Raw genomic sequence first — 55,370 nt, forward strand, 5'->3', positions numbered from 1 at the left:
GGGCCGAGCATGATGCTGCCGCTGAGCAGTGGCGGACAGGTGATCGGCACGTTGGCGCTGCCGCGGAGGCGGGGGGCCAGGCCGTTCTCCGAGACCGAGCGGCGGCTGGCCGAGCAGTTCGCGCACCAGGCGGCGGTGGTGCTGGTGCTCGCCGACGCGCAGCGCGACCGCGAGCGGCTCGCGGTCTTCGAGGACCGTGACCGGATCGCGCGCGATCTGCACGATCTGGTGGTGCAGCGGCTGTTCGCCACCGGGATGCTGCTGGAGAGTGCGCAGCGCCGGGTGGTGGTTCCCGACGTGCGGGAACGTATCGGCGATGCGGCGGACGAGCTGGACGCCACGATCCAGGAGGTACGGACCGCGATCTTCGCCCTTCAGCAGGGTCCCGCCGACGCACCCGCCGGGCTGCGCACCCGCGTGCTGCGGGAACTCGGGCAGGCCTCGGTGCCGCTGGGATTCGCGCCGTCGGTGCGGTTCACCGGTGCGGTGGACGCGCTGGTGAGCGAGACGACCGGGAAGAACCTCATCGCGGCGCTGCGGGAGGCGTTGTCGAACGCGTTCCGGCACGCGCGTGCCTCTCGCATCGACATCCATGTGGATGCGACGGTCACCCTGCCGGGTGGGTTGAGCGGGGTGCGGTTGACGGTGGTCGATGACGGTGTCGGCATCCCGGAGGGTGGACGGCGCAGCGGCCTGCGGAATCTCGCCCGCCGCGCGGAGGCCCTGGGCGGCTCCAGCAGCTACGGGGAGGGGCCGGACGGCGTGGGGGCGCGCGTGGTCTGGGAGGCCCCGCTTTAGCCTCCGGCGGTTGAGGGGCTGTGGGTGCGGCTGGTTCCCGCGGGCCGGTTCCTCGTCGTCGCTCGCCGCTGCGGCCGGGACCTTTTCCGGCGAGAGAGCCCCGGACTCCCGGGTTCCTTCCGGGGCAAGCCTGCGCACCGCCGGGGGTTACGTGTGGTCGGCCAGGATCGCTTCGATCACATGGGCCACGCCGTCGTTCTCGTTGGCGGCCGTGTGGTGCACGGTGGCCGCGAGTACGTCGGGGTGCGCGTTGGCCACCGCGTACGACGTACCCGCCCAGCCGAGCATCGCCAGGTCGTTCGGCATGTCGCCGAAGGCGACCACCTCGTCGGCGGTGATCCCGCGCTCCGCGCAGCAGCGGGCCAGAGTGCTGGCCTTGCTGATGCCCACCCCGCTGATCTCCAGCAGCGCCGAGGGACTGGACCGGGTGAACTCCGCGTGCTCGCCGGCCGCACCGCGCGCCGCCGCCAGGAACACGTCCGGGTCGGCCGAGTCATGCCTGGCCAGCAGCTTGAGCACCGGCTGATCGGCGGCCAGTTCCAGCAACTCCTCGATGGGACCCACGACGGAGTCGGCCTCCGCCCAGGCCGCGGCGTACTGCGGCTCGTAGTGGAAGCCGCCGGTCCGCTCGATCGCGAAAGAGGTGCCGGGTACGGCGTCCCGTACCGCGGCCACCACCGCGCGGGCGTCCCGCTCGGCGAGCGGGAAGGCTTCCAGCAGCAGGTCGCGGTGGAGGTCGTAGACGGCGGCGCCGTTGGCGCAGATCGCGATGCCGTTGGTGAGGAACGAGCGGCGGGCCGGGTCGCCGTCCAGTGGCTCGGTGGCTACTACATGCATCCAGCGGGCCGGACGGCCGGTGACGAAGAACACCTCGATGCCCGCCGCCTCCGCCGCCGCCAGGGCGGCGACGGTCCGGGCGGAGACCGTGCGGTCGTCGCGCAGCAGGGTGCCGTCCAGGTCGGTGGCGATCAGCCGGGGCGGCTTGGGTAGCGCAGGCTGCTGCTTGGACCGGGAGGGCTGCGGGGGCCGGGAGAGCGAGGTCACGGGGTCCATAGTGGCGCACGACGGCGCACGGGTGCGTGGGAGGGGCGGTGGAGCGCAGGGGCCGACCGAGTGCGACCGGCCACGCGTATCCGCAGGGTGGAAGGCGTATGGCGGCGGGATCAGAGATCGAATATCTCGCCTTCCGGAGGCGGCGGTCCCGACTTCGGGATGGTCGGAATGATCTCCTCCACGAGCATCCCGCGGATCTGCTGGCGCAGCTCCGGGCTGTCCTTGTGGTGGTGGTCGGCGACCGCGTGCTCAACGGCCACCCGGACCACTTCCTCCTCTTCCCCCGTGATGGCGATCGTGCAGTGCGACTCGCTGGGGAACTTGCTGCAGTCCGCGACTTTCCTGGTCATGACGGCCTCCTGGGTGGCGACCCACGCTATTCAGGTTAAACCCGTCCGAATTAGACGTCTCGCGCAGCGGTGTGGCTTTTCACGCGGGCTCGTCGGGCGGGTTCCGGACGGTTCGTGGTTGGCGCGGTGGGCCGCCTACAGTCGACGGCATGCGACTGAGCACTGTGATTCTCCCGGTACACCGCTGGTCGGAGGGGCGCGAGATGTGGTGGCGTGCCGAGCAGCTCGGCTTTCACACCGCGTACACCTACGACCACCTGTCCTGGCGCAGCTTCCGTGACCTGCCGTGGTTCGGGGCGGTGCCGACGTTGACGGCGGCGGCCGGGGTCACATCCCGGATGCGCCTGGGCACCCTGGTGACCTCGCCGAACTTCCGGCATCCGGTGACCCTGGCGAAGGAACTGATCACGCTGGACGACGTCAGCGGGGGTCGGGTGACGCTCGGGATCGGTGCGGGCGGCACCGGATTCGACGCGACCGCGCTGGGCAACGAGGCGTGGTCGCCGCGTGAACGCGCCGACCGCTTCGGTGAGTTCATCGGGCTGCTCGACCAACTGCTGACCCACGATGTGGTGACTCACGAGGGCGAGTTCTACTCGGCGCACGAGGTGCGCAACATCCCCGGCTGTGTGCAGCGACCGCGGCTGCCGTTCGCGGTCGCCGCGACCGGTCCGCGCGGTCTGCGGCTCGCCGCCCGGTACGGGCAGGCGTGGGTGACGTACGGCGACCCGCGCGGGCCGAAGGACGTGCCGGTGGCGGACTGCCCTGGTGTGGTGCGGGCGCAGATGGAGAAGCTGGAGGCGGCCTGCGCCGAGTCCGGCCGCGATCCGCGGGAGCTGGACCGCGTCCTGCTCCAGGGCTCCACGAGCGAGCGGCCGCTGGACTCGGTGGACGCCTTCGTGGACTACGCGGGCCGGTACGCGGAGCTGGGGATCACCGAAATCGTCGTGCACTGGCCGATCCCCGATTCGATCTTCGAGGCGGACATGGCGGTCTTCGAGAAGATCGCCACGGACGGGCTGTCCCAGCTGTAGCCTCCGGCGGTTTCCCGGGGGCGCCGGTTGGGTTCTCCGGCACGCCGGGCCGCGCCGTTGCGGCTGTTCGCCGTTGCGGCGGGAGCCTCTTCCCGTCGCAACGGCGGCTAACGGGCCCGGGCACTCAGCCAAGAGGTGAGCCCCGAGCGGTAGATGGGCTCCTTGTACGTCTCATCACCCGGGAGCGGGACGACCAGGCGCTGGTGCGGTGGGAGGAACGTCAGCTTCACGAAGGCGCGGTTGGTGTAGACGGCGGTGAGGAACGCGGGAGCGCAATCGCGCGGCACGTCGTGGAACTCGACACCGTCGACGACGATCCTGACGTCTCCCTCGGAGTAGACCTCCACCGCGACATGCGGCGAACCGGGGATCTCCACATACGCCTCGTGCGGCAGGCCGCCGTCCGGGTCGGTGACCGTGAACGCACCCGCCGCGGTGCGGCGAGCGGAGCGGTCCGCGCCGATGTCATGGGTGACCCGCGCCTCGCGGCCGTACTCCGCCGCGGTTTCGCGTATCGCGACGACCGCGGCCTCGGTGCTGGGCAGCTGAGGATGGCTCATGAGCACCATCCTCGCCTATGGCACCAAGCCGTCCATGGTGCGTGCCTGGACCTCGCGTTCGGCGGCGGCGGCGATGAACGCCGCCGTGTTGCGGGCGCCGACCAACGCCCGCACCGAACGCACCGTGGCCGCGGGCAGGGTGACGGTGATGTGCTGCGGCTGAGCCGGTGGCTCCTGCGCCGCCGGTTCCTGCCGCGCTTCCGGTCGCTGATGTTCCGGGCCGAGGTGGCGTTGCACCAGCTGGGTCGCCAACGTCCGCATCGCACGGGCGAGTTCCGCGTCCACGGTCTGCTGGGCGAGCGGACGCAGCCGTCGCACCAGCGCGGCGGCTTCGGTGGCCTCCGCGTCGGTCGGCGGATGGTCGAGGTACGGCTGGAACACGTACTCGGTGGTGAACGCCATGAACCGCTCGGCCATGTGCTCGACCTGCCCGCGCAACTCCCTGAGGTGACCGGAGATCGCGGGCAACGGCACTCCGACCGCGTGGAGTTCGGCGGCGACCGCCAGCTCCTGCGGGCTGGGCACCATGAACTCGTCGGCCGCGCCGGGCACCGGTTCGAGTACGCCGAGCTCCACCGCCTCGGCGATGGCCTCCTCGTCCGCGATGCCGCCGAACGCCTCGCTGAGCTGGGCCCGCCCGATGCGCGCCGGGCGCTCATCGGACCACGGCCGGTCCACCTCGCTGACCAGCCCGAGGACTCCGCCGAGCCCCGTACCGGCGTCCCAGGCCTCCAGCAGCTCCTTGATGCTGGCGAGGGTGTATCCACGCTCCAGCAGCTCGGCGATCTGCCGGAGCCGGGCCAGGTGTAGGTCTCCGTACAGGTTGGCCCGGCCGCGCCGCTCGGGCTTGGGCAGCAGCCCTCGGTCCAGATAGGCGCGGATGGTGCGGACCGTGGTGCCGCTCTCGTGGGCCAGGTCCTCGATGCGGTACGCCGGATCGGCGGCCGTTCCGGTCGGTGGCCCCGGGGTGCCCCGCGACTCTCGCGTCACTTTCTCGTGCTCCTTACGGGGGCTTCGGCTACGACGCCGCCGTCCGGCCGATCGCGCCCGCCGCCGCCCTGGCCGCCGGAGAGCTGGCCAGGTACTCGACGGCCGCGCGCAGCGACCCTTCCTGAGAGGGATGGTACGACCGTCGCAGGTAGCGCGGGATGGCCGCGCCCAGCTCCCGCCAGCTGGGCAGCAGACCCTTGTGGACCGCCTTGTTGTGCTCGCGCAGCGTGTAGCGCAGTCGCCCCCGCAACTGGGGGTCGTGGCGTATGAGGTACGCGGCCCCGAACGCCCACAGCCACAGCAGCATCGGGGCGGTGAACGCCATGCCCTCGACGCGCCGGGCGTACCGCGGTAGTCCGCTGCCACCGGTGTGCTGGTACATGTCGAACGCGACCGCGCGGTGCTCGACCTCCTCCGCGCCGTGCCAGCGCAACAGGTCCAGCATCACCTCGTCCGGCCGCGCCCGCTCCAGTTCCTCGGCGCGCAGCACCCAGTCGCCGAGCACGGCGGTGAACTGCTCTATCGCGGCGATCAGCGAGAGCCGGAAGCGCAGCCACTCGCGGGCCGAGACCGGCAGTCCGCCCGGCGGACGCTCGCCGAGCATGACGTCGAACATCCAGTCCACGTGCTTGGTGTAGGGGCGGGTGTCCAGGCCCTGCTCTGCCAAGTGGTCCAGCACATAGGAGTGTTGGACGCTGTGGGTGGCCTCCTGGCCCATGAAGCCCTTGACGTCCTTGAGCAGTTCCGGATCGGTGACCAGGGGCAGTGCCTCCTTGAACACCTTGACGAACCAGCGCTCTCCGGCTGGCAGCAGCAGGTGCAGCACATTGATGACATGGGTCGCGGTGGGCTCGTCCGGTATCCAGTGCAAGGGGGTGCGCTGCCAGTCGAAGGAGACCCGACGTGGCCTTATGGGGTGCGTGGCGGTGGACGCTGTGGTCGGGGTGGGGCTCGGGACCGGGTCGGTGGTGTCCATGACGGTGCCTCCTTCTGGCTGTGGCCGGTGCGGTTGCTTACAGGGGTGGGTCGATCCGGGCCATCGCCCGCAGGGCCTTGGGCGACAGACGGGCGAGCAGATGGGCGGCGCGTGCCTCGGGCGTCACCGGCACGACCGCGGCATTGCGCAGTACGCCGTCCAGTACGGCGTCGGCGACCTTCTCCGGCGGGTAGTTGCGCATCCGGTACAGCCGGGAGGACTTGGCGCGCAGGCGCTCCTGCTCGCTCTGCGAGGCACCGGTGAAGTGCGCCGTGGCGGTGATGTTGGTGTTGACCAGGCCGGGGCATATGGCGGTCACCCCGATGCCGTGAGCGGACAACTCGGCGCGCAGGCACTCGCTGAGCATGAGGACGGCGGCCTTCGAGGTGCTGTACGCGGGCAGGGCGCGAGAGGGCTGGTAGGCCGCGGCGGAGGCGGTGTTGACGATGTGGCCGCCCTGGTCGCGGTCGACCATCTGCTGGGCGAAGGCGCGGCAGCCGTGGATGACCCCCCACAGGTTGACGTCCAGCACCCTGCGCCAGTCGTCGGCGGAGGTGGTCAGGAACGAGCCGGACATGCCGATCCCGGCGTTGTTCACCAGGACGTCCACCACGCCGTGTTCGGTGGCGACCCGGGCGGCGAGCTTGTCCATCGCCTGTTCGTCGGAGACGTCCACAGGTTCCGCCCACGCGGCCGCGGCGCCCAACAGCCGTGACAGCTCGACCGTCCTGCTCGCGGCCTCCGCGTCCCGGTCGACGGCGATGACCCGTGCGCCCGCCTCGGCGAAGGCGAAGGATGTGGCGCGGCCTATGCCGCTGCCCGCGCCGGTCACCAGCACCAACTGCCCGGCGAACCGCTCCGCGTAGGCCGCCCGCAGTCGGGCCGAGCTGGTGGACGGTCTGCCGCCGCGCGACTTGCGCGCCGGGCCGATCGCGGCCGTGCCCACCGGTGGGCCGGTGTCAACGCCCTCTTGGGCGAGTACGAACTCGCTGATCCAGCCCGCCAGTTGGTCGGGCCGGGTGCGCGGCACCCAGTGCTTGGTGGGCAGGGTTCTGCGCCGCAGCTCGGGCGCCCAGCGTTCCAGGTCGTCGTAGAGCCGTGGGGACAGGAACGGATCGCCGAGCGGGGTGATCAGCTGGACCGGCACATGGGCGTAGGCGTCGTCACGCGGGTTGCGCAGCCGGGGGCGGACGTTGTCCCGGTACAGCCAGGCACCGTGCGCGGCGTCGTGCGGTAGCGACCCCGTGGGGTACGTGCCGGGTTCGAGTCGCTCGGCGCGGGCCAGGAGCTTCGGCCACCGCCGGCCGAGCGGCCCTCTCCAGGCCCACTCGGGTAGCACGGGCGTGTGGAGCGCGTAGACGTACCACGACCTTGCACCCTGGCCGAGGAGTTGGGCGGTGCGACGTGGGGTGGGGCGCGCCAGACGCTGTTTGATCCAGTGGCCGAAGTGGTCCAGGGAGGGCCCGCAGATGGAGGTGAACGAGGCGATCCGGCCCTCGGCGCGGCGTACCGTGGCGAACTCCCAGCCCTGTACCGATCCCCAGTCATGGCCGACAAGGTGGACCGGGCGGTCCGGGCTGACCGCGTCCGCCACCGCCAGGAAGTCGTCGGTCAGCTTCTCCAGCCGGAACCCGCCGCGCAGCGGCGTCGGCACCGAGGAGCGGCCGTGCCCCCGCACGTCGTACAGCACCACATGGAAGCGGTCGGCCAGCCGCTCGGCGACCGGAGTCCACACTTCCTTGCTGTCCGGATAGCCGTGCACCAGGATGATGGTCGGGTGCGCGGTGTCCCCGTACTCGACGGCGCACAGATCGACTTCGCCCGAGCGCACCATGCGCTCGCGTACCTCGGACATCATGCTCCCCCCTTCGCTTCCGTGAGTGACGCCGCTTCCTTCCACCGCTTCACATGCGGCAGTTCGTCGTCGAGCCAGAAAGCGCTCTGCTCGGGATCGGCCGAGTCGGTGACGACGAGGATCTCCTCGAACTTCGCGCCGGTGCCGCGGAACCCCAGGTGCGGCTCAACCGCCCACAGTCCCGGGTGTGGTGGATGGTCCGACATCCGATAGGGGCTCCACAGCGGTGACCAGCCCTCGCGGTGGCCGTGCAGCGCGTCGTTGGCCAGGCCGCGCAGGCTCTGGGTGCCGAATCCGGCGATGTGCGGTGACCAGCGGCGCTCTTTGACCCGGTCGACCTTGTGCGCGATCACCCCGAACGGGTAGGCGCGGTGCCGGTTCTGGTAACCCTGCCTGCCCATCAGCCGGTCGACGTCCTCATATATCTGTCGCAGTGACCGGCGCTGCCGCACCTCGCTCAGGATGAACTCGCGGTGCTCGCGCAGATCGGCCATCAGCCGGTCTTGCAGGGGGTTGGGGCCGAGGCTGCCGGAGTAGCCGATGTCGGCGGTGAATCCGCCGTGGATCGGGGCCAGGTCGAGGATGAACGGCATCCCCGGCTCCAACTGGCGGCTGGTGGGGAAGAACTGCGTCGGCAGCCTGAACCCGGCGAACGCCGTGCGGTCCCCGAACCAGGCGAACGGCAGATGGAACCAGTCCCGCACGCCGCGGGCGCCGGCTTCAGCGCGCAGCGCACGCGTCGCCTCCCGCTCGGTCGTGCCCGGTCTGAGCTGGGCAGCCACCGTCTCCGCGCACTCGTACGCGAGCCGCTGCACCGCCTGGAAGCCGCGCAGCTCCGCGGAAAGTCCCGCTGCCATGGCCGCCCTCCCGTCCCCCTCAGCCGCCCCGCGTCTCCTGACATCCGCGCGGGCGCGTGCGAATATGACATCAATGAATGTGACAACGCTCGATGGCGGAGTCAAGAGCCATGCACCGGCCTGTGGACAACGGCGCCGATGTGGACAACCCCGCCACCCGCCGGAGGGAAAGCCCGCGGGACGGCCGACCCCGAGATCCGGTAATCCCCAGGTCGCGGGTCCCCTGCGGGAGGTCCGCCTGAAGGACTACCCAAAGCCGACCCGCGGGAGTGACGACGGATGTCGGTCACTACCCCTACCGTCGACTCGTGACTGTGATCGAGACCGAAAGCCTGACCAAGCGGTACCCGCGGGTGACCGCTCTGGACCGGCTGTCCGTGGGCATCGAGCCGGGTGTGACCGGGTTGGTGGGCGCCAACGGGGCCGGTAAGTCCACCCTGATCAAAATTCTGCTCGGGTTGTCCCCGGCGACCGAGGGCACCGCCGCGGTGCTCGGTCTCGACGTGGCCACCGAGGGACCGCGGATCCGGTCGCTGGTCGGCTACATGCCGGAGCACGACTGTCTGCCGCCCGACGTGTCGGCCACCGAGTTCGTGGTGCACATGGCCCGGATGTCCGGGCTCCCGCCCACGTCCGCGCGTGAGCGCACCGCCGACACGCTGCGCCACGTCGGGCTGTACGAGGAGCGGTACCGACCGATCGGCGGCTACTCGACGGGCATGAAGCAGCGGGTGAAGCTGGCGCAGGCGCTGGTGCACGACCCGAAGCTGGTGCTGCTGGACGAGCCGACCAACGGCCTCGACCCGGTCGGGCGGGACGAGATGCTCGCCCTGATCCGCCGGGTGCACAGCGACTTCGGCATCTCGGTCCTGGTCACCTCCCATCTACTGGGCGAGTTGGAGCGCACCAGTGACCAGATCGTCGTCATCGACGGCGGGAAGCTGCTGCGTGCCTCTTCTACAAGGGACTTCACGCAGGCCACCGCCTCACTGGCGGTGGAGGTGACGGACACCGACGACCATCCGGACGGGACCCGCGCCGCGCTTGAGGCGTTCACCGCCGCGGGGCTGACGGCGCACGCCGACGGCCACCTGCTGCTGGTCGACATAGCCGACGAGTCGACGTACGACACCGTCCGGGACGCGGTCGCCGCGCTCGGACTGGGCCTGATCCGCATGGAGCAGCGCCGCCACCGCATCGCCGAGATCTTCAAGAGCAAGCAGGACCAGGAAGGAGGCAGCCGCGATGCCGCCTGAGCGCACAGCAGCAGTGGCGGTGAACGCCCCCGCCGACAACTCCCGTATCCACGACATCGGTTACCGGCACTACGACGGCGTCCGACTGGACCGCTCGTACATCCGCCGCTCGCTGTTCACCCAGAGCCTGCGCGGTGCGTACGGGCTCGGCAGGTCGGCCAAGTCCAAGGTCCTGCCGATGATCCTGCTGGCCGTGATGTGCCTGCCCGCGGGCATCATCGACGCGGTCGCCATCTACACCCACATGACCAAGCTGCCGCTGGAGTACACGCGGTACGCGCTCTACCTCCAGGCGGTCATCGGGCTGTACCTCGCCGCCCAGGCCCCCCAGTCCGTCTCCCGTGACCTGCGGTTCAAGACGGTTCCGCTCTACTTCTCCCGGCCCATGGAACGCATCGACTACGTCATAGCCAAGTTCGGGGCCATGGCCGCGGCCCTGTTCATTCTCATCGGGACGCCGCTGGTGATCCTCTACGTCGGCGCGCTGCTGGCGAAGCTCGACTTCGCCACGCAGACCGCGGGCTTCGGCAAGGGGCTGCTGGCCGCCGCGCTGATGTCGCTGCTGTTCGGCGGCATAGGGCTGGTGCTGGCCGCGCTCACCCCGCGCCGCGGCTTCGGGGTGGCCGCGGTGATCGCGGTGTTCACCATCTCGTACGGCGCGGTGACCAGCGTGCAGGCCGTGGCCTTCCACCAGGGGGACCAGACGGCGATCGGCTGGCTCGGACTGTTCTCGCCGGTCACGTTGATCGACGGGCTGCAGACCTGGTGGCTGGGCGCGCACTCGGACTTCGTCGGAGGCTACGGGCCGTCCAACGCCGTTGCGGGACTGTTCTATCTGCTCGTCGTGCTCGGCCTGATCGCCGGCTCGTTCGCACTGCTGATGCGCCGCTATCGAAAGGTCGGGCTGGGATGACCACCGTAACGATCGACAAGGTCTCGCGCTGGTTCGGCAACGTCGTCGCCGTCAACGACGTCAGCATGACGATCGGCCCCGGCGTGACCGGGCTGCTGGGTCCCAACGGGGCAGGCAAGTCCACCCTCATCAACATGATGGGCGGGTTCCTGGCGCCCTCCACGGGCAGCGTGACGCTCGACGGCCAGACCATCTGGCGCAACGAGCAGGCGTACCGGCACATCGGCATCGTGCCCGAGCGCGAGTCGATGTACGACTTCCTCACCGGCGCCGAATTCGTGCTGGCCAACGCGGAGTTGCACGGTCTGTCCAACCCGGGGGCGGCGGCGCGCAAGGCGCTGGCCACGGTGGAGATGGAGTACGCGCAGGGCCGCCGCATCGACACCTACAGCAAGGGCATGCGGCAGCGGGTCAAGATGGCCTCGGCGCTGGTCCACGAGCCGTCGGTGCTGTTGCTGGACGAGCCGTTCAACGGGATGGACCCGCGCCAGCGGCTCCAACTGATGGATCTCCTGCGGCAGATGGGCGCCGATGGCCGGACCGTGCTGTTCTCCTCGCACATCCTGGAGGAGGTCGAGCAACTCGCCCACCACATCGAGGTGATCGTCGCCGGCAGGCACGCGGCGTCCGGTGACTTCCGCAAGATCCGCCGGTTGATGACCGACCGCCCGCACCGCTACCTGGTGCGGTCCAGCGACGACCGCGCGCTGGCAGCGGCGCTGATCGCGGACGGCAGCACGACGGGTCTGGAACTCGGTGTCGAGGGAGGGCGCGGTGCGCTGCGCGTCCAGGCCGTCGACTTCGCGCGGTTCACGGAACTGCTGCCGCGCGTCGCACGCGAGCACGGCATCCGGCTCTACGAGGTTTCGCCCTCGGACGAGTCGCTGGAAAGCGTCTTCTCCTACCTGGTCGCGGCATAGGGAGCGAACGACATGTCCACGGTGTACCACCCGACCGTCGCCAGGCTGACCTACCGGGCACTGCTCGGCAGGCGCCGCGCGGCGATCCTCTTCGCGCTGCCGGTGCTGCTGATCATCATCTCCGTCGCGGTGCGGACGCTGACCGGCGCCGACGACTCCACGGCCCGCGATGTGCTGTCCGGGTTCGCGCTGGCCACGATGGTCCCGCTGATCGGCGTGATCGCCGGTACCGGCGCCATCGCCCCGGAGATCGATGACGGATCGATCGCCTACCTGCTCGCCAAGCCGGTGAAGCGGCCGACGATCATCCTCACCAAACTCCTGGTCGCCATGATGGTGTCGGTGGGCTTCGCCGCGATACCGACGTTCGTGGCGGGCCTGGTGCTCGACGGCAACAGCCAGCACCTGGCCGTGGCCTTCGGAGTCGCGGCGGCGGTGGCCTCGCTCGCCTACAGCGCGATATTCCTGCTTCTGGGCGTCGTCACGCGGCACGCGGTGGTGGCGGGACTGGTGTACGCGCTGGTCTGGGAGTCGCTGATAGGCAACCTGGTGCCGGGTGCGCGGACGTTGAGCGTTCAGCAGTGGGCGCTGGCACTGGCGGCCAAGGTCGCCGACGGCGGTGCGGTCTCCTCGGACGTGGGGCTGCCGCTGGCGGTGGTCCTGCTGGTGGGCGTGACGCTGGTGGCGACCTGGTTCGCGGGCCGCAGGCTGCGGGCGCTGACGCTGGCCGGCGAGGAGTAGGAATACCCTGGCCGGCGTGGAGACCTCGCCGATCACCTCACGGATCGAGATTGACGGACGCCCGGCCACCGCTGAGCAGTTGGCGTTCCTGGCCGGATTCCCGTACGGCCACTTCACGGCCATGCAGGTGCGCGGCCGGAGGACCCGTGGCCTGGAGGCGCATCTGCGGAGGCTGGACGCGGCCTCACGGGAGCTGTTCGGGTTCGGGCTGGACGGCGGCCGGGTGCGGGAGCTGGTGCGGCACGCGCTCGGGGCGGACGTCGCGGACGCCTCGGTGCGGGTGTACGTCTTCCAGCCCGAGGCGGGCCAGGCGCCGTCCGTCCTGGTCACGGTGAAGCCGCCCGCGGAGGATCCGGATCACCCGCAGCGGTTGCGGGCGGTGCGGTATTTGCGGCCGGTGCCGCATATCAAGCACCTCGGTGGGTTCGGGCAGAAGCACCATGAGCGGCAGGCCCAGCGCGAGGGGTTCGACCATGCGCTGCTCGTCGGTCCCGACGCGGTGGTGGCGGAGGGCGCGATCGCCAACATCGGGTTCTTCGCCGGGCCCACGGTGGTCTGGCCGGAGGCGCCCATGCTGCACGGCATCACCATGCGGCTGATCGAGGGCGCGCTGGCCGAGCGGGGGACGCCTTCGCGGCGGGCGGTGGTGCGGCTGGCTGAAGTCGCCTCGTACGACGGGGCGTTCGTCTGCAACGCGAGAGGGATCGCGGCGGTCGGGCGGATCGACGGGGTGGAGCTCGCGGTGGACGCGGAACGGATGCGGGGGTTGATGGAGTTGTACGACTCCATCGGGTGGGACGAGATTTAGCCTCGGGCCGGATCTCGGCCGGATCTCGGCGGGGCCCGGTGGGTCCGGCGCCGCCGTGCCATGGTGGTCGCTCGCCGTCGCGGCGGGCAATCCGTTGCCGTGGCGACGGCGGGCACCGTGGCAGGCTGGAAGGGTGAGTGGTGCGGAGCTGCGGGTCTGTGTGGCGGATGACCTGCGGTTTTTCCTGGCGGCACGGAATCGGGGGGCGTCGGGGGTACGGGTGGCGGTCGATGGGACATCGTCGCTCGGGCATGTCGTCCAGTCGATCGGGGTGCCGCTGACCGAGGTCGGCGGACTGGAGGCCGACGGGCAGACAGTGCCGGACACATACCGGCCGCGTGGCGGTGAGCTGGTGCGGGTGCGTGAGGTGCGCCGCCCGCAGCGGGTCGCGGACGCGCGGTTCGTGCTGGACGTTCATCTGGGCGCGCTGGCACGGCGTTTGCGGTTGGTGGGCCTGGACACCGCGTACCGCAACGACATGGACGACGACGCGCTGATCACGCAGGCCAACGGGCAAGGCAGGGTGTTGCTCACGCAGGATCGCGGGTTGCTGTTCCGTAGGAGCCTGTGGTGCGGGGCGTTCGTACGGGGGTCGCGGCCAGATGCCCAACTCGCCGACGTACTCCACCGGTTCGCGCCGACGCTGGCGCCGTGGACGCGGTGCATGGCGTGCAACGGTGGGCTGGAGCCGGTCAGCAAGGACGAGGTGGTGCATCTGCTTCAGCCGGGGACGCGGCGTACTTATGACGCGTTCGTGCGGTGCCGGGAGTGCGGACAGGTCTACTGGCACGGTGCCCACCACGGCCGCCTGGACGCGATTGTGACCTCGGCCACAAGGACTGCCGGCACTTGGATGTGTTAGTCGTCGGAAACTGGGCAGGCGTTCGTCTCAGTATTGATCACGAACGGAGTGAGCGGCATGCACGGCGGCGGTGGGTTCAGTGGCGGCGGTCATCACGGTGGGGGGTTCAGCGGGCACCACGGGCACCACGGAGGGCTCGGTCAGCACCATCACCACCACACGGGAGATGCTTCGGCTGGCTTCGTCGGGGCCGCCTTCGGCCGTCGTCGCCCCTCGTCAAGCCCTTACACGGCCAACGGCCGCTTTGGCATGATCCTGGGCGCGCTGCTGCTCATGGCCGTGCTGACCTGTGTGCTGGGTGCGCGCTAGCAGCCCCAGAAAGGTTTCCGCGTCACGCACCGCGGCCCCGCCCGGGTCGTTGTTGAAATACGCGTACACGTCCGACTCGTTCGGCCAGGTCTCCGTGATCCGCCGCACCCAGGTGGCCAGCGACTGGCGGCCGTAGCGCGGCCATGGCTGCGCGATGCCCACGTGGAAGCGGACGTATCCCCAGTCGGCGGTGCGCCACAGTGGTCCGGTGGGCCTGGCGCGCCAGTCCGCCCAGCACAGGGCGGCGCCGTGCCGTTCCAGCAGTGCGCGGACCTCGTCCGTCCACCACGAGTCGTGGCGCGGTTCGACGGCCACCCGCGTGCCGGTCGGGAACGCGGTCAGGCATGCGTCCAGTGACTCCACCGTCTCCGCGTCCGCGCGCAGCGTCGGGGGCAACTGGAGCAGTACCGGGCCGAGGCGCGGCCCCAGCTCAGCCGCGCGGGACATCAGCCGCTCCACCGGTTCCCGCGGCTCCCGCAGCCGCTTGATGTGCGTCAGATAGCGGCTGGCCTTCACGGCCATGACGAAACCGTCAGGCGTACGGTCGCGCCACTCGGCGAAGGTCGCGGCCGTCGGCAGGCGGTAGAAGGCACCGTTGTTCTCCACGGTGACAAAGCGCTTCGCGTACTCCTCCAGCCACAGGCGCTGCGGGCACCCTGCCGGGTAGAGGACACCGCGCCAGTCCCGGTACATCCAGCCGGACGTGCCTACCAGTACGGACACATCCGTATGTCTACCCGGCTGCGGTGCCGGAAATCACCCCGTTCGCGAGGCCGCCGCCGGGGAGGAGCCGCGCTCGATCCGGCGGCTGCCCGTGGTGACCGGGGCGTTGACCGCACCATCGCCACCTCACGGCTCCCCACTGCCACGCCTTCACCACAGCACTCGCACACTTTTGTGTGCGATCCGTTTATGCCTGGTCAGGCTGGCCTCGGGCCGGGAACGTGGAAGGCATGACGCTGGAATCCCCACCCATCGTGACGACGTCGAGTCCGTGCCGACTCCAACTCCACGCGAAGCAGGACCGGTTCGGCGCCGCACGGCGGATCGTCAGCGCCAATCCGCGGCTGTGGGGGCGGGCGGGGCTGGTCGACGCGGCCGTGGTCCGTGTGACGGAAACACTGGCTCATGTGAACCCGGCTGACTGCGAACTCGTTCTGGAGAACATGCGCGAGGGGGTACGGGCGGCCGTCCGCGATCAGTCGACCGCGCTGCCGGTGGTCGTGGAGGAGGCGGACTGTTGCGCGGAAAGCGGTCGGGGGACGTTCATCGTCGCCAACACCGCGGACTTATGGGCGACTTCGCCGATCGAGGGCGGCGGCAAGCAGGTGTGGGCGCTGTTGCGGGCGGGCGCGTGATGACGACGCCCACGCCCGCGTTCGTCAACTCGCTCGCGTCATGGGCGTGGTTGGAGCGCACCAGCGCGGGACCGGTCGCGTTCCTGCTGCTCGCGCATCCTGACGCGCGGCAGGTTGAACGGGAGCTGGTCGGGCTGGCCAGGGCGCTGGGGCTGGCGCCGCCGCGTACCCGGTTGCCGGACACGGGGGCGCGGGTGACATTGGTGGGGCGGCTGCGGGCGGTGGTCCAACTGGACGGTTGCGCGCACCGGGTGCAGGTGGAGGTGGGGGAGCGGTGGTCGGCGTTCGTGGGGGACGGGGGACCGGTGCTGCTGCTGGTGGGGCTGGACCCGCTCGCGCGGTGTTCGCCGCGCGAGCGGGTTGAGGAGTATCTGGGCGTCGGCACGCTGGGGGGCCGGCTGCGGTTGGGCGCGGCCCGGGGGTTTCGCCCCCGAACGCCCTAGACCGTGCGGCGCTTTGCGGCCGCCAGGCCGACCAGCAGGGCCGTGAGGCAGACGCCCAGCATGACCACCAGGGGTGCGGTCCAGTTGCCCGTCGCCTGGTACAGGGCGCCCGCCGCGAAGGGTCCCACCGCGGCGACCAGGTAGCCGACCGTCTGGGACATGCCCGAGAGTCGGGCGGCGGTGTGGGCGTCGCCCGAGCGCAGCACGATCAGGGTGAGCGCCAGGCCGATGCCACCGCCCTGGCCGACGCCGATCAGTGCGGCCCACAGCCAGGCGTACGCCGCGGGCGCGACCAGCAGGCCCGCGTACCCGGTGCCGACCAGACCGGTGACCAGGACGACCAGCAGGCGCTGGCTGCTCATCCGGCCCGCGAGCAGCGGTACCCCGAAGGCGCCGGCGAGTTGCACCAGGGTGTTGAAGGCGAAGACGACACCGGCCGTGGAACGGCTCATTCCGTGGTCGGTGAGGATCGTCGGCAGCCAGGCGATGAGCACATACGTCCACAGCGACTGCAACGCCATGAACCCGGTGACCTGCCAGGCGAGCGCGCTGCGCCACACGCTCTTGCCGGAACCGCCGCCCGCAACGACCTTGGTCTCATGGCCGGTTCGGCCCCAGGCGATGACCACCTGCGGCAGCCAGGCGAGGGCGGCGATGCCCGCCAGCAGCGACCAGGTGGCCAGGGACGCCTGCCAACTGCCGCCGAACGCCTTCTCCAGCGGTACGGAGGTCGCGGCGGCCAGCGTCGCTCCGGCGATCATCGCGCCGGTGTAGACGGAGGTCATCGAAGCGGCGCGGTCGGGGAAGTCGCGCTTGATCAGGCCCGGCATAAGGACGTTGAGCAGGGCTATCGCTGTACCGGCGAGCAGGCCGCCACCGTAGAGCGCCACGACGGAGGGCAGCACGCGCACCAGGATGCCGACGCCGAGCAGCACCAGGGCGCAGAACAGCACCAGCTCGGTGCCGAAGCGCTTGGCGAGGACGGGGGCGATGATGCCGCCGAGGCCGAGGAAGAGTACCGGGACCGAGGTGACCAGGCTGCCCGCCGTCGAGGAGAGCCCGAAGTGCGCGCTGATCTCGCTGACCAGCGGGGAGATGCTGGCGAGCGCGGCGCGCATGTTGAGCGAGGCGAGTACGACGCCGACCAGGAGCACGACCGGGTGCGCGAGGAGCGCGCGGCGGGCGGCGACACCGGAAGGGGTGGGGCGCAGGTCGCTTTCGGCGTCGACGAGCAGTTGGTCGGGGTCGGGGCGGGTCAAGCGTTGCTCCTTTCGGCTCCGCGCGGGAGGTTCCTGTTACCGCTGGGCCTCGGTGTCGTGCGTGATGAGCGCCTCAACGGCGCGCATGGGGGACATGAGCAGGTTCCGGGCCGCGGTTTCTGCGGTCTGCGGGTCACCGGACTCGATGGCGTCGACCAGCGCGGTGTGGGTTTCCAGGTCGATGGGCGGCATGCCGTCCTGGCCGAGCGAGGCGACCAGCGCCTCGCGTACGGACGAGCTGAAGTAGCCGTAGACCTCGGACAGGGCGGTGTTGTGCGCGGCGGCGACGACCGTCAGGTGGAAGTCGACGTCGTCGTCGGCCTGGATGGCGCCCTCGGGCTGCGGGCCGTGCTGGTGCAGTGCCCGCAGCCCGGCACGCATCCGGCGCAGGTCGTCGGCGGTGCGGCGGGTGGCGGCGAGGCGGGCGGCCTCGGCCTCCAGGGCGATGCGCAGTTCCAGTACGTCCCGGACGTTCGCCTGCTTCATGCCGCGCAGGACCGCCGCGGGGTCGGCGGTGGACCGTACGAAGGTGCCCTGGCCCTGGCGGGACTCCAGCAGTCCGGCGTGCACCAGGACGCGCACCGCCTCGCGCACGGTGTTGCGGCCGACGCTCAGGCGTTCGGCCAGTTCGTGCTCGGTGGGGATGCGGTCGCCGACCCGCCAGGCGCGTTCGGCGAGCTGGGTCCTGAGCTGTTCGACGACGGTGTCCACGAGGGAGCGGCGGTCGGCGGCGCGCAGCTCTGGGGTCACGGCGTCCTCCGGGAGTTGAGGGGTTACCCGGTCATCCTACAAGTTGGTGGGTTCGGCTCGGTGCGGGCGCACAGAGAATGCCGTCATCATGTGGAGGGTGACCGCAACCGACCACGAGCCCCGTAAGGGCCGCCGCGTCACACCACGCGAGGTGGTCCGGATCGGCCTGCGCGCCGTCGGGGAGTGGGTGGGCCATTCGCCGGGCACGCACATCTGGCTGCTGGTGCTGGCGGTCACCAGCGGGGTGATCGCGGTGGTGTCGCCCGGGGTGCGGAACTTCCTGCTGCACCACAACAGCACCAACCTGGTGCAACTGCGTGATCACCCCCTTCGGGTGCTGTTCGTCAGCGCGCTGTGGATCGAGTCGCCCTCCGGGTTCCTGATCTACGGGGTGTTCTTCGAGCTGATCCACGCCCCGGCGGAGCGCTGGCTGGGCACCTGGCGGTGGCTGCTGACGGTGGGGATCGCCCATGTCGGGGCGACGCTGGTGAGCCAGCAGGCGGTGCGGCTGGGGATCCAGTACGAGCGGCTGCCGAAGTCGATGGCGCACACGGTGGACATCGGGGTGAGCTACGGGATCGCGGGCGTGATCGGGATCCTGGCGTACCTGGTGCCCAGACCGTGGCGGTGGGGGTACGTGGTGCTGGTGACCGGTTTCTTCGGCTGGTCGGTGGTCAACGGGCGTACGTTCACCGATCTCGGGCACTTCACGGCGCTGCTGCTGGGGTTCGCGTGCTACGCGTTGACGCCCACGGCACGGTCGCGTGGGCGTCGGCCGCCCGGGGGGCCGACGTCGGGCGGTGGGTCACGGACCTGGCCGGGGGCCGGGCCCAGGGGCGGCCGGTTGGCCGTGTGGTCTCAGGTTTGAGGCGTCGGCCGGTACAGAGACAGGCGGAACGAGGCGGTCACCTGGCGGTCGCCTTCCAGGGCGCGCGGGGCGTGGTGCGCCGAGGGCCCCATCGCCACGGCGTCGGTCGCCTCGGCGGCACTGAGGGTGAGGGGGTAGTCCAGGTGCTCGGTGCGGGCCGGCTCGAAGCGGCCGGACAGGGTGCGGTCCAGGCGCTCCTCCTTGGCGGCGTCGACCTCCAGCAGGCCCGCCTCCGCGCGCAGTTCCGCAAGGTGGGCGCCGGTCGGGGTGACGACCAGAAGGGCGCCTTCGGGACGCAGTACGCGGGCGAACTCGGCCGCGTTGCGCGGGGCGAACACATTGAGCACCAGGTCGACTTCGGCCGAGCGTACGGGCAGTGGCCGCCATACGTCCCATACCGCCGCGGCGGCCCTGGGATGGGCGCGGGCGGCGCGGCGGAGGGCGTACTTGGAGATGTCCAGGCCCAGGCCGACGGCGGTGGGGAGGGCGTCGAGGACGGCGGCGAGGTAGTAGCCGGTGCCGGTTCCGGCGTCCAGGACCGTGCTCGGGCCGAGGTCCGAGGCGATGCGCGCGATGGCCCCGGCGAGGGGGGCGTAGTGGCCCGCGGCCAGGAAGTCGGCTCGGGCGCGGACCATTTCGGCGGTGTCGGCGGTTCCGGTGTGGGCTCCGCCCGAGAGCAGGTTGACGTAGCCCTGGCGGGCGATGTCGAAGGCATGGGCCTTGGGACATTTCAGCGCGCCCGCGCCCGCGGTGAGCGATTGCCCGCAGAGCGGGCAGGTCAGGAGGTTCAAAGCCGTGCCGAGCATGGACTCACGCTAACGCGAAGGGGTGCGGGGGCTTCTCGCCCGCACCCCTTCGCGGGGCTTCGCCCGCCTGCCGCGGTGTGGGGGTTCGAAGACCCTGCCGCCGAACCCCCACCACCTCAGACCGAGTCCGCCGTCTCCGAGACCGGTTCCGCGAACTGGGCGGCGTACAGCCGGGCGTACGCGCCCTCCGCGGCCAACAGTTCGTCGTGCGTGCCCTGTTCCACGATGTGGCCCGACTCCATCACCAGGATCACGTCCGCGTCCCGGATCGTGGAGAGGCGGTGGGCGATGACGAAACTCGTGCGGCCGGACCGCAGTTGGGCCATCGCGTGCTGGATCAGCACCTCGGTGCGGGTGTCGACCGAACTCGTGGCCTCGTCCAGCACCAGGATGGCCGGTTCGGCGAGGAACGCCCGCGCTATGGTGATCAACTGCTTCTCGCCCGTGGACACGTTCGCGCCCTCGTCGTCGAGGACCGTGTCGTAACCGTCGGGCAGCGTGCGGACGAAGCGGTCGACGTGGGTCGCCTTGGCCGCCTCGATGATCTGCTCGCGGGTGGCGCCCTCACATCCGTACGCGATGTTGTCGGCGATCGTGCCGCCGAACAGCCAGGTGTCCTGGAGGACCATGCCGATGTGCCCGCGCAGTTCCTCGCGGGACATCCCGGCGATGTCCACCCCGTCCAGGGTGATCCGGCCGCCGGTCACCTCGTAGAACCGCATCAGCAGGTTGACCAGCGTGGTCTTGCCCGCGCCGGTCGGGCCGACGATGGCCACCGTCTGGCCGGGGCTCACCGACAGCGACAGGTCCTCGATGAGCGGCTTCTCCGGGTCGTACTGGAAGTGCACACCCTCGAACTCCACCTTGCCTGTGACCTGCTCCGGGCGCAGCGGCTCGGCCGGGTCGGCCTCCTGCTCCTCGGCGTCGAGGAGGTCGAATACCCGCTCGGCGGAGGCCACACCGGACTGCACCATGTTGGCCATGCTGGCCACCTGGGTCAGCGGCTGGCTGAACTGCCGCGAGTACTGGACGAACGCCTGCACGTCACCGATGGACAGGGTGCCGGAGGCGACCCGCAGACCGCCGATGACGGCGATCAGCACGTACTGCAGGTTGCCGATGAACATCATCGCGGGCTGGATGGTGCCGGAGATGAACTGGGCCCTGAAACCCGCCTGGAACAGCGCCTCGTTGTGCTCGGCGAAGATCTCGGCGGACTCCTTCTGGCGACCGAAGACCTTCACCAGGGAGTGGCCGGTGTACATCTCCTCGATGTGCCCGTTCAGCTTGCCCGTTGACTTCCACTGGGCCACGAACTGCGGCTGGGCGCGCTTGCCTATCCGGGCGGCGACGATCACCGACAGCGGCACGGTGAGCAGCGCGACCAGGGCGAGCAGCCAGGAGATCCAGAACATCATGGTCAGCACGCCGAGGATGGTCAGCAGCGAGGCCACGATCTGGCTGAGCGTCTGCTGAAGCGTCTGCGCGATGTTGTCGATGTCGTTGGTGGCGCGGGAGAGCACCTCACCGCGCTGCTGCTTGTCGAAGTAGCTGAGCGGCAGTCGGCCGAGCTTCTCCTCCACCTCCTGGCGCAGCCGGTAGACGGACCGCTGCACCACTCGGGTGGCGATGCGGGCCTGGCCGAAGCCGCACAGCGCGGCGGCCACGTAGATCAGCAGCACCCACAGCAGGACGACGCCGACCGCGCCGAAGTCGATGCCGTGGCCGGGGCGCACGTTGTGCATCGGGGCCACGATGTCGGCGATCTTGCCCTGGCCGTGGGCGCGCAGGGCGGCCACGGCCTGCGCCTGGGTGGTTCCGGGCGGCAGTTGGCGGCCGATGACGCCGGCGAAGATCAGGTCAGTGGCCTTGCCGAGGATCTTGGGTCCGAGCACGGACAGCCCGACGCTGCAGACACCGAGCACCAGGGCGAACACGATGATGCCTCTCTCGGGGCGCAGCATGCCGAGGAGCCGCTTGCTCGATCCCTTGAAGTCCATGGACTTCTCGGCCGGTTGGGCGCCCATCCAACGCGCCGGTCCGGCCGCGGGGGCCGGACCACTACGGGGTGCGGGGGTGCTCACCGTGCCTCCTTGTTCGCTTCTCCGCCCGCGCGGCGCAGAGGTGCGGTTTTCGTGGTCGTGTGCGGCAGGGCGGCCGCGTGTGCGACGCTCACGCCGCCTCCTGCTCGGTGAGCTGGGAGAGCACGATCTCCCGGTACGTCTCGTTGCCGTCCATCAGTTCCGTGTGGGTTCCGGTGCCGACGACGCGGCCCTCGTCCAGGACCACGATGCGGTCGGCGTCGCGGATGGTGCTGACCCGCTGCGCGACGATGACCACGGTGGCGTCCCGGGTCTCGCGGGCGAGCGCGGCGCGCAGCCGGGCGTCGGTCGCGTAGTCCAGGGCGGAGAAGGAGTCGTCGAAGAGGTAGATCTCGGGCCGCCGGACCAACGCCCGTGCGATCGCGAGGCGTTGCCGCTGGCCGCCGGAGACGTTGCTGCCGCCCTGTGCGATGGGCGCGTCCAGGCCCTCGGGCATGCGCTCCACGAAGTCGCGGGCCTGCGCGATCTCCAGTGCCTGCCACAACTCCTCGTCGCTCGCGTCGGGCTTGCCGTAACGCAGGTTGGAGGCGACCGTTCCGGTGAACAGGTACGGCTTCTGCGGTACGAGGCTGATCAGTTCGGCCATGGTGGCCGGGTCCAGCTCCCGTACGTCCTCGCCGTCCACCAGTACCGAACCGGAGGTGGCGTCGAACAGCCTGGGCACCAGGCCGAGCAGGGTGGACTTGCCGCTTCCGGTGGAGCCGATGATGGCGGTGGTCTCGCCGGGCAGGGCGATCAGGTCGATGTCCTTGAGCACCGGTTCCTCGGCGCCGGGGTAGCGGAACCCCACACCCCGCAGTTCGAGTTGGCCGTGCCGGGTGACCGAGGAGACGGGCGTCACCGGGGGCACCACGCTGGTCTCGGTGCCGAGCACTTCCTGGATCCGCTCGGCGCACACCTCGGCGCGCGGGACCATCATGAACATGAAGGTGGCCATCATGACGCTCATCAGGATCTGCATCAGATAGTTGATGAACGCGGTCAGCGCGCCCAACTGCATGCCGCCGCTGTCGATGCGGTGCCCGCCGAACCACAGCACGGCCACGCTGGCGAGGTTCACCACCAGCATGACCAGCGGGAACATCATCGACATCAGCCGGCCGGAGCGGACCGAGACGGCCATCAGTTCGCTGTTGGCCTCCTCGAACCGCTGGCGCTCGTGGGTGTCGCGGACGAAGGCGCGGATCACCCGGATGCCGGTGATCTGCTCACGCAGGACGCGGTTGACGGTGTCGATGCGCTCCTGCACGCCGCGGAACACCGGACGCAGCTTGCGGACCAGCAGCGAGACGATCACGCCCAGAACCGGCACGATGACCAGGAGCAGACCGGACAGCGGTACGTCCTGGTTGAGCGCCATCAGGATGCCGCCGACGCACATGATCGGCGCCGAGACCATCAGGGTGAACGTCATCAGGGTCAGCATCTGGACCTGCTGGACGTCGTTGGTCGTCCGGGTGATCAGCGAGGGCGCGCCGAAGTTCCCCAGCTCGCGGGCCGAGAAGGACTGCACCCGGTCGAACACCGCGCCCCGCACGTCCCGGCCGAGGGCCATGGAGGTGCGTGCGCCGAAGTAGACCGCTCCGATCGCGCAAACGATCTGGAGCAGGGTTACGGCGATCATGAAACCGCCGGTGCGGAGAATGTAACCGGTATCACCTTTGACGACGCCCTTGTCGATGATGTTGGCGTTGAGCGTCGGCAGGTACAGCGTCGCCAGCGTTTGCACCAGCTGGAGAAGCACGATCAGCGCTATGGGTTTGGTGTAGGGCTTGAGGTAAGCCCGCATAAGTCGGACCAGCACATCGCGCAGAGTACGCGAAGCGGGCGTCCGGATGCGCACGTATTTGCGGTGCCCGGACGATGTTGTGTACGGGTTTCGGGAATACTGCGATGAGGGGCGTGCGGGCCCGGACCAGCCAAGGGAAACAAGAGGAAGAAGAGGTGGGACGCCGATGCTGCGCAACGGTTTGGAACCCTGGCACCTTGTCGTTGTCGTACTCGTGGTGTTCCTGCTGTTCGGAGCGAAGCGGCTGCCCGACACGGCCCGGGCGCTCGGCAAGTCACTGCGGATCCTCAAGAGCGAGACCAAGGCGCTGAAGGACGACTTCAAGGAGGGCGCCAGCGGCGAGTCCGCCGCGCCCAAGACGCAGGACGAGCCCGTGCGCCGCACCATCCAGTCGGCGCCCGGTGACACGGCGAGCGCCCGGCCGGTCGAGGATCCCCGACAGGCGCGTAACGATTAGGCCCGGGCGTCAACCTCCGTGCGCGCCGATGCGTCCTGTCTTTACGTACTCTTGGGTGATCGATTGATCTCGGATGGTCGATCGCAGGAACGTCAGCAGGAACTACGGAGGCTTTTCGTGGGCACGTCCCTGAACAGAGCACGCCGGGGGCTGCTCGCGCTGCTCCCGGCGATGCTGCTCGCCGTATTGGCACTGGCGGCTTCGCCCGCGCACGCCGCCGGGGGTCTGGACGCCGTGGCCGAGGGGTTGAAGAAGAGTCCTGTCTATGTGGACCCGCGCGCCTCTTCGCAGCTTTCGTCGGCGGACGCCGCGGCGCTGGAGAAGAAGATCAAGGACGCGAACAAGCCGGTGTTCGTTGCCGTGCTGCCCGACTCGCCGGAGTACCCGCGCGCCACGCTGCTGCGGCTGCTGCGCACCAAGGTCGGCGTCACCGGCGTCTACGCGGTGCACCTGGGCGACAAGGGCTTCAACGCCGCGGCCGACGCCAAGGTGATGTCCCGCAGCACGGTCAGCAACATCGTGCTGGACGCCAAGTCCTCCGCGAGCGACGCCAAGACCGAGCTGAACACGTTCGTCGACCAGGCCGACCAGGTGGCCAAGGGCCACGCCCCCAGCTCCTGGGGTGACTCCGGCGGCTCCGGTGGATCCGGCGCGGCGGCCGGTGCGATCGCCGCTGGCGTGATCGTGCTGGGCGCGGGCGGCGGCGGGTACGTGCTGTACCGCCGGGCCAAGAAGAAGAAGGCCGAGCGGGAGCGGGCCGCCCTGGACCAGCTCCGCACGGTGGTGGACGAGGACATCACCGCGTTCGGCGAGGAGCTTGAGCGCCTGGACTTCAGCCCGGCCGACCCGTCCGCCACGGACGCGATGCGGGGCGACTACACACACGCGCTCGACGCGTACGACCGGGCCAAGTCGCTGATGGCCGCGGCGGCCAAGCCGGACGACGTACGGCCGGTCACCGAGGCGCTGGAGGACGGCCGGTTCTCGCTGGCCACGCTGGCGGCCCGGCGCACCGGTGCGCCGCTGCCGGAGCGCCGCGTGCCGTGCTTCTTCGACCCGCGGCACGGGCCCTCGGTGCGTGACGTGGAGTGGGCGCCCGCCGGCGGGGCGGTGCGCAGCGTTCCGGCGTGTGCGGCGGACGCCAGCCGGATCGCCGACGGCGCCGAGCCGATGACCCGCCATGTGCAGACCGCGTATGGCCCGCAGCCGTACTGGGACGCCGGACCGGCCTACGCGCCGTGGGCGGGCGGCTACTTCGGCGGCGGAATGCTGCCGGGGCTGCTGATCGGCACCATGCTCGGCAGCGCGCTCAGCACGCCCGCGTACGCCTACGACGGCGGCGGGTTCGGCGGCGGCGAGATGGGCGGCGGATTCGACAGCGGTCCGCAGGGCGGTGACTTCTCCGGTGCCGACTTCAACCCCGGTGACTTCTCCGGTGGTTTCGGGGACACCGGCGGCGGATTCGGTGACTTCGGCGGGGGCGACTCCGGCGGGTTCGGCGGCGGCGACTGGTAGCCCGCACCGCAGCCGACGAACACCCTGGCTGGACCTGAACCAAACTTCAGGCTCAGCCAGGGTGTTCTCATGAGCGGCGTGTCCTGGCAGGCCAAGGAACTGACCATCGGCGAACTGTCGGAGCGCAGCGGGGTTCCGGCGTCCGCACCGCGCTTCTACGAGCGCCGGGGGCTGATCGACAGCAGTCGCACCAGCGGCAACCAGCGTCGCTGTGCGCGGGACACACTGCGCCGGGTGGCCTTCATCCGGGTCTCCCAAGGGGTCGGCATGCCGCTGGCCACCATTCGCGAAGCGCTCGCCCTCCTGCCGGAGGGACGCACACCCAGCAAGGAGGACTGGGCATGCGTCTCCGAGCACTGGCGGCAGGACCTGACGGAGCGGATCAGGCAGATGACGATGCTGCTGGAGAAGCTGACCGACCGCATCGGATGCGGGTGCCTGACGCTTGAGCGCTGCGCCCTGGCCAATCCGTGTGACGTACTGGGGCAACAGGGTTCCGGGGCGCGGCGGTTCGAGGGTCAGACAGTTCGCGGAAGCGAGCCCGCTATCGCGCCAACTGGCGAGTCAGCAGGCACTCCTCCGCGAAGGCCAGGGCTTTCAGGTGGTACGAGCGGGCTGCCCAGCCGAGGCTGATGTTGTGGCCCGCGCTTTGCTGTCGGTCGAAGAGGATCCTGGGGGCGGCCAGCAGGGTCCGCATGGACTCCAGGGTCTCCTCGTCGTGGTGCCACCAGCGTTCGTGTTCGGCGTACGTGAACCGCACCGGCACCTGCAACCGTGCGGCCACCGAGGGGAAGACGTCCGGCCAGTTCCGCAGCTCCCGGGCCTCGCGCACCGGCATCGGGGACACCAGCGGTTCGGCGAGCCGGAACGTGTCCGGCGGATACAGCCGCAGCGGACCCCAGTTGAGGGAGCCGAGCCGCACGCCGTTCAACGCGCCTTCACCGTCCGGCAGTTGTGATACGTCGACCGCGTAGCGGTGGCTGACCCCGGAGATGTCCAGCCCGAGCAGGTCGGCGCCGCGCTTGTCGGCGGCGGCGGTCAGCGCGAGCTTGCCGCCGTAGGAGTGGGCGACGAGGAAGAAACCGGCGCCGGTCTGGTGGCGCAGCGCGAAGTCGCTCAGGGCCGCGTGCAGCGTCGCCGACTGCTCGGCCAGGGCCATTCCCTCCGGGAGCCGGCCTGCCGACAGACCGTAGCCGGGGCGGTCGACGGCGAGCACCGTGAAGCCCAGCTGTGCCCCGAGGGACAGCAGGGAGAGGCTGGGATGCGCCGGGCCGTGGAAGTAGCCCGCCTTCATGCCTCCGCCGGGCACGGCGACCACGACGGCCCGCGGCGGCAGGTGCTCGGGTTCGGCGAGCAGTGCGGAGAGCTGGACGCCGTCGGCGTCCAGGACGATGTCCCGCGGCTGCGGTGCGGCGGAGTTGATCGGCTCAGTCATGTCGGTCCGTGTTCAGGAGGCGTGAAAGGCGAATCGCGGGGTTGCGCCGAGAGTATTCGAACGTACCCCGTGATCAGATCACGATGTGGGCCGTCGGCCCCGGACGGAGCGCGGGGTGCGCCGAAACCGTTCGGCGCACCCCGCGCGTGGTGTGGTCGGGCCGGTACGGCCCGGTCGGATCAGCTGCCGTACGGGTGTTTGGCGCGGGCGTCGCGCAGGGGGGTCACCACGACGAAGGCGTCGGCCTGCTCCAGGCGCGGGGAGACCTTGGCCAACTCGGCGGCCACCTCGGGCGACGGGTTGTGCGACAGTGCCATGGGAGCTGGTGGTCGACGAGGTAGGAGATCCTGGGCGGGGCTGGGCTCGGCTGGAGAAACAAACCAATTCGTTGGTTTGATGTCGGGTGTGATTCGCGTATGTCTTGAGTGCCGGGGCACCGCCGCCTCCAGCGCGGCCGCCACCACGGCAGGGGTTCACCAGCAGTGGGCCCGCGAGGTGGCGGTTCGGTGAGGAAGCAGGAACGCGCGGCCCGTACCCGTCAGGGACTGATCCGCGCTGCCGCGCAGGCATTCGCCCAACGCGGCTACGTACAGGCGAGGTTGACCGACATCAGCGCCAGCGCCGGGGTCAGCCCGGGTGCGCTGCACTTCCACTTCGAGAACAAGGCGGCGCTCGCCGCAGCGGTGGAGGCGGAGGCGTCGGCGGCGCTGCGCGGTGTCGTGCGCGATGTCTACCATGGCCGTCAACTCGCGCTTCAGACGCTGACAGATGCCACGCACGCGCTCGCCGAACTGCTGCGCGAGGACGTGGTGGCGCGTTCCGGTTTCCAGCTGGGCTGCCAGCGGGCGCTGGGGACTGAACTGAGCCTGCGTCAGGAGTGGCAGGGTTGTGTACAGCATCTGCTGGCCCTGGCCGCGAGCGAGGGGACGCTGGCCGAAGGCGTGGCTCAACAGGACATGGTCACCACGATCGTTGGTGCCACGATCGGGTTCGAGGTGCTGGGGCGCGACAACCCGGAGTGGTTGTCCCGGCAGACGATCACTGGTTTCTGGCGGGCGATGCAGCCGCGGTTGGCGGCTCCCGGGGTGCTCGGACGGCTCGATCCGGAGGGCCGTCAACAAACAGAGCCGTCGGTTTGTTAGGTTCGCGTCTCGCGAGCCCCGGTCAGCGCGGGGCGGCGGCGGGTTCCTCGGTGAGTTCCGGCAGCGGCGCGTCGTCGCGCCTGTTCGCGGCGAGCAGTCGTTCGCCGCGGTCCGGGGACATGTCCAGGGAGGCCAGTACCGCGGGCACGGTGATGCAGGGGAGGACGTGGCTGAACAGCACGGCCGTCCGGTGACCGAGGTCCTCGCGGTCGGCGAGGGTCTGGGACATCGCCTGGATACCGGCGAAGGCGCCGACGAACATGTCCGCGGTGTCCTCGAGGACGACGTGCGGCAGCAGCTCGCCGTTGTCCCTGGCCGCCGTGAGCATCTGGAGGTTCTGGGCGCTCCAGTTGAGGAACGGCCCGCGGCGGTCCAGTCCGCTGGCGCCCTGGTCGAGGGTGAGCCGCACGCTGGCTCGTACCAGGGGGTCGTGGCGCAGCCGGTGGGAGAGCACCATGCCCGAGTCGATCAACTGCTGGAGCTTCAGGGGCTGTTCGGGTAGCGGTTCGTCTTCCAGCTGCGCGTCAAGGACGGCGAAGGCCAACTCCTCCTTGGAGGCGAAGTGGAAGTACAGCGCCCCCTTGGTCACTCCCGCGGTCGAAATGATCTCACCGATGGTGGCGGCCTCGTAACCACGCTGGTCGAAGACCGTCGCCGCCGCCTCCACCAGGATTTTGCGGGTTCGGATCGCCCGGTCCTGTCGCGCCTGTCGCGCCACGAAGCCTCCAAGCAAGATTCACAGCGTCAAAAAGAAAACCGATTAGTACGTATGTTAGCAGCGGGGGGTGTCCTGCCCCCCAAGGCGCAGATCCCAGGGGGGATTTATGACGCAGCGGCTTTCCGCCGTCCGTACCGCGGGCGATGTCGTTCCGGGGGTGGCGCGGGGCATGGCCGCGTCGGACGCGGCGGCTCCGGTGGCCAGGGAACTGGTGCACAGGACCTCCGAACACGAAGTGCTTCCGACCGGATGGACTCGGCTCGATGACTCCCACTTCTCGGTGTCGGTCCGCTGGCCGCGTGATCACAGGTGCTTCGCTCCGGTGGGCGGCCACCATGACGCCCTGCTGGTCGCGGAGACGATGCGACAGGCCACGATACTTCTGGCCCATGCCGAGATGGACGTTCCGCTGAACCATCACTTCGTCATGTGGGGACTGGAGTACTCGGTCACCGATGTGGCACGGCTCGCGCTGGACGATCGGCCCGACGCCGTGGAGACCGTGGTGACCTGCAGTGAGGTGCAGCGGCGCGGCAACCGGTTGTCCAGCATGCGCACCGAGTACGTGCTGTGGCGCGCGGGCCGGGTGCTGGCCACCGGCAGGGCCCGGCTGACCTGCACCAGTGCCCAGGTCTACGCCCGGCTGCGGGGCGAGCGGCTGGCCGCCGCGGGCCTCGCGGTCCCGCTGCTGCCCGCCGTACCGCCGGAGCAGGTCGGCCGCACCGCCATCGAGGACGTCGCGCTCGCCCCCGTACCGCAGGAGCGCGCCTGGAGGCTGCGCGTCGACAGCGGCCACCCCTCGTACTTCCACCGTCCCAACGACCACGTTCCCGGCATGCTGCTGCTGGAGGCGGCGCGGCAGGCGGCCCACTCGGTCAGCTCCGCCGAAAGGTTCGTCCCGACCGCCGTGGACGTGGCGTTCCACCGCTACGCCGAACTCGACAGCCCCTGCTGGATCACCGCCGGTCCGCCGCGCGCCGACCCCTGGGGCGGCCGGACGGTGCGGGTCAGCGGACACCAGGACAATGAACTGGTGTTCCTCGCCACGCTGGCCGGCGCGGCCCCTGACGAGCCCGACGAGTGGAGGTCGCGTTGATCCTGGTGACAGGTGCTACCGGAACGGTGGGCGGCCGGGTCGCCCGCCGGCTGCTCGACCGCGGCCCGTTACGGGTGCTGGCGCGGCGGCCCGAGCGGGTGGCGTTCGCGGGACCGTCGGCGGAGGTGGTGCCCGGCGACTACGGGGACCGCGCCTCGCTGGACGCGGCCATGGTGGGCGTCAGGGCGGCGTTCCTGGTGACCAACGACCCGCAGCGGCCACAGGAGGACGCCGACCTCCTGGACGCGGCCCGGGCCGCCGGGGTGCGGCGGGTGGTCAAGCTCTCCGCGCACGCGGTCGGCCAGCCAGGCGCGGACGACCTGATCACCGACTGGCACCGCGCCAACGAGGACCGGCTGCGCGCTTGCGGTCTCGACTGGACCATCCTGCGACCGCGTGCCTTCATGACCAACACCCTGTCCTGGGCGTCCTCGATACGTACCGAGGGCGTGGTCCGCGCGTTCGACGGGGAGTCGCCCAACGCCTGTGTCGACCCGGACGACATCGCCGAGGTGGCCTGCCGGGCGCTGACCGAGCCGGGGCACGAGGGCCGGGTGTACTCGCTCACCGGTCCCGAGGCGCTCACCGTGCGGGAGCAGACCGACCAGCTCGGCGAGATGCTGGGCCGGTCGCTTCGGTTCGAGCGGCTCACCGCGGACCAGTTCCGCGCGGGGCTGCGGCGGCGCTATCCGGAACCGGTGGTCGAGGCGCTGATGGCCAGCGCGGAACGGGGCCGCAGCGGAAGCAAGGCACAGGTGGACCCCACCGTCCGGGAGGTGACGGGCCGACCGCCCAAGAACTTCCGTGCCTGGGCGGCCGAGAACGCCGAGCGGTTCAACTAGCGGACTTTGCGGTGGTTGTTGGGGCCGCCCAGGATGGCGGGCAGGTGTCGGTGGCCGTTGGATATGAACGAGTTGAGGCTGCCCAGCTCGTCTACGGGCGCGGCCAGGGCGAGTCCGGGGAACCGGGAGAACAGCGCGGGCAGCGCCACCGACACCTCAAGCCGGGCCAGCGGCGCGCCCAGGCAGTGGTGCACCCCGTGGCCGAACGAAAGATGGTCCCGGCGGGTGGGCCGGGTCGGGTCGAACCGGTCCGCGTCCGGGCCGTGTTGCCCGGGGTCGCGGCCCGCACCGGCGAGCGAGACGATGACCGCGTCTCCCCGGCGGATCGTCACGCCGCCCAGCTCGATGTCCTCGACCGCGTACCGCAACGGCACGTTCGCGCCCGGTGCCTCCACCCGCAGGGTCTCCTCGACGACGTCCGCCCAGGAGACCTCCCCGGAACGCACCCGGCGCAGCTCGTCCGGGTGGGTCAGCAGCAGCCGGACGGCGTGGCAGATCAGGTTGATCGTGGTCTCGTAGCCCGCCGAGATCATCAGCAGCAGGGTGTCCACGAGTTCCTGCCGGCTGAGCCCGGTGCCGTCGCCGTCGTCCCGGGCGGCGATCAGACCGCTGGTCAGGTCATTGCCGGGCTGTGCGGTTTTGGCGGCGACGAGTTGGTCCAGCATCCGGTACAGCCGCTCGCCGTTGTCCCGCGCCTCCTCGACGGTCAGCGCGGTGCTGAACGTCAGGTCGATGGTGCGGCGCAGTTCGGGGCGGGACCGCTCGGGGATGCCGAACAGTTCGCAGATCACCTGGGTGGGCAGTGGGCTGGCGAACTCGGCCCGCAGGTCCACGGGTTGGCCGGCCGGGGTGGCCGCCAGGCGGTCGAGGAGGTCGGCGGTGATCTCCTCGACGCGGGGTCTGAGTGCCGCGGTGCGGCGCGCGGTGAACGCCTTGGAGACCAGCTTCCGTAGCCGGGTGTGGTCCGCGCCGAATGCGGTGATCATGCTGCGGACGGAAATCCACAGCGCCAGCGGCCAGTCCCGGGGTATCTCGCCGTTGATCCAGGCTGGCCAATGCTGGTAGGCGTCCTTGGAAACGCCGGGATGGGTCAGTAGTTTCTTGATCAGTGCATGACTTGTCACCGACCAGGCGGGAACACCACCCGGCAGTATCACGGGGACCACGGGACCCCGTTCGCGTAGCCGTGCGGTTTCCGCGTGGATGTCCCGACCCGAGGGGTCCAGAACGACGGGTTCCACCATTGCCGTTTCCATTGGCAGTTCTCCGCTCTGTCCGCGGGAGTGCGGCCCCACGGAATGGGGCCGCACTTGGTCACTGCCGTGATTGTCCTTGGCCGGAAAGGGCTTTGACGGTTCGGGCCGACGGGCGTCAGCGGCGCGGGATGCGTTGTTGGGCGGCGAGGACGGCGGCGCCGAAGCGCGGGTCGGGGCGTAGCGCGTGTTCGCGGGTGCGCGCCTCGGTGAACTTCACTACGTGTTCGTCCTGCTGCTCCACCGCGCGGGCGGCGAGTTCGTCGAACGAGGGCACGTCGGTCTCCAACGCGGTGCGCAGGACGGTCTCCTCCTGCCGCCGGTCGCCGGTGAAGGCGAGCAGCAGCGCGATATGCACCCGCCACAGGGCGGCCGGGGTCGGCGTGTGCAACTCCGTGGGCAGATGGGGGAGTACCAGCCGTTCGGCGGCGGAACCGCGACTGACGGTGGCGGCCATGGGGCGGCGGGGCAGCGCCGCCACCGCGTCGGCCAGCCGGCCCTCGCCCTGCGTGGCGCCGAACCTCGCCTCACCGGGCAGCCCGGTGTAGCGGGCCGCCCAGTAGGCCAGGCTGGCGGGGCTGCGGGCGTGGGCGCACGAGGTGCACGACTGGTAGCGGCCCATGGGCCGGGGTTGGGGCTACGTCGGCTCGCCCATGTCGGGTGCGGGCCGTGGCCGCACCCGGGCGGCGAGCACCGCGATGTCGTCCTCCGCGGCCTGCGGCACCAGGCCACGCAGCACCTCGTCCAGCAGGTCGTCGAGGTCTCCGGCCACCGGCAGCTTGAGGTTGGCCAGCCGGGCCAGCGATACGTCGATGTCCTCGCCGCGCCGCTCCACCAGGCCGTCGGTGTACAGCAGCAGCACCTGGCCGGGCTGGAAGGCGGTGGTCACCAGGTCGTAACCGCCGAAGCAGGTGCCCAGCGGCGGACCGTTGGGAACGCCGATCAGTTCGGCGCCGCCGTCCTCGCCGAACAGGGCGGGCGGCAGGTGCCCGGCGCTCGCGAAGGCGCAGCGCTCACGGGCCGGGTCGGCCAGTGCCAGCAGGCAGGTGGCCGGGCGGACGGACTCGCTCTCCTCGCAGATCAGGGTGTCGAGCTGGCGCAGGATCCGGTGCGGCGGCAGATCGGTGGCGGCCACATAGCGCAGTATCGAGCGGTAGCTGCTCATGTCGACGGCGGCCTCGATGCCGTGCCCCATCACATCGCCCATGGCCAGCAGGGTCCGCCCGTACGGCAGCCGGATGGTCTCGTACCAGTCGCCGCCGACCACCGCGCTGGTGCCGGACGGCAGATAGCGCGAGGCCATCTCCAGGTTGGGGTGCGGGCTGCCCGGCTCGGCGAGTAGGGCGCGCTGCAGTTCCAGGGCGATGCCCTGGGAGCGGGCGTACCGGCTGGCGTTGTCGATGCCGATCGCGGCGCGGCCCGCCAGGTCCTGGGCGAGCACCGTGTCCTCCTCGGTGTACTGAGGCGTCAGCCCGGCCCTGGCCAGGGTCATCGCGCCGATCGCGTGGCCGCGGGCGGCGAGCGGCACGACCAGCAGCGAGTGGATCCCCATCGCCCGGTACTCGGCGATGTGCTCCGCCTCCGGCGGCTCGTCGTCGTCCTGCGGCCGCCACAGCACCGGCGAGCCGGTGGCCAGGCAGCGCTGCACGGTGGAGCCGTACGGGTGCCGGACGAACTCGCCGGTCACCCCCAGCGCGTTCGCCCGGGCGCTCAGCGCCGGAACGGCGGCCAGCGCGGTCCTGCGCAGCCGTAGCGCGCCCGCCCTGGTCGCGGCGCCGTGCGGGGCGTCGGACGGGAAGACCTCGACGGTGGCCAGGTCGGCCAGCCGGGGGACGACGAAGTCGGCCAACTCGGCGCAGGTCATGTCCACGTCGAGGGTGGTGCCGATCCGGGTGGCGGCGGCGTCCAGCAGGGCGAGCCGGTGGCGGGCCTGCTCCAGGTCGTGCTGCTGCTGACGGAACTCGGTGATCTCCAGCATGATCCCGACCAGGCCCTCCCGTCCGCCCTCGGCCGTCAGCCGGTGGTACGCGCAGTGCCACCAGCGGCGGTCCCCGGGCACGTCGGCGGGGGTGCGGCCGCTGATCACCACTTCCCTGGGCCGGCCGTCGTCCAGCACCTGCCGCAGCACGTCCGGCCGGTCGGCCACCTCCGGCAGCGCCTCGGTCAGGGTGCGGCCGATCAGGTCGGCGGCCGGGACCCCGGTCATGCGGGTGAAGGCGGGATTGGCGTACAGGTGGCGCAGCCCCGGATCGAGGACGACGACCCCGGCGGTGGTGCCGTTCAGCACGCCGCGCAGCACCTCGTCGGTGCTGTGCGCCGCGAGGGCGGCGGCGGCCGCGTCGAACAGGGCGTCGGCGTGCAGCGCGTCGGCGTCGTCCCGGCCGGAAGCATCGGGGCACACCCGGCTACCTCCTCCTCTCCCGTGTCCGAACCGCCTCGTCTTCATCGTCTGACCACGGTGGGTGATCCGCATCCGCGTTGCCCCGCCGGTGCGCCGGGGAAGCGCGGAGGCGGTGGACGTGCCATATCGTCTGGGCGTGACTGCGTCGACTGCCGCTGGGCCGGATCGGGACATCGAAGGCTTACCGGGGCGCGCCGCTCGGCGCCGCTTCGGCCGGAGCGGCGCGGGACGGTGCCGCCCCTCGTCGAGAAGCGCCGCGCCATGATACGCGGGCGTCGGCGCACTCGCGACGCCCCGGCGCGGGCGGGCTCGCTGCGCGGCCGGGTACTGGTGTCCATCGTGGCGGTCACCGCGTGCGCGGTGCTGGTGTTCACCCTGCCGCTGGCGGTGACGGTGCATCGGATCTACCGCAGCAACGCGGTGGTCACCGTGGAGCGCAACGCCGTCTGGGCCGCGCTCTCGCTGCCGGTTCCGGCGAGCACCCGGCACGGTCGCGCGGTGCTGCCGAGCGGGCGCTCCGCGGACGCCCATGTGGCGATCTACACCGTCTCCGGACACCGGCAGGACGGTCGGGGCCCGGACTTCTCCAACCTGGTGCTCCAGGCCCGCGACGGTCGGCTGCACGAGGCGGTGGAGAACGACCAACTGGCCGTCGCCGCACCGGTGTCCAGGAACGGCGAGGTGGTCGCGGTGGTACGGGCCTGGCTGCCGTGGGACTTCGTCACCGACCGCACGCTGGGCGTCTGGCTGCTGCTCGCCGCGCTCGGCGCGGTGGCGGTGGCGCTGTCCGCGGTCCTCGCCCGGCACCTGGCGCGCCGCATCGCGATACCCCTGGAGCGGCTCACCGCCACCGCACGGGCGCTGGGCGACGGGGACTTCAGTATCCAGCCCGCGCGCAGCGGCATCCGGGAGGCGGACGCGGTCGGCCTGGCGCTGAGCGCCACGGCGGAGCGCCTGGGCCAACTGATCGAGCGGGAACGGCGGTTCAGCACCGCCGTCTCGCACCAGCTGCGCACTCCGCTGACCGCGCTCATCCTCGGCCTGGAGCGTGCGCTTGAGCAGGACGGACCGGTACCGCGCGAGTCGCTGACCACGGCACTGCGCCGGGCCGACCAACTGGGCCGCACCGTGGAGGAGTTGCTCCACCTGTCCCGGGACACCCACCGCTCCGCCGGGTCGGTCGACGTCGCCCAGATCCTGGAGCAGGCGGCCGCACGCCACCGGGAGGCGATCAACGACGCCGGGCGCTCGCTGGTCATACGGTGCGAACCCGACCTGCCGCCGGTACGGGCGTCCGCCGTGGCCATCCTGCAGATCGTGGACGTGCTGCTGGACAACGCGCTGGCGCACGGCCGCGGTGAGATCAGCCTGGTGGCGGCGGACGTCGGGGCCGGGGTGGCGCTGGAGGTCGGAGACGAGGGGCCGGGACCGGCGGGCGGCGGCGACGCGGCCTTCGCGGTGCCGCGGCAGCGCGGCCACGGCATCGGCCTGGCGTTGGCCCGCTCCCTCGCGGAGGCGGAGGGCGGGCGCCTGGTCCTCAGACGGCCGGGGCCCGGTCCGGTGTTCACCTTGCTGCTGCCCGCACACGAGGACCGGGGCTAGGCGCGGGGACCGCTCGTGGCTCGCCCCAGGAAAGGCACCTACAGCTCCTGCTCCAACCGGTAACCCGTGCCGCGCAGCGTCGTGATGCGTTCCGGCGCCTCCCCGGCGTCGATCAGCTTGCGCCGCAGGGCGGAGATGTGCACGTCCAACGTCTTGGTGGAACCGAACCAGTTGTCGTCCCACACCTCCGCCATCAGGTGTTCGCGCCGCACCACGGTGCCCGCCGACGCGGCCAGCGCCGCCAGGAGGTCGAACTCCTTTGGCCGCAGCGGCACCTCACGCGGCCCCACGTAAACCCGCCGGGCGTGCCGGTCGATGCGGGTGGCACCGACCTGCAGCACCTGCGGCCCGGCGCCGACCGCGCGCCGCCGTAGATGAGCGCGCAGCCGGGCCAGCAACTCGGTGATGCGGAACGGCTTTGTGAGGTAGTCGTCCGCACCGGCGTCCAGCGTGACGATGACCTCGAACTCCTGGGTACGGGCGGTGAGCACGACGATGACCGTCTCCACCGGCAGACACGAGCGCAGCCGGCGGCACAGCGTCACCCCGTCGATGTCCGGCAGCCCGAGGTCGAGCAGTACCAGGTCCCAGCTGCCGCGCAGCGCCGCCTCCGCGGCCTGCGCGCCACTGTGTGCGTGCTGCACGTTGTAGCCGTGCCCGGTGAGCGCCTGGCCTAGTTCCGACGCGATCTCGGGGTCATCCTCCACCACCAGGAGTTCCGCGAGCGCCATGCCGCCCATTAGATCAGCGGGAAGTTTCCGGAACCGTCCCGATCGCGAGTTCCGGCCACCTTCGTGTGTTAACCGCTGGCGCATTATCGGCTTAACGTAAGCAGGTTGGTAAACGGATTGTTTGCACTCCTCGGAGGAGGATCTCACCCCCAGGCGCATACGTTCGTCGAGCGCGGTTCCGAAACCGTACGGGACCGGCTATCCGAGCGTGAGGAGAATCCGGCATGACGCAGTACGGAACTCTTTTGCGGCAGGCAGTGAACGAGCCAGGAACCACGCCGTTGATCGGTGTGCACGACATGCACTCCGCCGCGGTGGCGACCCAGTTCTACGACGGCCTGTTCCTGTCGGGCTTCGGACTGGCCGCCTCGCACTACGGACTTCCCGACATCGGATACATCGCCTGGCCGGACGTCATCTCCTTCGCCCAGCGCATCAGGGGCGCCTTCTCCGGCGTGCACCTGCTGGTCGACATCGACGACGGCTACGTCGACACCCATGTGGCGACGCACGTGGTACGGCAGTTGGAGGCGGTGGGCACCTCCGGGGTGATCCTGGAGGACCAGGCGCGGCCGCGGCGCTGCGGGCACGTGGACGGCAAGAAGGTGCTGCCGCTTGAGGAGTACCTGGACAAACTCCAGGCGGTGCTGGAGGCCCGGCGCGATCTGGTGGTGGTCGCCAGGACCGACGCCACGGACGAGCAGGAGATCCTTCGCCGGGCCAAGGCGCTGGCCGCCACCGAGGCCGATGTGGTGCTCGTCGACGGGGTGCGCAGCGTCGAGGCGATCCGCGCCATCCGGGAGACCATCGGCGACAAGCCGCTGCTGTTCAACCAGATCGGCGGCGGCAAGTCGCCGCGGCTCTCCCTCGGCGAGCTGGGCGAGCTGGGTGTCAACGTGGCGATCTACAGCACCCCGTGCCTGTTCGCGGCGCAGGACGCCATGCAGCGCGCGATGTCCGAGTTGCGGGCGGCCGACGGCAGGCTTCCCGAGCCGAGGCCGGACGCCACCACCGTGGCGAGCTGCCTGGCCCTGCTGGAACGCACCACCGCCGCGTGACCACCCGCGGCCCTGGCCCTTCCCCTCTTGGGCGCCAGGGCCGCGGCTGTCACCGGACCCCCGAGGCCCCCCGGCCCGGCAGGGCCAACGCCCCCGCCGTGGTGGCGAGTAGCAGGAGGGCGGAGACCAACAGGCTTACGTGCATGCCGGAGACGAACCGCTCCCGGTGCGCTACGAGCGCTCCGAAGACCGCCACGGCCAGCGCGCCGCCGGTCTGGCGGCCCGCGTTGAGCACGCCGCCGGCCATTCCCGCCCGGTCAGCCGGGATGTCGCTCAGCATCGCGGCGGTGAGCGACGGGACGGCGAACCCCAGCCCGATGCCGACCGGAACCAGCAGCAGCGCGGTCAGCGGCCGATCGGTGTGCGCGTCCACCGTGAGCAGGCCGAACAGGCCAAGTGCACACACCAGTTGGCCAACGGCGATCGGCACCCGCGGCCCGAACCGGGCCGCGGCCCTCGCCGAGCCGACGTTCGCCCCGGCGACCAGCGCGGTCATCGGCAGGAACATCAGCCCCGCGGCCACCGCGGACAGTCCGAGGACCTCCTGGAAGAACAGCCCGAGCACGAACACCGTGCCGTAGAACGCCGCGTTGACCGCGAACCCGATCGCCAGGCTGAGCGCCGCCGTGCGGGACCGGAACAGGCCCAGCGGCACCATCGGCTCGCCGGCCCGTGCCTCGGCCACCACGAACGCGACCATCGCCACCGCGGCGACCAGCAGGCTGACCACGGCCGTAGGCGTACCGAAGCCCGACGCTCCGCCCTCGATCACCCCGAACGTCAGCGCGCCCAGCGCGATCACCGCGGTCAACTGCCCCAGCGGGTCGAGGGCCGCGGCCCGGCGGGGCGAACGCGGCACCCTGAGCAGTACCGCCAGCGTGAGGAGCCCGACCGGCAGGTTGAGGAAGAAGATCGACCGCCAGCCCAGCGAACTGGTCAGTGCCCCGCCCACCACCGGCCCCGCTGCCGTGGACACCGCGCCGCCGACCGTCCACAGGGCGATCGCCCTGGCCCGCTCGACGGCGCTGGGGAACGCCTGACGTACCAGCGCCAGCGACGACGGCAGCATGACCGCCGCCGCACTGCCCTGCAGCACCCGCGCACCGATCAGCGCGCCCAGCGCGGGTGCCAGCGCGCACAGCACCGACGCCGTGGTGAACACCGCGAGTCCCGCGCCGAACACCCGGTTCGCCCCGAGCCGGTCCGACAGCGCACCGGCCGAGAGCAGCAGTGCCGCGAACATCAGCGTGTAGGCGTCCACGATCCACTGGAGACCGGCCGTTGTACCGCCCAGCGTGCGGCCGATGGCCGGTAGTGCCACGTTCACCGCCGAGGCGTCCAACCCGATGACGAAGAAGCCCAGCAGGGCCGCACCGAGCACCAGGGTGGGGGACACCTGACGCGGTGCGGTGGCCGGTGGTGCTTCGGTGCGTATGGGTTCCCGCACGGTCGTGTGCATCGGTTCTTCCTCCCCGTGGTGGTGTTCGCCGTCGCGCTCCACACTGGCCCGGTTCTCCGGCCGGTGGCAGACCGCGATGTTCGGGGGAGTTGCCAGCCAGGGAGTGACACGGCCCCCCAACTGCGTTGCGCCGCGGCGATGACGCGCTGGCAGACTGTGGCCATGACCGAGCAGACCGAGCTGGGACGGTTCCTGCGGGCCCGTCGAGGTGGCGTGCGGCCCGCCGACGTGGGGTTGCCGACCGGCGCCGGAGTGCGCCGCACTCCCGGGCTGCGCCGTGAGGAACTGGCCACGCTGGCGGGCGTGAGCATCGACTACTACACCCGCCTTGAGCGCGGCAAGGAGACCCGGCCCAGCCCGGCGGTGGTCGAGTCGCTCGCCAACGCGCTACGGCTGAACGACGAGGAGCGGCAGTACCTGCGCGACCTCGCGGTCCAGGCGGCCCGCCGCGCACCCGAACCCCGGCCGCGGGCGAGCCGCACGGTGCGGCCCAGCGTGAAGCAGCTGCTGGAGACGGTCCGGCCCAACCCGGCGTACGTCGTCAGCCGTACCAACGACCTGCTGGCCGCCAACCCCGGCGGCGTACGGCTGCTGCACGGCATTGCGGACTGGCCCGCCCGGCAGCGCAACACCATCCGCTACACCTTCCTGCACCCGGCCGCCCGAGACCTGTGGCCGGACTGGGAGCAGAAGGCCAAGGGCTGCGTCGCCCAACTGCGCGCGGTCGCCGGAAGCGATCCCGACGCACCGGACCTGGCCGCACTCGTCGGCGAGCTGATCGTCAAGAGCCCGGAGTTCAACCGGCTTTGGGAGCGCTACGAGATACGGGCGATCGGCGACGGTTCGAAGACCTTCCGGCATCCGCTGGTCGGCACGATGACCCTGGTGCACGAGGTGGTGAACCTCAACCGCACCGACGGCCAGCGGATGGTCGTCTACATGGCCACGTCCGGCACCCCGGACCATGACGCGATGACGCTGCTGGACCTGGGCGTTCCGGAAACCGCCCCGGCTGAGCGTGCGCCGCTGAACCACTAGGCCAGCCGGCGGACCACCCGGGCCGGACCGCCGACCGCCAGCACTCCGGCCGGCAGGTCAGTGGTGACCACCGCCCCCGCGCCGACCACCGTGTTCTCGCCGATGGTCACCCCGGGGCAGACGATGACCCCGCCGCCCAGCCAGACGTTGTCGCCGATCACCACCGGAAGCGCCTTCTCCCACCCGGCTCGCCGACGCTCCGCGTCCATCTCATGGGTCGGGGTGAGCAACTGCACGTTCGGCCCGATCTGCACATGGGCGCCGATGGTGATGGGCGCCGGGTCGAGGAAGACCGCCCCGAAGTTGACGAACGTACCGGTGCCGATGCGGATGTTGTAGCCGTAGTCGCAGTGGAACGGCGCCCGGATCCGCACCTGCTCGCCCACTGATCCGAGCAGGTACTCAAGGATCGCCTGCCGCTCCTCGGCATCCCCTGCCGCGTTGTACGCCGAGCACAGCCTGTCCCGGCGCACCGTGTCCGCGGCCAGCTCGGGATCGTCGGGGAGGTACCAGTCGCCGTTCAGCATGCGTCGCTTGTGCTCGCCCATGGTGGCCCTTCCTGCCGACCGGTGCCGTCAACGAAGGCTAGCGGCAGTCGAGTTGGACGGCCGCCCGCCGATCGGGGCTGGGTCGTGCCCGATGGGTCGGGTGCCACGGCCCACGGTCGGGTGGTCTGGACCCGACTTGGTGCCGCGGTGCCGGCGGCCGCTCACGTGGCGGCACGTCAGCGGTTCTCCACGCGGAACGCTCTGGCGCCGTCACCATCAGCGCAGGACGAACCTGCCGCCCTGACCGGGGCCACCTCTGCCCTTTGTCGTCACCCCCTGGAAGGCCACAGTGACCGTGAAATGACCTCAAGGGCAGGGGCCACCCACCGGACACGTCCTAGTCGCACCAGAAGAGGAAGCACGTCGGTGGCTGGGTCGGCCGCGGCCGCGGGCTCGGCGTCGGTTGCGTCGGCGCGGGCGGGGGCGTGTTGTTCTGAGTCCGGCTCGGTGCCATGGGGGCCGAGACCGGGACCGCCGTATGCGCGGCGGTTCCGCTCGGCACCGCGGGAAGCGAGGGCTGGGCGGAGTGCGAAGGACGGTGCGGCACTGGTTTCCTGACGGATGCCGACGCCCGGGGCGCCGCCGTCGCCGCGCTGGCCGTCGCCGTCGGCTCCGCCATGGTGGAGGAGTTCGTCGACTGCGCGTTGTCCACCCGCGACGGTCCGGTCGGCAGCAGTTCCCCGGGCAGTACGGTCGCGGCGACCCCCACCAGGACGAGTCCTCCCGCAACGCCCAGGACCAGCTTGGCCGTTCCACCCCTGCGGCGCGCCGCCCTACGGGAGCGGGAGCGGGTGGCGCCGCGGCGACGGCTGGGGGCGGGCGGTTCCTCGTCGGCCTCGGCCGCCTCCTCGTCCGGTGGCTCCGGGACCTCGTACGTCCGCGGCTGCGGCATCGGAGGGATGAGGCTCTGGTACAGGGGGTGCGGACCGGTTCGCGGTGCGCCAACCGGCGGCACCTGCCACGTCGGCGGCGCGCTGTGGGGCGTGCCGCACACCGGGCAGGCGTACGCCTCGCCGAGGTGGCTCCCGCACCGTTCGCAGTAGTGCATGCGCTGGTCCGTTCCTTTGGATCAGCCCCCCGGCTCCCCCTTGGCGCGCCACACCATACTGACGTGCTCATGCGAACGCCATGCCGAGGCTCACAGGGTCCGCGGCTTGCTCAACCGGCGCCGTGTAGTGCCCTCGCCGCCACGGACCAGTTGCTGTGGAGCTGGTCCAGGTAGGACTGTGCCGCTGCGCCCGGTTTGGCGCCCCGCGCGAACGCCGCCATGTTGCCGGGGCCGGTGTTGTAGCCGAGGGCCAGCAAATCGTCCTCGGTGTAGCGGCTGGAGCGCTCGGCGGGGAGCTGCCGGGCCAGGTCGTGCAGGTACCAGGCGGCGGCCTCGACCGCGAGGGCCGGATCGTCGGGCAGCTGCTGCCAGTCCCGGTCGGCGAAGTCCCGGCCCTGTTTGGTCTCGTCGAACGCGGCCTTGTGCATGTTGGCGATGCCGAACGCGGCATCCGGCTTGATGCGCTGCCAGGCCCTTTCCCAGGCGGGGTCATGCGGCTTGTACGACTCGTTGTACAGGATCGCCATCAGCAACTGCGGGTTGATTTCCGCCCGTTTGGCGTACTTGATGACCTGCGGGGCGTAGCGGGACGGGTCCTGGTTGTTCGGTGTCGGTCGCTCGCCCGGCGTGCTGGTGGCGGTGGGCGCCGCCGACTCCCCGGGCTTGCGGGGCGCGGTCGACTCCGTCCCGTGCCCGCCGCGGGCGGCGGCCCACCCCGCCGCGACCAGCACGGCGACCGCGAGGCCGACACCCCACCGAGACCTGCGTGGCTCCGCCACGTCGTGCCCTCCCTGTGCCGCCCGGACCCCCGCGTACCGAAAGATACGCCGCGCGGCGGGGTTCGGCCCGCCTCAGGCGACCCAGCCGTTGGTGACGGCGAGCGTGGCGGAGCCGTCCAGGTCCTTGAGCTTGGTGGCGACGAAGCCGCGCGCCGCCTCGGAGGTCTGCATGCGCAGCGCGGGGCGGTCCGCCTCCAGCGCCGCGACGATCGTCGCGGCGGCGTCCGCGGGGCTCTGCGCGGCGGCGAACGCGTTGGCCGTACGGTCGAGGTAGTTGCGCAGCGCCGGGGCGTAGGGTCCCGCCGCCTCCAGTGCGGCCGGGATGTCGACGTTGACGTTGGCCACGAACTCGCTCGCCACGGCGCCCGGTTCGACCAGGGTGACGGTGACGCCGGTGGTCGCCGCGACCGGGGCGAGCGACTCCAGGAAGCCCTCGACGGCGAACTTGGCGGCGCAGTAGGCCTCGTTGAACGGCTGGCCGACGACACCGCCGACGCTGGTGACGGTGATCAGGCGGCCACGGGAGGCGCGAAGGTGGGGCAGGGTGGCGCGGGCGACCTCCACCACGCCGAAGAAGTTGACCTCCATCACGGCCCGTACGTCGGCCACGGTCTCCTGCTCGATGGTGCCGACGTGGCCCGCGCCCGCGTTGTTGACCACCGCGTCCAGCCGTCCGTGCTCGGCCAGTACGGCCTCCACGCAGGCGGCCACCGAGGCCGGGTCGGTGACGTCCAGGCGGCGCACCTCGATCCGGTCGGCGACCCCGGCGTCGGCCGCGGCCTGGCGCAGGGCGTCGGCGCGGGAGGTGTCGCGCATGGTGGCGACGGTGTGCCAGCCGGCCTGTGCGGCGGCGACGGCGGCGGCCAGGCCGATTCCGGACGAGGTGCCGGTGATCAGAGCGGTCTTGGGCTGGGCGTTCGGGCTGGTGGAGGGCATGGGAGGCCTTGTCTTGAAGGGCGCGATTTATGTGTGCGCACACACACTAAACAATGCGTGTGTGTACACGCAAGCCGTACGATGGGTGGCATGAGCCGTCGCCCGGAGCTGACCATCGGAACCCTTTCCGAGGAGGACCACGCCTTCTACGGTCTGGTGTGGGCGGGCACCACGCTCGCCGCACGGGTGGACCGCGAGCTGTCCCGGGCCCATGGGCTGTCGCTGTCCTGGTTCGAGGTGCTGCTGTGGCTCAACGGTCAGAGCGAGCCGGTGGCCTCCTCCGACCTGGGCGCCAGGACGATGCTCAGCCGCAGCCAGGTCTCCCGCGTTCTGGACGCGATGGTGGCCCGGGGGCTGGTGGCGCGCACACCGTCGCCGACGGACGCCCGGTCGGTGCAGGTCGAACTCACCGCGGAGGGCCGCGCGGCCTTCCGCGAGGCTGATGCCACGCGCCGGGCGGTACTGGGACCGGTCTTCACCGAACTGCTCGGCCCGGAGGACATCCGGGCGCTGGAGACGGTCTGGCGCAAGCTCAAGGGACAAGCCGCCTGACCCCCGCATGACAGATGTCATGCGCGAACGTGGACACTCTGCACTGCCGGGCAGCGCTTCGCTGGTGGGACGCTGAAGTCCCTTTCACCGCAGGAGCGTTGACATGCGCCGTCACGGAATCAACTACGACACCGGGTTCGACCCGTTCGGAGACGAGAGCAGCCGTCCGCACTTCGACGCCGACGCCGTGCGCCGCGACATGGCGGTCATCGTCAACGAACTCCACTGCGACGCGGTACGCGTCTCCGGCGCCGACCCCGAGCGGCTCTCCGTCGCCGCGCAGGCGGCCGCGGAGGCCGGGCTTGAGGTGTGGTTCGCGCCGTTCCCCTGCAACATGGCCCGCGAGCAGCTGATCGAGTACTTCGCCGAGTGCGCCCGGCGCGCGCAGCGGATACGCGCCACCGGCGCCGAAGTCGTCTACGTCACGGGCTGCGAGGTGAGCCTCTTCAACCCGGGCTTCATCCCCGGCGACGATCTCGGCGCCCGGCTGAACGCCATGATGCACTCGCCGAGCCAGTGGTACACCACCGAACTCCCGGCGGTCATTGCCCGGTTGAACACCTTCCTCGCCGACGTCGCGGACGAGGCCCACAAGCACTTCGGCGGGCCGATCAGTTACGCGTCCGGACCGTGGGAGCACATCGACTGGACGCCGTTCGACATCGTCGGCGTGGACGCCTACCGCGCCCACTACAACGAGGCCACGTTCCCTGACGAGGTGCGCGGACACCTTCGGCACGGCAAGCCGGTGGTCGCCACCGAGTTCGGCTGCTGTACGTACCGGGGCGCGGCCGCTCGCGGCGGCGCGGGATGGATGGTGCTGGAGAAGGGCGCCGACGGCGAACGCCGCCTCAAGGAGCGGTTGGAGCGCGACGAGCGGGAGCAGTCCCGGTACTTCTCCGAACTCCTCGCCGTGTTCGAGGAGGAGGGCCTGGACGCCGCCTTCTGGTTCACCTACGCCTCCTGGCACCTCATACACCACTCCTCCGACCCCACCCGCGACACCGACATGGCCGGTTACGGCGTGCAGGCCGTCCTCCCGGACGGCACGCTCCGCCCGAAGCACGTCTTCCGCACGATCGCCGCCGCCTACGCCAAGGCGAAGGGCGACTGAGGCCGTCAGGCCCCGATGTCCACATACGCGGCCCGGAGCAGTGGTGGCGGGGGTACCGGGACCGCATCCGGCGTGCCCTGGTGCGCAGCGTGAACTGACCGACCGGGCAGGTGAGTTCCCGATTGAACCGCCAACGTCTCGATTCCGTAACCAAGGCCAAACGGATCGGCATCGGCAGGGGAGATCGGAGCGTGATGAGGCGAGCGGTGGATTCGGGGCGCGGCCAAGCACGTGGGCGCTTCAACGATTCGGCGGACGCCTTGGGCGGCCCGCCGGCGATCGCCGTCGAACTCAGCCCGTCCACGAGGATGTTGCTGGGCACCGTACTGGCCGTGGTGGCCAGCGCTGTGGGGCTCGGCCTGGTACTGAGCGCCGGTGCGGGGGTGCGCGGCTTCCTGGACTACTTCGCCGGTGTCATCTCGCTGGTGGCGCTCACCGGCGCGGTGCTGTGGGGGGTCATCAGCACCGACACCGCCTTCCTCGGCCCGCGTGGTCGGCTGTGGGCGCAGGGCGTGCACCGGGGGCTCGGCGTCATCTCGCTGGGTTTCCTGGTGCTGCACGTCGGCATCAAGGTCTCCGAGCAGCACGCCTCGCTCGTAGCGGCGTTCGTGCCGATCGGGTTCTCCGCCCGCGGGGTACTGATCGCGGTCGGTGTGGTCGCGGGCTACCTGCTGGTGCTCGCGGTGGGCACCGGGGTGGCCCGCAGGGCGTTCGCCGCCCGGCGGCACCCGGTGCGCTGGCGGATCCTGCACGCGGCCTCGTATGTCTCGTGGCTGGCGGCGCTGGTGCACGGGCTGAAGGCGGGGCGGCCCGCCGCGTGGTGGGTCACCGCGTCGTACATCGCCTGCATGATCGCCGTCACGGCCGTGGTGGCGGTGCGCATGCGCGGACCGGCCCGCCAGGAACGCGCCCCGTCGATACGTCGGCCCCCCATCGCGCCGACCGGCCGCCGCCGGGCGGGCGGTCGGCGCAGACGGACGGACCGCAGGAACCCGCCGTACCCGTACGCCCCGGAGACGACCCGGTCACGGATCGAGGGCCGCCGATGAACAACCTGCCGGTACGCAGCCTGGCCAGCGACCTGCCCGAGGTGCGCCCGTTCGGACTGCCGCGACTGACCGCCGGAATGGACATGGCGGCGCGACTGGACTGGACCACACACCTGTCCGTACACGGCCCGCTGCCCGACCTCACGCTGCCCCAACTCACCCAGTTGGCAACGGACATCGACCTGCGCGGCCGGGGCGGCGCGGGCTTCCCCTTCGCCCGGAAACTGCGTGCCGTGGCCGACTCGGCCCGCAAGCGGCGCACCCGTACCGCCGTGGTGGTCAACGGCTGCGAGGGCGAGCCGGCCTGCCGCAAGGACACCGTGCTGCTGGCCCGCGCCCCTCATCTGGTGCTGGACGGCGCGTTGTTGGCCGCCGAGGCGCTGGGCGCTGAGCAACTGGTGGTGGGCGTCACCCAGGGGCCGCTGGAGGAGTCGGTGCGCGCGGCGCTGGCCGAGCGCGGACTGTCCGACCGGCGCGGACGGCGGCTGCGGGCCCGGGTGTTCCGGATGCCGGAGCGTTTCGTCTCCGGCGAGGCAACGGCGTTGCTGAGGGCGGCGGACGGCGGCCCCGCGCTGCCGCCCGGCCGCCGGGTGCGGTCCGCCGAGCGCGGGCTGTCCGGGCTGCCCACGCTGGTGTCCAACACCGAGACGTTCGCGCAGATCGCGGTGGCCGCCCGGATGGGCGCGGAGTACTACGCCGCGACGGGTGCGCCCGAGGAGCCGGGCACGGTGCTGCTCACCCTCGGCGGCTCGGTGCCGCGACGGGTGGTGGTGGAGACCCCGACCGGGGTGCCGCTGGCGCACGTACTGGAGAGCTGCGGCACCGGCATCGGCCAGGGTGTGCTGGTCGGCGGCTACCACGGCGCCTGGCTGGATCCCAGCGCCGCCTCGATGGCCTCGATCTCCCGTACCAGCATGGCCGCGCACCGGGCGACGCTCGGCGCGGGGGCGGTGCTGCCGCTGTCGTACGACGTGTGCCCGCTGGGTGAGACGCTGCTGGTCGCGCGGTGGCTGGCGGCCGAGACCGCGGGCCAGTGCGGGCCGTGCCGCCTGGGCCTGCCCGCGCTCGCCGGTGCGCTGGCCGACGTGCTGGCCGGCGGCGGGCAACCCGCGTTGGAGACGCTACGGCAGTACGCGGGGTCGGTGCGTGGCCGGGGCGCGTGCAAACACCCGGACGGTTCGGCCCGGTTCGTACTGTCGGCGGTGAACACGTTCACCGATGACCTGGCCGCCCATGTACTGGGCGGCGGCTGCGGGCGACCGGTGGCCGGGCTGCTCCCACTGCCGACGGACGACGGGCCGGGCGTCGGCGAACGGCTCGCTGTGGACTGGACGTTGTGCGTGGGGCACGGGCTGTGCGCCGACCTCCTCCCGGAGGCGATGCGCCTGGACCGTGACGGCTACCCGGTCTTCGACGACGTCCCGCTCCCGGACTACCTGCTGCCGCGCGCCCGCAGGGCGGTGGCCCGCTGCCCGGCGCTGGCGCTGCGCCTGGAAAGGCGGTGAGGCGGCCACGCGGCGCGGGACTGTCCCGTACAAGGTCCGGTCGCTCAAGAGGGGCCGGGTCCCGGCGGTAGGAGGGACCGCGGGACGCCGGGTCAGCGGCGGGTGTAGGGAGCCACCAGCGTCGCGGAGGCGACCGCCCGGTGCCGCAGTTCGCGCAGGGTCTGGGTGGGCGGGGTCTTGGCGTTCAGGGACGCGGGGGTCCGCTCGCGCATTGCGTACAGGGTGAGTTGGTAGTGGTGCGTGGTGCCGTGTGGTGGACACGGACCGTCGTAGGTGGCCTCGCCGAAGTCGTTGAGCGCCTCGCGGGCGCCCGGCGTGAGGTGGTGGGCGGTCAGGCCGTGGGCGTCGGCGGGGATGCCGAGCTGCAGCCAGTGGATCTTGTGTGCGTCCAAGTCGACCATGGACACGGCGAGTTCGGCGGTGCCCGCGGGCACATGCGCGAAGTTCAGGCCCGGTGAGTAGTCCCGTGGGTCGTCACAGGTCATCAGCCGTACGAAGGCACCGGACCTGTCGAAGCCCTGGCCCCGGGTGAGCGTGAGGCCGGTGGCCGTCGTGCCGGTCGGCGGAGCCCCGGGCGCGGTCTTCGGCCCGCCACCGGAGCAGGCGGCGCACACCAGCAGTGCCGCCACGGTCGCCATGAACGCCTGGGCGCGGTGTCCTCGCATGGCGCCTACTGTAGGCACACGAACATGTTCCTACGGTGACCGAGCCGACTGGACGCGCCCGCCGTAGACGCTCAGCCCGTAGATGGCGGCGATGTCCAAGGCGATGATCAGTACGGACCACACGGGGTAGGCCGGGATGAAGAACATGTGCGCGAACGCGTTCAGGCCCAGCACCACGACGCCGAACCAGCGCGCCCACTCGGCCCCCGTCGACAGCACGCCGACGCAGGCGAACGCCTGGAGGATCGCCAACGCGAGCAGCAGCCAGCCGAAGGCCCGCAGGTCGCCGAGGACGAAGTGGGCGTTGCCGAGGAAGACGTGCGAGTTGGCGATGGCCGCGATGCCGTCGAGTCCGTTGAAGAGTGCCAGCAGTCCCAGCATGACCCCTGCGAACACCGCCAGACCGCGGCCTTCCTGCTCTGCCACGCCGGCCCGGTAGGCATGTGAAGTCATAGCAACCTCCATGTGTGGCCCCTTCTGACCTCTTCCCGTTTTGGAAGAGGACCTATCGGTGCCACCGTCCGGAGCCGTGCCGTCTCACCCCGTTACCAGCGTCGGCGCTGATCGGGGTGGCCGCCAGGATGATCTTCGGCGCCGTGGATGCCGGGCCGCGCGGGCAGGAGCGCGGCGCCCGGGACCGCGGGGGCCGGTGACCGCGGATCAGCCCGCGGTCTCGGTGTCCTCGAAGTAGGACTCCAGTACCGCGTCCAGTTCCGCCGCCCACTGCTTGGGCAGGCTCCGGTTGGGAGCCTCGATGTCGGCGTCGTAGCTGCGGCGGCCGGTGGTGTACACGGTGACGGTGAGGCGGCGGCCGAAGCGGGGGGTGTCCATCTCCACCGCGCCGATCTCCGACCAGCCGAACTCGGCCGTCTCGTCGTCCAGCCGGAAGGTGACGCCGGTGCTGTCGACGGTGATCGAACCGCGTCGGTCGGACACCTCGAAGGCCGGGCCGTCGGCCACCGGTCGCGGCTCCTCCTCCTCGGCGGCGGCTGCCTCCGGTTCGGGTTCCGTCTCCGGTTCGGTGCGGGCGTCCTGTGCGGCGTCCGGCAGCACGGCCTCCGGTACCGGCGGCTGCTCCTCCGCCTCGGCAGGGCGCGGCGGGGTCAGGCCGGGGACGTACGCCGGATCGGTTCCGGCGGCGTGCACGGACGGGCTGTTCTGACCTATGCGGTGCTCCACGGCGGGCAGTATGGCCGATGGAGCTGTGCGGGCGGTAGCCGGGCCGGGCCCGCTTACCGCCCGCTTGACGCCTAGGCGCCGGTGGTCTGCTGGCCGGTGGCGCTGTCCGCCAGCCACTGGGTCCAGGAGACGTTGAAGTCCGCGTAGCCGTTGTCCCCGGCGGCGTCGCCGCGCGGCGAGCCGGAGATGGTCACCGGGTCGCCCTGCTCGACGTTGTTGTAGAACCACTTCGCGTCGTCCAGCGACAGGTGGACGCAGCCGTGCGAGCCGTAGCTGTGGCCCGGGTACGGGTCGCCGGTGGAGTAGTGGACGTACGTGCCGGACGTGGTGAGCTGTACGTCCCAGGGCAGCGTCAGGTCGTAGAAGTTCGGGTTGCTCTTGTCGCAGGTGATGCCCACGCTGCACGAGGTCATCCGCACCTTGGCCTGCTTGTCCATCACGGCCATGGTGCCGTCCCAGGACGGGAAGTCCGGGCTGCCCGCGTCGATGGCCATGGTGCGCACCACCGAGCCGTTGCGGGTGACCTTCATGGTGTGTCCGGTCACCGAGACGCTGGCTTCGAAGTCGGCGCCGATGGTGAAGGTGTGCTGGTAGCTACGGGTGCCGTAGCGGCCGTTTCCGTCGCTGGCCCCGTTCAGGTCGGCGTTGAGGGTGACCTTGGTGCCGGACGGCCAGTAGTCCTTGGGCCGGAAGTCGACCCGGGTGTCGCTGAACCAGTGCCACGCGCCCGTGACCGGTGTCGAGGTGGTCACCTTCAGGTGCCGCTCGACGGCGGCCCGGGCCGAGTGCGCCACCGGGTTGGAGAACTGGACCGATATCGGCATGGCCACGCCCACGGTGCTGCCGTTCTCCGGTGCGATGGTGTCCAGCAGCATCGGCGGCCCGGCGGGCCGGGTCGGCGACGGGTGCGCGCTCGGCTTGGCCTTCGTGCCGGGCTGCGCGGACGCCTTCGCGTCGGTGGTCGAGGCCATCGCGTGCCCACCGCACGCGGTGGCGCTTGTCAGCACCGCACCAGCCAGTAGTGCCATCCCGATGCTGCGCTTGATCCGCCCCACGCCTTGCTCCACTCACGTCACTTCATCGGATTTCAACATCCCCAGAGACATCGACTGTAAGCAACGGGTTCCAGGGAGGATGCAAAGCAAAGGCCAAAATTCGGACTCGGCGGCATGATTCACAGATACGGTGCCGCGAAAACGCCCAGGCCCAGGTCGCTGACCTGGGCCTGGGCGCATGCGGTACGGGGTCAGGCGGTGGTGGCGCCGGTGGCGCTTCCCGCCAGCCACTGCGACCAGCTCAGGTCGTAGTCCGCGTAGCCGTTGTCCCCGGCGGCCTTGCCGCGCGGCGAACCCGTGATGGTGACCGGGTCACCTTGCTTGGCGTAGTTGTAGAACCACTCGGAGTCAGCCAGCGACAGGTGGACGCAGCCGTGCGAGCCGTTGGCGTGGCCCGGGTGCGGGTCGGCCGTGGAGTAGTGGACGTAGGTGCCCGAGAAGGTCAGGTGGACGTCCCAAGGCAGCGTGATGTCGTAGTAGTTGGGGTTGTGCGGGTCGCAGGTGATGCCCACGCTGCACGACGTCATCCGCACCTTGGCCTGCTTGTCGATCACCGCCATGGTGCCGTCCCAGGACGGGAACTGCGGGCTGCCCGCGTCAATCGGCATGGTGCGTACCAGCTTGCCGTTCCGGTACACCCTCATGGTGTGGCCCGGCACGGAGATGGTGGCCTCGACGTCGGCGCCGATGGTGAAGGTGTGCTGGTAGCCGTGGACGCCGTAGCGGCCGTAACCGTCGCCGACTCCGGTCAGGTTGGCGTTGAGCGTGACCCTGGTGCCGGACGGCCAGAACTTCTGCGGACGGTAGTCGACCCGCCGGTCGCCGAACCAGTGCCACGCGCCGGTGACCGGTACCGAGGTGGTCACCTTCAGGTGCCGCTCGATGTTGGCCCGGGCCGAGGGCGCCACGGGGTTGGAGAACACCACCGATATCGGCATGGCCACGCCCACGGTGCTACCGCTGCTGGGCGTGATCGAGTCCAGCAGCATCGCCGCGCGCGACGAGTGGGCCGCTGCCGGGCGCGCACCCGCCCTGTCCTTGGCGGCCTGCGGCGCGCTCGCCTTCACCGGCGCCTTGGCCGCCGCCTTGCCGTCCGGCGTCGCCGCCATCGCGTTGCCGCCGAACACGCCCGTACCGGCCAGTACCGCACCGGCCAGTAGTGCTACCCCAGCGCTGCGCTTTCTCCGCCCCACGCTCCTGCTCCGTTCATGTCAGGTCAGATGTCACCGCCGTCTGAGACACGGGACCCGTGCGAACGGTTGCGGGCGGGGGGCAAAGCATCGGCCAAGAAAGCCTGTTGGGTGCCCGGCCGTTCTGCGCCCCCACCTACTGGACCAGCTGGATGGAACCGCTGATCGCCATCGGGTTCGTGGCGGCCCTCGGCGTACTGGTCGGCACGGTGCTGTTCGTGCGGCGCGGCGGCATCACCCCGCTGCCGGGAGCCGGGCTGACGATGGCGCAGCGTTGGCGGTTCATGTGGCTTGAACTCGCCGTGGTCAGCGTCGAGGTCGTGGTCTGGCTCGCGGACGGGCTCGGTTGGGCCTTGCTGCTCGCGGGGGTGCTCGGCTGGATCCCCACGGGGATGCGCGAAAGGGCGCGCAGGAAGTGACCGGGGAACGGGCGGAGTTGGTGGAGGGGTTCCTCCAGCCCACCCGGCTGAAGATCGTCGCGCTGCTGTCGGGCTGTGCGTCGGCCCAGTTCCGGGTGGTTCGCGATCGGTTGGAGTTGTCCGATTCGCTGCTGTCGAAGCATGTGTCCGGTCTGAAGAAGGAAGGCTTCGTCACGGTGCGCAAGAGCATCGTGGGCAGCATGCCGCAGACCTGGTTGTCGCTGACCTGGCGGGGGCGCAGGGCGTTCGTCGGCCATGTGGCGGCGCTTCAGAAGATGGCGGACGACGTGGTCTGGCCGGCGGAGTCACAGGCCCCGGACTGACCGCGGGGCAAGGGGTGTCAGCCGCTTTCGGCGGATGGCACCCCTGTTCGCCCTCCGGCTCAACTGGGTTACGGGTTAGGGACGTTACCGCTGCGCGCGCCGCTACTGGGAGAAGTCCTGGGTGAGCCAGACCGTGCCCGCTGGGTCGCGGTAGGTGGCGATGCCTATGTGGGCGTAGGTGGAGCTCAGGATGTTCCGGCGGTGGCCGTCGTTCGGTGGCTTCTCGTCCAGCATGCCCTGCGTCAGTTGGACGGCCATCGATGCCACCGCCCGCCGCGTGTCGCTCAACGGGCCGCCCTCGCCTATGTTCTCGCCGCCCGCCGAGGCCGGTACGCCCTGCGCCTGGTCGCGTTCGTAGAACGGCGGCTCGTTGGGGCACTGGTGGGACAGGCCGCAGCCGTCGGCCATCACGTGGTTGTGCGCGGCGGCGGCTCGGGTGAGCCCGTTCAGCAGGGTGTACCCGGGTAGGCCATGGGCGGCCCGCGCCTTGTTGATCACCGCCAGCACCTGCTGGAGCGGGTCATCGGCGTTGGCGGTGCCCTTGGGGGCGGGTGGCCGCGGGTGCCGGGTGCGGTGGGTGGCGGGTATGCGCGGGGCCGGGGTACGGGCGGTGGCTGGGGTCGGGCCGGGGGTCCAGGTGATGTCGGGCGCCGGTTCCTGGCCGGTCGCCCGTTGTGCGGACTGCCGTGCGGCGGCTGGGGTGGGCGGCTGGCCGGGGGCGCCCAGGCAGGCGAAGGCGGTGCCACCGCCCAGGACGGCGATCGCCGCGCCTCCTGCCAGTGCCAGCCGTAGGCGCGGCCTGCGTGAGAGGCGGTGCCTCCGCTTTCCCGCGTCGGTGCGACGGTGCGCGCTCATGTGCCGTTACCTCTGGTTTTCGGGGGTGGGTGGTGCCCGGGCGGCAATGAACTTAGGCGGTTTCGGGGGCGCGGAGTGCGACTTTGGGGTCCGTTAAGGCCGGGATGAGGCGGGGCTTGGGATCACGGAGTGGGCGCACGTGAACTACGCGGTCGCACAAGGGCGTTGAGGTAGCTGACGCTACGTCAGGGAGCCTGCGGATGTGGTCACTGGGGGCGGCGGGTGGGCGGGGACACGCGTGATCGTTGCGGTGGGTGTGGCGGGGTGCGGGGCTCGGTGGGGTGGGCGTGACCCGGTTCGTTCAGGACCGGCCATCTGACGGCGCGGCCCCCAGATGGCCGCCCGTGCCGCCCCGCCGTCCCGGCCAGGCGTTGCGGGCCGGGAAGCGCGGAGTTGGAATCAGGTGTGAAGCTCTTTGGTGGTGCCGCCGACGCCGCCCGGCTCGCGCCAGACGCCGGTGCGGGGCGAAAGGGGCTCAAGAGCGGCACCCTGGGGCTGTTCTCCTCGGTCGTCATCGGCCTGGCGTCCACCGCGCCGGCGTACAGCCTCGCCGCCGCGCTCGGCCTCATCGTGGCGGGCGTCGGCCTCCAGGCACCCATCGTCACGATGCTGGCCTTCGTACCGATGCTGCTGATCGCATACGCGTACCGGGAGCTGAACGCGGGCAACGCCGACTGCGGTACCACCTTCACCTGGGCGACCCGGGCCTTCGGCCCGCGCATCGGCTGGATGGGCGGCTGGGGCATCATCGTCGCCGACATCATCGTGATGGCGAACCTCGCCGAGATCGCCGGTATCTACGGCTTCCGGCTGCTGGGCTACGACGCGCTCGCGGGCAACCGGCTGTGGACGACCGTCGCGGGAGTGGGCTGGATCATCGTGATGACCGCGATCTGCTACGTGGGCATCGAGCTGTCTGCCACCGTGCAGCGCTGGCTGCTGTGCATCGAGGTGGCGGTGCTGCTCCTGTTCGCGGTGACCGCCCTGGTCAGGGTGTACACCGGCAACCCGCCGACCGCGATGCGTGTGTCCGCCTCGTGGTTCGACCCCTTCCAGGTGGCCTCCCCCAGGGCGCTCACCGAGGGCATCCTGGCCGCGGTCTTCATCTACTGGGGCTGGGACACCGCCGTCACGGTCAACGAGGAGACCGCCGACAGCACGCACATCCCCGGCCGCGCCGCGGTCGTCTCCACCGTGCTGCTGCTGGGCCTCTACGGCCTGGTCGCCACCTCCGCGCAGGCCTTCGCCGGGATCGGCCGCACCGGGATGGGCCTCGGCAACGCCGCCCACTCGGGTGATGTGCTCTCCGGCCTGGGCAACGCCGTCTTCGGCAGCCACGGCACCGGACTGTTCCTGTCCCGGCTGCTGGTCCTCATGGTGCTGACGTCGGCGGTGTCGTCGGCCCAGACCACCATCCTGCCGATGGCCAGGACCGTCTTCTCCATGGCCGCGCACAAGGCCGTGCCGTCCCGCTTCGCCCGGGTGCACCGCAGGTTCCTCACCCCGACCTGGTCGACGGTCGGCATGGGCCTGGCCTCGATCGGCTTCCTGGTGCTGCTGACCGCGTTCAGCCGTGACGTACTGGCCGACTCGATCCAGTCGGTGGGCCTGGCGATCGCTTTCTACTACGGCCTCACCGGCTTCGCCTGCGTCTGGTACTACCGCGGGGTGCTCACCCGTAGCGCCAGGGACCTGCTGTTCAAGGGCCTGCTGCCGGGGCTCGGCGGGCTGATGATGCTGTTCCTGTTC

General features: G+C 71.0%; 58 protein-coding genes (2 of these 58 running past the window's edge). 28 read left to right on the forward strand and 30 right to left on the reverse strand.

The genetic code is table 11. The annotated features are described in order from the left end of the window. Positions 1-798, forward strand: the end of a protein-coding gene (locus tag P3G67_RS19430; protein ID WP_276094568.1) for a GAF domain-containing sensor histidine kinase. It extends 798 nt beyond the left edge of the window; the window shows 798 of its 1,596 coding nt (coding positions 799-1,596); its start codon lies off the left edge, out of view; the stop codon is at positions 796-798. Positions 799-945: 147 nt separating this feature from the next. On the opposite strand, the gene P3G67_RS19435 is transcribed toward P3G67_RS19430, so the two are convergent. Beyond that, positions 946-1,851 (reverse strand): HAD-IIB family hydrolase, encoded by a 906-nt coding sequence (locus P3G67_RS19435; RefSeq protein WP_276094569.1) that lies wholly within the window; start codon positions 1,849-1,851, stop codon positions 946-948. A 110-nt stretch (positions 1,852-1,961) separates the two neighbouring features. Continuing rightward, the gene (locus P3G67_RS19440) at positions 1,962-2,201 is read right to left on the reverse strand and encodes a DUF1059 domain-containing protein (protein WP_269855453.1); all 240 of its coding nucleotides are present in this window, start codon (positions 2,199-2,201) and stop codon (positions 1,962-1,964) included. Between the two features lie 149 nt (positions 2,202-2,350). Here P3G67_RS19440 and P3G67_RS19445 point away from each other — a divergent pair, with 149 nt between their 5' ends. Then, positions 2,351-3,235 (forward strand): LLM class flavin-dependent oxidoreductase, encoded by an 885-nt coding sequence (locus P3G67_RS19445; RefSeq protein WP_276094570.1) that lies wholly within the window; start codon positions 2,351-2,353, stop codon positions 3,233-3,235. 107 nt (positions 3,236-3,342) lie between these two features. Here the strand turns inward: P3G67_RS19445 and P3G67_RS19450 are convergent, their stop codons facing one another. Genes P3G67_RS19450 through P3G67_RS19470 form a run of 5 tightly spaced genes read right to left on the reverse strand, consistent with a single transcriptional unit; the run spans position 3,343 to position 8,473 of the window. Next, on the reverse strand, positions 3,343-3,795 hold the full coding sequence (locus P3G67_RS19450; RefSeq protein ID WP_276094571.1) for a hypothetical protein: 453 nt from the start codon (positions 3,793-3,795) through the stop codon (positions 3,343-3,345). Between the two features lie 15 nt (positions 3,796-3,810). Next, on the reverse strand, positions 3,811-4,785 hold the full coding sequence (locus P3G67_RS19455) for a MerR family transcriptional regulator (RefSeq protein WP_276094572.1): 975 nt from the start codon (positions 4,783-4,785) through the stop codon (positions 3,811-3,813). A gap of 28 nt (positions 4,786-4,813) precedes the next feature. Next, complete coding sequence (locus tag P3G67_RS19460) at positions 4,814-5,761, reverse strand: metal-dependent hydrolase (protein WP_276094573.1); 948 nt, start codon at positions 5,759-5,761, stop codon at positions 4,814-4,816. A gap of 37 nt (positions 5,762-5,798) precedes the next feature. After that, positions 5,799-7,619, reverse strand: coding sequence for an SDR family oxidoreductase (locus P3G67_RS19465; protein ID WP_276094574.1), 1,821 nt, complete (start codon positions 7,617-7,619; stop codon positions 5,799-5,801). Further along, positions 7,616-8,473, reverse strand: coding sequence for a M24 family metallopeptidase (locus P3G67_RS19470; RefSeq protein ID WP_276094575.1), 858 nt, complete (start codon positions 8,471-8,473; stop codon positions 7,616-7,618). Before P3G67_RS19470 ends, P3G67_RS19465 begins: the two co-directional genes overlap by 4 nt. A gap of 308 nt (positions 8,474-8,781) precedes the next feature. Here P3G67_RS19470 and P3G67_RS19475 point away from each other — a divergent pair, with 308 nt between their 5' ends. The 6 genes from P3G67_RS19475 (at position 8,782) to P3G67_RS19500 (ending at position 13,973) form a co-directional block, all read left to right on the forward strand. Beyond that, positions 8,782-9,729 (forward strand): ABC transporter ATP-binding protein, encoded by a 948-nt coding sequence (locus P3G67_RS19475; protein WP_269855459.1) that lies wholly within the window; start codon positions 8,782-8,784, stop codon positions 9,727-9,729. Further along, positions 9,719-10,642, forward strand: coding sequence for an ABC transporter permease subunit (locus P3G67_RS19480; protein WP_276094576.1), 924 nt, complete (start codon positions 9,719-9,721; stop codon positions 10,640-10,642). Before P3G67_RS19475 ends, P3G67_RS19480 begins: the two co-directional genes overlap by 11 nt. Beyond that, positions 10,639-11,562, forward strand: coding sequence for an ABC transporter ATP-binding protein (locus P3G67_RS19485; protein WP_276094577.1), 924 nt, complete (start codon positions 10,639-10,641; stop codon positions 11,560-11,562). The genes P3G67_RS19480 and P3G67_RS19485 overlap by 4 nt, the downstream gene beginning before the upstream one ends. A gap of 21 nt (positions 11,563-11,583) precedes the next feature. After that, the gene (locus P3G67_RS19490) at positions 11,584-12,303 is read left to right on the forward strand and encodes an ABC transporter permease (RefSeq protein ID WP_276094701.1); all 720 of its coding nucleotides are present in this window, start codon (positions 11,584-11,586) and stop codon (positions 12,301-12,303) included. Positions 12,304-12,319: 16 nt separating this feature from the next. Further along, positions 12,320-13,111, forward strand: coding sequence for an aminotransferase class IV family protein (locus P3G67_RS19495; RefSeq protein ID WP_276094578.1), 792 nt, complete (start codon positions 12,320-12,322; stop codon positions 13,109-13,111). A gap of 133 nt (positions 13,112-13,244) precedes the next feature. Then, entirely contained in the window at positions 13,245-13,973 is a 729-nt protein-coding gene (locus tag P3G67_RS19500; RefSeq protein ID WP_276094579.1) for a Mut7-C RNAse domain-containing protein, read from the forward strand. A gap of 216 nt (positions 13,974-14,189) precedes the next feature. Here the strand turns inward: P3G67_RS19500 and P3G67_RS19505 are convergent, their stop codons facing one another. Beyond that, on the reverse strand, positions 14,190-15,005 hold the full coding sequence (locus P3G67_RS19505; RefSeq protein WP_276094580.1) for a DUF72 domain-containing protein: 816 nt from the start codon (positions 15,003-15,005) through the stop codon (positions 14,190-14,192). 230 nt (positions 15,006-15,235) lie between these two features. Between P3G67_RS19505 and P3G67_RS19510 the strand changes: the two genes are divergently transcribed. Both P3G67_RS19510 and P3G67_RS19515 read left to right on the forward strand, forming a co-directional pair. Beyond that, on the forward strand, positions 15,236-15,640 hold the full coding sequence (locus P3G67_RS19510) for an ATP-binding protein (RefSeq protein ID WP_276094581.1): 405 nt from the start codon (positions 15,236-15,238) through the stop codon (positions 15,638-15,640). Further along, positions 15,640-16,083 carry a hypothetical protein gene (locus P3G67_RS19515; RefSeq protein ID WP_276094582.1) on the forward strand — a complete coding sequence of 148 codons (444 nt, stop codon included), beginning with the start codon at positions 15,640-15,642 and terminating at the stop codon, positions 16,081-16,083. Before P3G67_RS19510 ends, P3G67_RS19515 begins: the two co-directional genes overlap by 1 nt. Here P3G67_RS19515 and P3G67_RS19520 read toward each other — a convergent pair. Continuing rightward, positions 16,080-17,342: a CynX/NimT family MFS transporter gene (locus P3G67_RS19520; RefSeq protein ID WP_276094583.1), complete on the reverse strand. Its 1,263-nt coding sequence runs from the start codon at positions 17,340-17,342 to the stop codon at positions 16,080-16,082. The genes P3G67_RS19515 and P3G67_RS19520 overlap by 4 nt on opposite strands. Before the next feature lie 36 nt (positions 17,343-17,378). Further along, entirely contained in the window at positions 17,379-18,092 is a 714-nt protein-coding gene (locus tag P3G67_RS19525) for a FadR/GntR family transcriptional regulator (RefSeq protein WP_276094584.1), read from the reverse strand. A 97-nt stretch (positions 18,093-18,189) separates the two neighbouring features. Between P3G67_RS19525 and P3G67_RS19530 the strand changes: the two genes are divergently transcribed. Then, entirely contained in the window at positions 18,190-18,960 is a 771-nt protein-coding gene (locus P3G67_RS19530) for a rhomboid-like protein (RefSeq protein ID WP_276094585.1), read from the forward strand. Here the strand turns inward: P3G67_RS19530 and P3G67_RS19535 are convergent. The 3 genes from P3G67_RS19535 to P3G67_RS19545 form a co-directional block, all read right to left on the reverse strand. Continuing rightward, positions 18,951-19,766, reverse strand: a complete 816-nt coding sequence (locus P3G67_RS19535) for a putative RNA methyltransferase (RefSeq protein WP_276094586.1) — start codon at positions 19,764-19,766, stop codon at positions 18,951-18,953. The genes P3G67_RS19530 and P3G67_RS19535 overlap by 10 nt on opposite strands. A gap of 116 nt (positions 19,767-19,882) precedes the next feature. Further along, complete coding sequence (locus tag P3G67_RS19540) at positions 19,883-21,793, reverse strand: ABC transporter ATP-binding protein (protein WP_276094702.1); 1,911 nt, start codon at positions 21,791-21,793, stop codon at positions 19,883-19,885. A gap of 145 nt (positions 21,794-21,938) precedes the next feature. After that, on the reverse strand, positions 21,939-23,672 hold the full coding sequence (locus tag P3G67_RS19545) for an ABC transporter ATP-binding protein (RefSeq protein WP_276094587.1): 1,734 nt from the start codon (positions 23,670-23,672) through the stop codon (positions 21,939-21,941). Between the two features lie 151 nt (positions 23,673-23,823). On the opposite strand from P3G67_RS19545, the gene tatA reads away from it, so the two are divergent. The 3 genes from tatA (at position 23,824) to soxR (ending at position 26,262) form a co-directional block, all read left to right on the forward strand. Further along, positions 23,824-24,114 carry a Sec-independent protein translocase subunit TatA gene (gene tatA, locus P3G67_RS19550; RefSeq protein ID WP_276094588.1) on the forward strand — a complete coding sequence of 97 codons (291 nt, stop codon included), beginning with the start codon at positions 23,824-23,826 and terminating at the stop codon, positions 24,112-24,114. 117 nt (positions 24,115-24,231) lie between these two features. Continuing rightward, a complete protein-coding gene (locus P3G67_RS19555; protein WP_391858298.1) occupies positions 24,232-25,629 on the forward strand; it encodes a hypothetical protein in 1,398 nt (465 codons plus the stop codon). A 69-nt stretch (positions 25,630-25,698) separates the two neighbouring features. Then, positions 25,699-26,262, forward strand: coding sequence for a redox-sensitive transcriptional activator SoxR (gene soxR, locus P3G67_RS19560; RefSeq protein WP_276094589.1), 564 nt, complete (start codon positions 25,699-25,701; stop codon positions 26,260-26,262). Here the strand turns inward: soxR and P3G67_RS19565 are convergent. After that, a complete protein-coding gene (locus tag P3G67_RS19565) occupies positions 26,174-27,064 on the reverse strand; it encodes an alpha/beta hydrolase (protein ID WP_276094590.1) in 891 nt (296 codons plus the stop codon). The two genes, soxR and P3G67_RS19565, sit on opposite strands and share 89 nt — an antisense overlap. 179 nt (positions 27,065-27,243) lie before the next feature. Then, entirely contained in the window at positions 27,244-27,381 is a 138-nt protein-coding gene (locus P3G67_RS19570; RefSeq protein WP_391858299.1) for a hypothetical protein, read from the reverse strand. A gap of 189 nt (positions 27,382-27,570) precedes the next feature. On the opposite strand from P3G67_RS19570, the gene P3G67_RS19575 reads away from it, so the two are divergent. Continuing rightward, complete coding sequence (locus P3G67_RS19575; RefSeq protein WP_276094591.1) at positions 27,571-28,206, forward strand: ScbR family autoregulator-binding transcription factor; 636 nt, start codon at positions 27,571-27,573, stop codon at positions 28,204-28,206. Between the two features lie 22 nt (positions 28,207-28,228). Here P3G67_RS19575 and P3G67_RS19580 read toward each other — a convergent pair whose 3' ends face one another. Next, positions 28,229-28,924 carry a ScbR family autoregulator-binding transcription factor gene (locus P3G67_RS19580; protein ID WP_276094592.1) on the reverse strand — a complete coding sequence of 232 codons (696 nt, stop codon included), beginning with the start codon at positions 28,922-28,924 and terminating at the stop codon, positions 28,229-28,231. A 106-nt stretch (positions 28,925-29,030) separates the two neighbouring features. On the opposite strand from P3G67_RS19580, the gene P3G67_RS19585 reads away from it, so the two are divergent. After that, positions 29,031-30,020 carry a ScbA/BarX family gamma-butyrolactone biosynthesis protein gene (locus tag P3G67_RS19585; RefSeq protein WP_276094593.1) on the forward strand — a complete coding sequence of 330 codons (990 nt, stop codon included), beginning with the start codon at positions 29,031-29,033 and terminating at the stop codon, positions 30,018-30,020. Next, the gene (locus P3G67_RS19590) at positions 30,017-30,862 is read left to right on the forward strand and encodes an SDR family oxidoreductase (protein ID WP_276094594.1); all 846 of its coding nucleotides are present in this window, start codon (positions 30,017-30,019) and stop codon (positions 30,860-30,862) included. Before P3G67_RS19585 ends, P3G67_RS19590 begins: the two co-directional genes overlap by 4 nt. On the opposite strand, the gene P3G67_RS19595 is transcribed toward P3G67_RS19590, so the two are convergent. The 3 genes from P3G67_RS19595 to P3G67_RS19605 form a co-directional block, all read right to left on the reverse strand. Then, a complete protein-coding gene (locus tag P3G67_RS19595) occupies positions 30,859-32,106 on the reverse strand; it encodes a cytochrome P450 family protein (RefSeq protein ID WP_276094595.1) in 1,248 nt (415 codons plus the stop codon). The genes P3G67_RS19590 and P3G67_RS19595 overlap by 4 nt on opposite strands. Before the next feature lie 127 nt (positions 32,107-32,233). Beyond that, positions 32,234-32,737 carry a hypothetical protein gene (locus P3G67_RS19600; RefSeq protein WP_276094596.1) on the reverse strand — a complete coding sequence of 168 codons (504 nt, stop codon included), beginning with the start codon at positions 32,735-32,737 and terminating at the stop codon, positions 32,234-32,236. A 15-nt stretch (positions 32,738-32,752) separates the two neighbouring features. Beyond that, complete coding sequence (locus P3G67_RS19605) at positions 32,753-34,516, reverse strand: SpoIIE family protein phosphatase (RefSeq protein ID WP_276094597.1); 1,764 nt, start codon at positions 34,514-34,516, stop codon at positions 32,753-32,755. A gap of 261 nt (positions 34,517-34,777) precedes the next feature. Between P3G67_RS19605 and P3G67_RS19610 the strand changes: the two genes are divergently transcribed. Beyond that, positions 34,778-36,118, forward strand: a complete 1,341-nt coding sequence (locus P3G67_RS19610) for a sensor histidine kinase (protein WP_276094598.1) — start codon at positions 34,778-34,780, stop codon at positions 36,116-36,118. Positions 36,119-36,156: 38 nt separating this feature from the next. On the opposite strand, the gene P3G67_RS19615 is transcribed toward P3G67_RS19610, so the two are convergent. Beyond that, the gene (locus P3G67_RS19615) at positions 36,157-36,849 is read right to left on the reverse strand and encodes a response regulator transcription factor (protein WP_276094599.1); all 693 of its coding nucleotides are present in this window, start codon (positions 36,847-36,849) and stop codon (positions 36,157-36,159) included. Positions 36,850-37,073: 224 nt separating this feature from the next. Between P3G67_RS19615 and P3G67_RS19620 the strand changes: the two genes are divergently transcribed. Further along, complete coding sequence (locus P3G67_RS19620) at positions 37,074-37,907, forward strand: isocitrate lyase/PEP mutase family protein (protein ID WP_276094600.1); 834 nt, start codon at positions 37,074-37,076, stop codon at positions 37,905-37,907. A gap of 49 nt (positions 37,908-37,956) precedes the next feature. Here the strand turns inward: P3G67_RS19620 and P3G67_RS19625 are convergent, their stop codons facing one another. Continuing rightward, positions 37,957-39,366: an MFS transporter gene (locus tag P3G67_RS19625; RefSeq protein WP_276094601.1), complete on the reverse strand. Its 1,410-nt coding sequence runs from the start codon at positions 39,364-39,366 to the stop codon at positions 37,957-37,959. 162 nt (positions 39,367-39,528) lie between these two features. Between P3G67_RS19625 and P3G67_RS19630 the strand changes: the two genes are divergently transcribed. After that, on the forward strand, positions 39,529-40,404 hold the full coding sequence (locus tag P3G67_RS19630) for a helix-turn-helix transcriptional regulator (protein ID WP_269855490.1): 876 nt from the start codon (positions 39,529-39,531) through the stop codon (positions 40,402-40,404). On the opposite strand, the gene P3G67_RS19635 is transcribed toward P3G67_RS19630, so the two are convergent. Next, a complete protein-coding gene (locus tag P3G67_RS19635) occupies positions 40,401-40,952 on the reverse strand; it encodes a sugar O-acetyltransferase (RefSeq protein ID WP_276094602.1) in 552 nt (183 codons plus the stop codon). The genes P3G67_RS19630 and P3G67_RS19635 overlap by 4 nt on opposite strands. Positions 40,953-41,404: 452 nt before the next feature. On the opposite strand from P3G67_RS19635, the gene P3G67_RS19640 reads away from it, so the two are divergent. Further along, the gene (locus P3G67_RS19640) at positions 41,405-41,995 is read left to right on the forward strand and encodes a hypothetical protein (RefSeq protein WP_276094603.1); all 591 of its coding nucleotides are present in this window, start codon (positions 41,405-41,407) and stop codon (positions 41,993-41,995) included. Positions 41,996-42,110: 115 nt separating this feature from the next. On the opposite strand, the gene P3G67_RS19645 is transcribed toward P3G67_RS19640, so the two are convergent. Both P3G67_RS19645 and P3G67_RS19650 read right to left on the reverse strand, forming a co-directional pair. Further along, positions 42,111-42,779, reverse strand: a complete 669-nt coding sequence (locus P3G67_RS19645) for a transglycosylase SLT domain-containing protein (RefSeq protein ID WP_276094604.1) — start codon at positions 42,777-42,779, stop codon at positions 42,111-42,113. A gap of 72 nt (positions 42,780-42,851) precedes the next feature. After that, complete coding sequence (locus P3G67_RS19650; RefSeq protein ID WP_276094605.1) at positions 42,852-43,715, reverse strand: SDR family NAD(P)-dependent oxidoreductase; 864 nt, start codon at positions 43,713-43,715, stop codon at positions 42,852-42,854. Between the two features lie 90 nt (positions 43,716-43,805). On the opposite strand from P3G67_RS19650, the gene P3G67_RS19655 reads away from it, so the two are divergent. From P3G67_RS19655 to P3G67_RS19670, 4 genes are all read left to right on the forward strand, one after another. Further along, positions 43,806-44,267 carry a MarR family winged helix-turn-helix transcriptional regulator gene (locus P3G67_RS19655; protein ID WP_269855495.1) on the forward strand — a complete coding sequence of 154 codons (462 nt, stop codon included), beginning with the start codon at positions 43,806-43,808 and terminating at the stop codon, positions 44,265-44,267. 103 nt (positions 44,268-44,370) lie between these two features. Continuing rightward, entirely contained in the window at positions 44,371-45,381 is a 1,011-nt protein-coding gene (locus P3G67_RS19660; protein WP_276094606.1) for a hypothetical protein, read from the forward strand. Between the two features lie 194 nt (positions 45,382-45,575). Next, complete coding sequence (locus P3G67_RS19665) at positions 45,576-46,430, forward strand: hypothetical protein (RefSeq protein WP_276094607.1); 855 nt, start codon at positions 45,576-45,578, stop codon at positions 46,428-46,430. Continuing rightward, entirely contained in the window at positions 46,427-47,935 is a 1,509-nt protein-coding gene (locus P3G67_RS19670) for an NADH-quinone oxidoreductase subunit NuoF family protein (RefSeq protein WP_276094608.1), read from the forward strand. The genes P3G67_RS19665 and P3G67_RS19670 overlap by 4 nt, the downstream gene beginning before the upstream one ends. Before the next feature lie 92 nt (positions 47,936-48,027). Here the strand turns inward: P3G67_RS19670 and P3G67_RS19675 are convergent, their stop codons facing one another. The 5 genes from P3G67_RS19675 to P3G67_RS19695 all read right to left on the reverse strand — a co-directional run bounded on the left by P3G67_RS19675 (position 48,028) and on the right by P3G67_RS19695 (position 52,027). After that, positions 48,028-48,600, reverse strand: coding sequence for a YbhB/YbcL family Raf kinase inhibitor-like protein (locus P3G67_RS19675; RefSeq protein ID WP_276094609.1), 573 nt, complete (start codon positions 48,598-48,600; stop codon positions 48,028-48,030). 30 nt (positions 48,601-48,630) lie between these two features. Further along, the gene (locus P3G67_RS19680) at positions 48,631-49,053 is read right to left on the reverse strand and encodes a DUF7144 family membrane protein (RefSeq protein WP_276094610.1); all 423 of its coding nucleotides are present in this window, start codon (positions 49,051-49,053) and stop codon (positions 48,631-48,633) included. 207 nt (positions 49,054-49,260) lie between these two features. Further along, positions 49,261-49,779, reverse strand: coding sequence for a hypothetical protein (locus P3G67_RS19685; protein WP_276094611.1), 519 nt, complete (start codon positions 49,777-49,779; stop codon positions 49,261-49,263). Positions 49,780-49,850: 71 nt separating this feature from the next. Next, entirely contained in the window at positions 49,851-50,834 is a 984-nt protein-coding gene (locus tag P3G67_RS19690) for a L,D-transpeptidase (RefSeq protein WP_276094612.1), read from the reverse strand. A 191-nt stretch (positions 50,835-51,025) separates the two neighbouring features. Beyond that, positions 51,026-52,027, reverse strand: coding sequence for a L,D-transpeptidase (locus P3G67_RS19695; protein ID WP_276094613.1), 1,002 nt, complete (start codon positions 52,025-52,027; stop codon positions 51,026-51,028). A gap of 104 nt (positions 52,028-52,131) precedes the next feature. Between P3G67_RS19695 and P3G67_RS19700 the strand changes: the two genes are divergently transcribed. Both P3G67_RS19700 and P3G67_RS19705 read left to right on the forward strand, forming a co-directional pair. Then, complete coding sequence (locus P3G67_RS19700) at positions 52,132-52,443, forward strand: hypothetical protein (protein WP_276094614.1); 312 nt, start codon at positions 52,132-52,134, stop codon at positions 52,441-52,443. Beyond that, on the forward strand, positions 52,440-52,766 hold the full coding sequence (locus tag P3G67_RS19705; protein ID WP_276094615.1) for a transcriptional regulator: 327 nt from the start codon (positions 52,440-52,442) through the stop codon (positions 52,764-52,766). The genes P3G67_RS19700 and P3G67_RS19705 overlap by 4 nt, the downstream gene beginning before the upstream one ends. Positions 52,767-52,868: 102 nt before the next feature. On the opposite strand, the gene P3G67_RS19710 is transcribed toward P3G67_RS19705, so the two are convergent. Next, positions 52,869-53,621, reverse strand: a complete 753-nt coding sequence (locus P3G67_RS19710; protein WP_276094616.1) for a CAP domain-containing protein — start codon at positions 53,619-53,621, stop codon at positions 52,869-52,871. 405 nt (positions 53,622-54,026) lie between these two features. On the opposite strand from P3G67_RS19710, the gene P3G67_RS19715 reads away from it, so the two are divergent. Next, positions 54,027-55,370 carry the 5' portion of a SpoIIE family protein phosphatase gene (locus tag P3G67_RS19715; RefSeq protein WP_276094617.1) on the forward strand. Its footprint extends 1,287 nt past the window's final position, so the window shows 1,344 of its 2,631 coding nt (coding positions 1-1,344); the start codon lies at positions 54,027-54,029; the stop codon falls past the right edge of the window.

This window comes from Streptomyces silvisoli, from assembly GCF_029269905.1.
Taxonomy (GTDB): Bacteria; Actinomycetota; Actinomycetes; order Streptomycetales; family Streptomycetaceae; genus Streptantibioticus_A; species Streptantibioticus_A silvisoli_A.

Bases quoted from the DNA above. Each gene is read 5' to 3' on its own strand.
- P3G67_RS19435 (WP_276094569.1), bottom strand. From the start codon at position 1,851: ATGGACCCCGTGACCTCGCTCTCCCGGCCCCCGCAGCCCTCCCGGTCC.
- P3G67_RS19440 (WP_269855453.1), bottom strand. From the start codon at position 2,201: ATGACCAGGAAAGTCGCGGACTGCAGCAAGTTCCCCAGCGAGTCGCAC.
- P3G67_RS19445 (WP_276094570.1), top strand. From the start codon at position 2,351: ATGCGACTGAGCACTGTGATTCTCCCGGTACACCGCTGGTCGGAGGGG.
- P3G67_RS19450 (WP_276094571.1), bottom strand. From the start codon at position 3,795: ATGAGCCATCCTCAGCTGCCCAGCACCGAGGCCGCGGTCGTCGCGATA.
- P3G67_RS19460 (WP_276094573.1), bottom strand. From the start codon at position 5,761: ATGGACACCACCGACCCGGTCCCGAGCCCCACCCCGACCACAGCGTCC.
- P3G67_RS19465 (WP_276094574.1), bottom strand. From the start codon at position 7,619: ATGATGTCCGAGGTACGCGAGCGCATGGTGCGCTCGGGCGAAGTCGAT.
- P3G67_RS19470 (WP_276094575.1), bottom strand. From the start codon at position 8,473: ATGGCAGCGGGACTTTCCGCGGAGCTGCGCGGCTTCCAGGCGGTGCAG.
- P3G67_RS19480 (WP_276094576.1), top strand. From the start codon at position 9,719: ATGCCGCCTGAGCGCACAGCAGCAGTGGCGGTGAACGCCCCCGCCGAC.
- P3G67_RS19485 (WP_276094577.1), top strand. From the start codon at position 10,639: ATGACCACCGTAACGATCGACAAGGTCTCGCGCTGGTTCGGCAACGTC.
- P3G67_RS19510 (WP_276094581.1), top strand. From the start codon at position 15,236: ATGACGCTGGAATCCCCACCCATCGTGACGACGTCGAGTCCGTGCCGA.
- P3G67_RS19515 (WP_276094582.1), top strand. From the start codon at position 15,640: ATGACGACGCCCACGCCCGCGTTCGTCAACTCGCTCGCGTCATGGGCG.
- P3G67_RS19535 (WP_276094586.1), bottom strand. From the start codon at position 19,766: ATGCTCGGCACGGCTTTGAACCTCCTGACCTGCCCGCTCTGCGGGCAA.
- P3G67_RS19540 (WP_276094702.1), bottom strand. From the start codon at position 21,793: ATGGGCGCCCAACCGGCCGAGAAGTCCATGGACTTCAAGGGATCGAGC.
- tatA (WP_276094588.1), top strand. From the start codon at position 23,824: ATGCTGCGCAACGGTTTGGAACCCTGGCACCTTGTCGTTGTCGTACTC.
- soxR (WP_276094589.1), top strand. From the start codon at position 25,699: ATGAGCGGCGTGTCCTGGCAGGCCAAGGAACTGACCATCGGCGAACTG.
- P3G67_RS19565 (WP_276094590.1), bottom strand. From the start codon at position 27,064: ATGACTGAGCCGATCAACTCCGCCGCACCGCAGCCGCGGGACATCGTC.
- P3G67_RS19570 (WP_391858299.1), bottom strand. From the start codon at position 27,381: ATGGCACTGTCGCACAACCCGTCGCCCGAGGTGGCCGCCGAGTTGGCC.
- P3G67_RS19585 (WP_276094593.1), top strand. From the start codon at position 29,031: ATGACGCAGCGGCTTTCCGCCGTCCGTACCGCGGGCGATGTCGTTCCG.
- P3G67_RS19595 (WP_276094595.1), bottom strand. From the start codon at position 32,106: ATGGTGGAACCCGTCGTTCTGGACCCCTCGGGTCGGGACATCCACGCG.
- P3G67_RS19600 (WP_276094596.1), bottom strand. From the start codon at position 32,737: ATGGGCCGCTACCAGTCGTGCACCTCGTGCGCCCACGCCCGCAGCCCC.
- P3G67_RS19610 (WP_276094598.1), top strand. From the start codon at position 34,778: ATGATACGCGGGCGTCGGCGCACTCGCGACGCCCCGGCGCGGGCGGGC.
- P3G67_RS19615 (WP_276094599.1), bottom strand. From the start codon at position 36,849: ATGGCGCTCGCGGAACTCCTGGTGGTGGAGGATGACCCCGAGATCGCG.
- P3G67_RS19620 (WP_276094600.1), top strand. From the start codon at position 37,074: ATGACGCAGTACGGAACTCTTTTGCGGCAGGCAGTGAACGAGCCAGGA.
- P3G67_RS19625 (WP_276094601.1), bottom strand. From the start codon at position 39,366: ATGCACACGACCGTGCGGGAACCCATACGCACCGAAGCACCACCGGCC.
- P3G67_RS19630 (WP_269855490.1), top strand. From the start codon at position 39,529: ATGACCGAGCAGACCGAGCTGGGACGGTTCCTGCGGGCCCGTCGAGGT.
- P3G67_RS19635 (WP_276094602.1), bottom strand. From the start codon at position 40,952: ATGGGCGAGCACAAGCGACGCATGCTGAACGGCGACTGGTACCTCCCC.
- P3G67_RS19640 (WP_276094603.1), top strand. From the start codon at position 41,405: ATGGGGGCCGAGACCGGGACCGCCGTATGCGCGGCGGTTCCGCTCGGC.
- P3G67_RS19650 (WP_276094605.1), bottom strand. From the start codon at position 43,715: ATGCCCTCCACCAGCCCGAACGCCCAGCCCAAGACCGCTCTGATCACC.
- P3G67_RS19655 (WP_269855495.1), top strand. From the start codon at position 43,806: ATGAGCCGTCGCCCGGAGCTGACCATCGGAACCCTTTCCGAGGAGGAC.
- P3G67_RS19660 (WP_276094606.1), top strand. From the start codon at position 44,371: ATGCGCCGTCACGGAATCAACTACGACACCGGGTTCGACCCGTTCGGA.
- P3G67_RS19665 (WP_276094607.1), top strand. From the start codon at position 45,576: ATGAGGCGAGCGGTGGATTCGGGGCGCGGCCAAGCACGTGGGCGCTTC.
- P3G67_RS19670 (WP_276094608.1), top strand. From the start codon at position 46,427: ATGAACAACCTGCCGGTACGCAGCCTGGCCAGCGACCTGCCCGAGGTG.
- P3G67_RS19675 (WP_276094609.1), bottom strand. From the start codon at position 48,600: ATGCGAGGACACCGCGCCCAGGCGTTCATGGCGACCGTGGCGGCACTG.
- P3G67_RS19680 (WP_276094610.1), bottom strand. From the start codon at position 49,053: ATGACTTCACATGCCTACCGGGCCGGCGTGGCAGAGCAGGAAGGCCGC.
- P3G67_RS19710 (WP_276094616.1), bottom strand. From the start codon at position 53,621: ATGAGCGCGCACCGTCGCACCGACGCGGGAAAGCGGAGGCACCGCCTC.